The organism is Kluyvera genomosp. 2 (genome assembly GCF_036759865.1).
Taxonomy (GTDB): domain Bacteria; phylum Pseudomonadota; class Gammaproteobacteria; order Enterobacterales; family Enterobacteriaceae; genus Kluyvera; species Kluyvera ascorbata_B.
In genome coordinates this window covers 129,781-187,451 of the sequence record NZ_JAPKIA010000003.1, presented here as the reverse complement: position 1 = coordinate 187,451, position 57,671 = coordinate 129,781, and the positions used below count along the sequence as shown (strand labels likewise).

Below are 57,671 nucleotides of genomic sequence, written 5' to 3'. Positions count from 1 at the left end.
CTGGATTTCCGGCGTATCTGCCGCCTGCTTAAGCAGTTCAATCTGTGCCACCAGCCCCTGGTAGCGGGTATCCTGATCCTGCAACGGGATGGTTTGCAACACCGCTTCCGCCTCTTCAGAACGGCTGAGCGCAATGTAGGTTTCTGCCAGCAGCAGGCCAATCTGGCTGTCCTGCCCGGAGAGCTGCCAGGCATCTTTCAGCAGCGGCAGGGCCTCGGCGTGCTTACCTTCCTGAATCAGCGCCAGCGCCTCTTGCGCCTTCAGCTCTTCTTCACGCGGTAGAACTTTATCCAGCAGCGCGCGAATAGCCTCTTCCGGCTGCGGGCCCTGGAAACCGTCGACCGGCTGACCATTCTGGAACAGATAAACGGTTGGAATAGCGCGCAGGCCAAACTGAGAGGCCACCATCTGTTCGGCATCGCAGTCGACCTTCGCCAGAATAAACTGGCCGTTATACTGCGCAGCCAGGTTTTCCAGCACCGGCGTCAGCTCCAGGCAGTGCTGGCTACGCTCGGACCAGAAGTAGAACAGCACCGGCGTGGCGACGGATTGCTCCAGCGTCTGGTGTAGGTTCGCTTCAGTAATGTTTACAATATTCTGTACGGACATGAGTCATTCTCTGTAGTCGGTTTGTATTCGAGATGGGGGCAAAAGCGTGCGCTTCAACTTAGCCCTGCAGAATTTTGTCCATCGCACGCCCCGGCAGTAGCCGCTTCAGCCAGCTGACGGCATAGGTCACCAGCGTCACCGGGTAGCGTAATTTGGGCTTATCGCTGATAAACGCATGACGCACCTTCTCGACCACCGCGTCCGGGCCGAGGGTGAAGCGCGCGGCGATACCTGGGTTTTCTACCGGCTTATCGCTGGTCTGGTTGACGTTGTCGGTAAAGCGCGTGCGGATCGGGCCAGGTTCAATCAGGCTCACCTTCACGCCGGAATGACGCAGCTCCATACGCAGCGCGTCGGACCACGCTTCCAGCGCGTACTTGCTGGCAGCATAGGCGCCGCGGCCCGGGGTAGAGATAAGCCCCATGACCGATGATGTCATCACAATTCGCCCTTCGCCGTGCGGTACCATGGCCGGCAGCAGGCGCATGGTCAGCTGATGGGCACCAAAAAAGTTGGCGGAAAACTGCTGCTCCATCTGCTCACGGCTGATGCTGGTTAGCGGGCCGTAGACGCCATAACCCGCGTTATTGAACAGGCCAAACAGGCGATTGCCGGTAAGGGCGATGACTTCTTCGGCGGCACGGTCGATGCTTTCCGGGCTGTCGAGATCGAGCAGAATGCCGGTGAACCCCATACCATCCATGCGTTTCACATCATCGGGTTTACGGCAGGCGGCAAGTACGCGAAACCCCTGGCGTTTCAGCTCAAGCGCGCTTTCCAGACCAATTCCGCTGGAACATCCTGTAATTAAGACCGATTTTTGCATAACTTTACCTGAAGACGCCGCTTTACTTTGCGACGTCGTGATTAACTAATGGGGCCAGACGTGTCGCCATCCAGTCGGCAATATACGGCTGGGCGTCACGGTTGGGATGAATGCCATCATCCTGCATCCACTGCGGCTTAAGGTAGACCTCTTCCATAAAGAAGGGCAGCAGTGGAACATTGAATTCTCTGGCGAGCTTCGGATAGACCGCGCTAAACGCCTCATTATAGCGGCGTCCGTAGTTTGCGGGCAGGCGAATTTGCATTAACAGCGGCTGAACGTTCGCGTCTTTCACCTGTTGCAGTACGGCGCGCAGCGTTTGCTCGATTTGTGGGGGCGCAAAACCGCGCAGGCCGTCGTTGCCGCCCAGTTCAACCAGTACCCAGCGTGGCTGGTGCTGTTTAAGCAGCGCGGGCAGGCGTGCCAGCCCTTGCTGCGCGGTATCGCCGCTAATACTGCCGTTGATAACCGTGATTTTCGGCTGCCACTTATCGTTCAGCAAGGCAGGCCAGGCGGCGGTGCCCGCCATGCGATAGCCCGCGCTCAGGCTGTCGCCCAGCACTAACAGTGTGTCCGCCGCCGCGGCGCGCAGGCTTAACAGCAACAACAACAGGAAAGGCAAATGCCAGCGGAAAACGTACTTGAAGTGCATCATCTGAAGAAATCCGTCGGTCAGGGTGAGCATGAGCTTTCCATCCTTACCGGAGTTAACCTGATTGTCAAACCGGCGCAAACCCTTGCTTTAATTGGTGAGTCGGGTTCCGGCAAGTCGACGCTGTTGGCGATTCTCGCCGGGCTTGACGACGGCAGCAGCGGTGAAGTGAAGCTGCTCGGCCATCCGCTGGACAAGCTGGACGAAGAAGCGCGCGCGCGGCTGCGCGCTCAGCACATTGGCTTCGTGTTTCAATCCTTTATGTTGATTCCTACCCTTAATGCGTTAGAAAACGTCGAACTGCCGGCGCTGCTGCGCGGCGAAAGCGACGCCCAGAGCCGTCAGGGCGCGAAAGCGCTGCTGGAACAGCTGGGGCTTGGGAAGCGTCTGCATCATCTTCCGGCGCAGCTTTCCGGGGGGGAACAGCAGCGCGTGGCGCTGGCCCGCGCGTTTAACGGCCGTCCTGATTTGCTGTTTGCCGATGAACCGACCGGTAACCTCGATCGTCAGACCGGCGATAAAATTGCCGATCTGCTGTTCTCCCTTAACCGCGAGCACGGCACTACGCTGATTCTGGTGACCCACGACGCGCAGCTGGCGGCTCGCTGCGATCGCCGTCTGCGGCTGGTGGACGGGCAGCTACGGGAGGAAGCATGATTTTACGCTGGTTCTGGCGCGAGTGGCGTTCGCCTTCGTTGCTGATTGTCTGGCTGGCGTTAAGCCTGGCGGTGGCCTGCGTGCTAGCGCTGGGCAGCATCAGCGACCGCATGGACAAAGGGCTCAATCAGCAAAGCCGTGAATATATGGCCGGCGACCGGGTGCTGCGCAGCTCGCGGGAGGTGCCGCTCGCGTGGCTGGAGAAAGCTCGCGCGCTCGGCCTGACGGTGGGTGAACAGATCCATTTCTCCACCATGACCTGGGCGGGGGATACGCCACAGCTGGCCGATGTGAAGGCGGTTGACGATCGCTATCCGCTGTACGGCGCGCTGGAAACGGCCCCTGCGGGCCTGAAACCTGCGGCTGGCACGGTGCTGCTGGCACCGCGTTTGCTGGCGCTGCTGAATCTGAAAATGGGTGACAGCCTCGATGTGGGCGATGCCACGCTGCGCATTGCCGGAGAAGTCGTGCAGGAGCCGGATAGCGGCTTTAATCCGTTCCAGATGGCGCCGCGCCTGATGATGAATCTGGCCGACGTCGCGAAAACCGGCGCAGTGCAGCCCGGTAGTCGGGTGAGCTGGCGCTACATGTTTGCCGGCACCGCCGAGCAGTTAGGGAGCTATGAAAGCTGGCTGCTGCCGCAGCTGAAGCCCGAGCACCGATGGCTGGGGCCAAATCAGGACGACGGCGCGCTGGGTAAGTCACTCCAGCGGTCCCAGCAGTTTTTGCTGCTGTCGGCGCTGCTAACGCTGCTGCTGGCGGTAGCCGCCGTGGCGGTGGCGATGGGGCACTACTGCCGCAGCCGCTACGATCTGGTGGCCATCCTTAAAACGCTGGGGGCCGGGCGCGCACAGCTACGCCGGTTGATTATCGGTCAGTGGCTGCTGCTGCTGATGCTCTCCGCGCTGGCCGGTGGGGCAATGGGGCTGTTATTTGAGTCCATACTGCTCACGCTACTCAAACCGGTGCTGCCGGCGGCGCTGCCCGCTGCCAGCGCCTGGCCGTGGCTGTGGGCGGTGGGGTCAATGACGGTCATTTCGCTGCTGGTCGGGCTGCGACCATACCGGCTGCTGCTGGCGACCCAGCCGCTGCGCGTATTACGCCAGGATATTGTCGCCAACGTCTGGCCGCTGAAGATTTATCTGCCGTTGGTCACCGCGGTGACCGTGCTGCTGCTGGCCTGGCTGATGGGCGGAAGCCCACTCCTGTGGTCGGTGCTGGCCGGTGCGGTGGTGCTGGCGGCGCTGTGCGGCGTGGTGGGCTGGCTGCTGCTGAAGGTGCTTAAGCGCCTGACGCTACGCGCGCTGCCGCTGCGCCTGGCGGTCAACCGTCTGCTGCGCCAGCCGTGGTCTACGCTGAGTCAACTGGCGGCGTTCTCGCTGTCGTTCATGCTGCTGGCGCTACTGCTGGTGCTGCGCGGCGATCTGCTCGATCGCTGGCAGCAGCAGCTACCGCCGGAAAGCCCGAACTATTTTCTGATCAATATCGCGCCTGAGCAGGTGAGTGAGGTGAAAACCTTCCTTGCCGAACATCAGGTGATTCCGGCGGCCTTCTACCCGATTGTTCGCGCGCGGCTCACGCAGATCAACGGCCAAAGCACCGAGGGCAACAAGGAGGAGTCGCTCAACCGCGAGCTGAACCTGACCTGGCAAAACCAGCGCCCGGCGCACAATCCGCTGGTCGCAGGAAGCTGGCCGCCAAAAGCGGGGGAAGTGTCAATTGAAGAAGGGCTGGCGCAGCGATTGAATATCCGCCTCGGCGATAGCGTAACCTTTACCGGTGATACTCAGGACTTTACCGCGAAGGTGAGCAGTATCCGCAAGGTTGATTGGGAGAGTCTGCGACCGAACTTCTTCTTTATCTTCCCCGACGGCGCCCTCGATGGTCAGCCGCAGAGCTGGCTAACCAGCTTCCGCTGGGATCACGGTAACACGCTGCTAACGCAGCTCAACCGCGAGTTCCCGACGGTTACGTTGCTGGATATCGGCGCAATCCTGAAACAGGTCGGCCAGGTGCTGGCGCAGGTGAGTCGGGCGCTGGAAGTGATGGTGGTGCTGGTCACCGCCTGCGGTGTGCTGCTGCTGCTGGCTCAGGTGCAGGTGGGAATGCGCCAGCGCCATCAGGAGCTGGTCGTTTATCGCACCCTCGGTGCCGGGAAGCCGCTGCTGCGGCTAACGCTGTGGGCTGAATTTGCGCTGCTGGGCGCGATTTCCGGGCTGGTGGCGGCCATCGGGGCCGAAACGGCACTGGCGATGCTGCAAACGAAAGTGTTCGACTTCCCGTGGTCGCCGGACTGGCGTCTGTGGCTGGCCCTGCCGCTGTGCGGCGCGCTGCTGTTGTCATTATGCGGCGGTGGCTTAGGGCTGCGGCTGTTGAAAGGGCGGGCGCTGTTCCGCCAGTTCTCCGGCTAGTTTAACGGCGTTGCTCTTGCGTAGCGCCGGACGGCGCTACGCTGCACGTTGTTGGATGGCGGCATAAACGCCGTACCCTGCCTATGCGTAGCGATCGCTGCTCGTCAAAATTATTCATCCTTTCATCATATTGCCTGTTTTATGGCACCATTCGGTAAAACTGGAAACCTAAATCGCACATTTTAATAAAAATCAGCCAGGTGGATTTTATTAATAGACGATAATATTTATCAGCCAGATAGTTGGCTATAAATCTATCAAGGAAAAATAATGACTATAAAAATGAAAGCACTGGCGTTGTCGATCGGTGCAGCAGTGGCGTTAACGTCTTTCGCATCCCAGGCTGAAATTACCCTGCTCAAGCAGGATCCGCAGGCCGGGAACCCGCTTAGCCGTCTTAATTTCACCGTGGGCGGGAGTATTCGTCCGCAGTTCAACATGATGACCGGTGATGGTGATAAAGGCTCATACAAGCGTAACGGCTTCGATGGCGGCACCCGTTTCCGCTTCGCAGCAGATTACTACCTGTTCGATGACATTAGCTGGGTCAGCTACTACGAACTGGGCGTGAACATTCCGGCGCTGTTTGACTGGGATAACCACTACGCTGACGGCGCGAACAACACCACCCGTCGTATGCTGTACACCGGTCTGAAAAGCAACACCTGGGGTACGCTGACCTTCGGTCAACAGAACAGCGTTTATTACGATGTGGTCGGCGTGAAAACCGATATCTGGGACTATGACATGATTGGTCAGGCGCCAGGTAACGGTATCAACGGCGATTACGATGGTTCTTACCGTACCCGTAAATCACTGAAATACAAAAAAACCGTGGGTGATGTCGATCTTTATGCATCCTACCTGTTCAGCGACGACTACAACCCGAACAACGGCCTGCTTTACAAACGTAAAGGCGGCGGTTCACTGGGTGTGGATTACCACATCACCGACGACTTGACCTGGGGTACGGCGTGGAACTACACCCGCGCGGATATGCACAACCCGCAGAATACCGACGGTAAAACCTACGATCAGAACATCGTGGGCACTGCGCTGAGCTGGACCCCGGATAACTGGACATTTGCTCTGGGCGGCGGCTGGTATCAGAACTTCATGACCACCAAGAAAGTGAACGTTCACGACTACTTCGCGGGCGACGCGTGGGGTATTGAATACTTCGCGGGCTACAAAATCCCGGTGGGTCAATACGCGGTTAAATCTATTCAACCGTACTTTATGGGTGACCGTATTGAATACGTGAATGGTCGCAACTACCAGCGCACGGATAATGGCGTAGGTATTAGCTTCCAGCTGGATTACGGTTTCCGCGTGGACTACGAACACGTGTTTACTTCCAGCACCGACGATCTGGGCGATATGAACCTGGTGCGTCTGCGCTACGATTTCTAATCGTTAACAAGGGCGGCTCTGCCGCCCTTGGTTTACCCTTCAGTTTTCCCCAAGCCATTCGGTCACTTCTTGACTTGTCCCGCGAAACACAATCTTGTCGGTCTTTCTTTCCAGTTGATAGCGGTACATCGGATCGTAGTACTCTTCAAGCAGGGGAATCAGCCAGGCGAAGTGTGCCTCGGTGGAGCCGCTTTGTTGCTGCGCGGCGAGCGCATCGTCGAGCGTCGCGGTCAATTCGGCAAAGCGCTGTAACCCCAGGCGGCGGCGAATCGCGTACAGACCGTGATGCAGATATTCGCTGTATTCCTGCCAGCCTTTTTCCTCGCCATAGGTGGCGATAAAGTCACGGTGCATGCGGGTGAAATACTCTTCGCGCAGACGTGTAAGACGGATCTCAAACGGGTCCTCGACCACGGCGATAGGCGACTGCGCCATGCGCTCGTGCAGGCATTCCGGCAGATGATTTGCGCCAATCATTCGGCCTTCATCTTCCAGCACCCAGCGTACGCGATCCCGCTGATGTGCGCCCTTCAGCAGCGCCGTCGCCAGATGGTTCTCAAAGGTAGCCTGGGAAAACTGGGCGCTGAGGGTCCGGCCGAATGAAGAACCGCGATGGTGTGCTAACCCTTCCAGGTCGATGCCCTGAGGTTGTTGGCGAACCAGCGGCGTTTTGCCATTACCGGTACAGCCGCCGATCAGCACGATCGGATGACGAACCAGTGCTTCCGTCGCCTGCATTGCCGCCTGGCGCAGCGCCTTGTAGCCGCCGACGATCAGCGGGTAATCAATGCCCTGGTCTTTAAGCCAGCTTTGCACAATATGCGAACGCTGCCCGCCGCGCGCGCAGCACAGATAGCCCTGCGGCGCCTGTCGACAGGCCGCCAGCCATGCGTCGATGCGGCGCTGGCGCGTCTCACCGGCAACCAGTTTGTGGCCGAGCGCGAGGGCGGCTTCCGCGCCTTGACGTTTATAGCAGGTGCCGACGGCTGCGCGTTCATCATCGGTCATCAACGGTAGGTTCACGGCTGCAGGCACCGCGCCGTGGGCAAACTCAACCGGGGCGCGAACGTCAATGATGGGCGTTTCCGCGCGCAGAATGGCGCAGTAATCCGTCCCATTTTCCATGGGGCAATCCTTCTCTGGCAAAGTGGGGTATGGCGTTTAGGGCAGGATTTTACGCTTCAAGGAGGGGGCCGGGGAAGCGTTAGATTCTTTCCCCGGCACTAAAGGCTTACTTCAGGCGTGCTTGCGCCCAGGCAATGCCGCTGGCGTATTCGCCTGGCAGCAGCGGAACCAGCGCTTCCAGCGTTGCGCTGAGGCGGCCGGTGTCGCTGAGGTTGAGGTGGCCCACTTTACGACCCGGGCGAACCTCTTTGTCGTACCAGTGCAGATGCACCAGCGGCAGCTTCAGCCAGTCATAGTTGAGATCGGTACCAATCAGGTTAACCATCACCGACGGGCTGTTGACCACCGGCGGCGGCAGCGGCAGATCGGTAATGGCGCGCAGGTGCAGTTCGAACTGGCTAATCGACGCGCCGTTCTGCGTCCAGTGGCCGCTGTTGTGCACGCGCGGCGCCAGTTCGTTAATCAGCAGCCCGCCCGGCGTGATAAAACACTCCATGGCCATCACGCCGACGTAGTTCAGCGCTTGCATAATGGCGCTGAGCATGGCTTCTGCCTGCGCCTGCTGTTGGGCATCGGCCTGCGGGAAGGCAACGCTCATGCGCAGAATACCGTCCTGATGCAGGTTGTGGGTCAACGGATAAAATACGGTGCTGCCGTCGCGCGCGCGGGCGCCCACCAGCGACACTTCGCCGGAGAAATTAATCCCCTGCTCGACGATGCATTCGCCATAGCACTCTTCCGGCAGCTGCGCGGTATCGTCTTTGCGCAGGCGCCACTGGCCGCGGCCGTCGTAGCCGCCGGTGCGGCGCTTGACGATCGCCAGCTCGCCCAGACGGTCAAATACGGCCGGCCACTCTTGCTCGCTGGCCAGCAGTTGCCACGGGGCGGTGGCCAGGCCGAGCTTATCGAAGAGCTGCTTTTGCGTCAGACGGTCGGCGATAATCGGGAAGACGTCGCGGTTTACAAAAGCGGTATGCTCGGCCAGCTCGCGGGTCAGGGCGGTTTCCGGCCAGCGTTCAATTTCAGCGGTAATCACGCTCTGCTGGAACGGCACGGCGGCCGGGTCAGCTTCTAGTCCTACCGGCCAGACGGCAATGCCCAGCGGTTCACCGGCCTGACGCAGCATACGGCCAAGCTGGCCGTTGCCCAGTACGCAGACCTGCTTCATGCGGCACCTCGCGGGTCCGGGTTTTCCAGAACGTCATCGGTTTGTGCTTGGCGCCACTCGGCCAGACGCTGATGCAATTGCGCATCGTGCTGAGCCAGAATCTGTGCGGCCAGCAGTGCGGCGTTGGCGGCGCCGGCTTTACCAATCGCCAGCGTCCCTACCGGGATCCCGCGCGGCATCTGTACGATAGAGTAGAGACTATCGACGCCGCTTAATGCCGCGCTCTGTACCGGCACGCCCAGCACCGGTACCAGCGTTTTGGCGGCAATCATTCCGGGTAAGTGCGCTGCACCGCCGGCTCCGGCAATAATCACCTGGTAGCCGTTCTCTTCCGCCGTTTCGGCAAAACTGAACAGCTTATCGGGCGTGCGGTGGGCGGAAACCACTTCAACATGGTGAGGAACATTCAGAATATCGAGGATTTCTGCGGCGAACTGCATGGTAGCCCAGTCGCTTTTGGACCCCATCACGATGGCGATACGTGCCGGATTATTGCGGGAAGACATGCGTCTGAAAACTCCTGTGGGTGTGCTGCACACGACTTAGAGGCCACAGAGAATACCACGGAAAATGGGCAAGGAAAACGGTTGCGTCGCCGTGAAATGGCGTATTCAGACGGAAATTTAAAACGCGAAAGGAATCAGCTCAACGTCGTCCTGGGTCACTTTGACCATCGAGCCGTTGCTGTGCCATGCTCCGAGCACCACGCGGTGCGCCAGCGCGCCGTTGGCGTTGAGCTCATGGATAGCCGGACGATGCGTATGACCGTGAATCAGCCACTGCACCTGATGTTTTTCCATCACCGCGACGACGGCATTCTGGTTTACATCCATGATGTCCATCGACTTGTGGCTATTGGCGGCTTTGCTGTCGTGACGCATTTTCTGCGCAATACGGCGGCGAATAAACAGCGGCAGGGCGAGGAACAGCCTTTGAATCCAAGGAGTATGTACTTTTGCGCGGAAGGCCAGATAGCCGGGATCGTCGGTACAAAGCGTGTCGCCGTGCATAATCAGCAGCCGGCGGCCATAGAGATCGAGCACCTGTTCTTCGGGCAGCAGCAGCATACCGCTCTCGCGGGCAAAGCGTTTGCCTATCAGGAAGTCACGATTGCCGTGAATAAAGAAACAGGGTACGCCAGCGTCAACCAGCGATTTAATGGCCGCAGCCATTTCACGGTGCAGCGGATTCGGATCGTCATCGCCAATCCACGCCTCGAACAGGTCGCCTAAGATATACAGTGCGTCGGCCTGGCGAGCTTCACCGCGTAAAAAACGCAGAAAACCGGCGGTAATCGCCGGTTCTTCTGTTTGCAGGTGCAAATCTGCGATAAAAAGTGTCGCCACTAATTACTCGCTGACGGTCACGCTGGTGATCACAACGTCTTCTTTCGGAACGTCCTGATGCATACCGCTGCGGCCGGTGGAAACGCCTTTGATCTTGTCAACAACGTCCATACCTTCAACGACTTCAGCAAACACGCAGTAGCCCCAACCCTGCAGGCTTTCGCCGGAGAAGTTCAGGAAGTCGTTGTCGGCAACGTTAATGAAGAACTGGGCGGTGGCGGAGTGCGGAGCCTGAGTACGCGCCATGGCCAGCGTACCACGGGTGTTTTTCAGACCGTTGTTCGCTTCGTTCTTGATCGCTTCTTTGGTGGTTTTCTGCTTCATGCCCGGCTCGAAGCCGCCGCCCTGAATCATGAATCCGTTGATAACACGGTGGAAGATGGTGTTGTCGTAGAAACCTTCGCGGCAGTAATCCAGGAAGTTTTTAACTGTTTCCGGCGCTTTGTCGTCGAAAGTTTTGATAACGATGTCGCCGTGATTAGTGTGGAAAGTAACCATTTCTGCATCCTGTTCCGTTTATTGTGGTGCTTTCGCCCGACGGTGGGCGGCATATAGGCGTCTGTTATAGCATAAGCCGGGACATCGATCACCTTGCATTGTGTGCTGCTTCCGGGTTGAATTACGGGTAGAATATACCGTTTCAGGCGTATGCCCGGTTCACACACGTAAACATGGAATTCTCGATGCTAAAAATCTTCAATACAATGACCCGCCAAAAAGAGGAATTTAAGCCTATTCACGCCGGTGAAGTCGGCATGTACGTGTGTGGTATCACCGTTTACGATCTCTGTCATATCGGCCATGGCCGCACCTTCGTCTCCTTCGACGTCGTCGCGCGTTACCTGCGTTTCCTCGGTTATAAGCTGAAGTATGTGCGTAACATCACCGATATTGACGACAAAATTATCAAACGTGCCAATGAAAACGGCGAAAGCTTTGTTGCGCTGGTGGATCGCATGATTGCCGAAATGCACAAAGACTTCGACGCGCTGAACATTCTGCGTCCGGATCAGGAGCCACGTGCGACCCACCACATTCACGAGATTATTGAAATCACCGAACAGCTGATCGCCAAAGGCCACGCCTACGTGGCGGATAACGGCGATGTGATGTTCTCGGTGCCCACCGATCCCAACTACGGCAAGCTGTCGCGTCAGGATCTGGACCAGCTTCAGGCGGGCGCGCGCGTTGACGTGGTGGACGTGAAGCGCAACCCGATGGACTTCGTGCTGTGGAAAATGTCTAAAGAGGGTGAGCCGAGCTGGCCATCGCCGTGGGGCGCTGGGCGTCCGGGCTGGCACATTGAATGTTCGGCCATGAACTGCAAGCAGCTGGGCAACCATTTCGATATTCACGGCGGCGGCTCTGATCTGATGTTCCCGCACCATGAAAACGAAATTGCCCAGTCTACCTGTGCGCACGACGGCGAGTACGTCAACTACTGGATGCACTCCGGTATGGTGATGGTTGATCGTGAGAAAATGTCCAAATCGCTGGGCAACTTCTTTACCGTGCGCGACGTGCTGAAGTACTACGATGCGGAGACGATTCGCTACTTCCTGATGTCCGGTCACTACCGTAGTCAGCTGAACTACAGCGAAGAGAACCTGAAGCAGGCGCGTTCGGCGCTGGAACGTCTGTACACCGCTCTGCGCGGCACCGATAAATCCGTCGCAGCGGCGGGCGGCGAGGCGTTTGAAGCACGCTTTATTGAAGCCATGGACGACGATTTCAACACACCGGAAGCCTATTCCGTCCTGTTTGATATGGCGCGTGAAGTAAACCGCCTGAAAACGGAAGATGCGCATGCGGCCAACGCGCTGGCGTCGCATATGCGTAAGCTCGCCTCTGTGCTGGGGCTGCTGGAGCAGGAACCGGAAGCCTTCCTGCAAAGCGGTGCGCAGGCTGACGACGGTGAAGTTGCGGAAATTGAAGCGTTAATTCAGCAGCGTCTGGATGCGCGTAAGGCGAAGGACTGGGCGGCGGCCGATGCCGCGCGTGACCGTCTCAACGAGATGGGCATCGTGCTGGAAGATGGCCCGCAGGGCACCACCTGGCGCCGTAAGTAATCTGGTCGGCCCCGCCGCGCGAATAGCGTGCGGTGGGGCCGTGCTTCATGCTCCCCCCTCCACGACTCCACCATATTCCTCTGATATCACCATCCGCTCCCCGTAAGGCGTGCGAACGCGCAAAGGGCGGCTATTTCATCGATAACGTGCAGGGGAGTACCGCTGCGCGCAGCAGGGGAGAGTCTGAATGGGGGGAGAGAAATAAACCCGGCGTTGCAGCGCTCGGCCGGGGGACTGGCGGGATTATGCGGTAACGGTGATGCTCTGGCCTTCAAAACTCACCGTTTGACCGGCGATAATTTTGCAGCGTTTGCGGGTTTCGACCGCTCCGTCCACTTTGACCAGACCGTCGGCGATGGCGATTTTCGCCTGTGCGCCGCTTTCGCTCCAGCCTTCCAGCTTCAGTAAGTCACAGAGTTCCACATGCGGATGCTTACCCAAAGAAAATGTTGCCATCTTATGCCTTCTCCACGTCGTGATACTCTTCACAAGCCTGTAAGGTGTTTTCAATCAGGGTGGCAACGGTCATTGGACCGACGCCGCCCGGTACCGGGGTGATGTAGGATGCGCGCGCGGCGGCATCTTCAAACACCACGTCGCCGACAACTTTACCGCTTTCGAGACGATTAATCCCGACATCAATGACGATTGCGCCTTCTTTAATCCATTCACCCGGAATAAAGCCTGGCTTGCCGACCGCGACGATCAGCAGATCGGCGTGCTCGACGTGATGGCGCAGGTTTTTGGTGAAGCGGTGGGTGACGGTCGTGGTGCAGCCAGCCAGCAGCAGCTCCATGCTCATCGGGCGACCGACGATATTGGACGCGCCGATCACGACCGCATTGAGGCCGTAGGTGTCGATGTTATAGCGCTCCAGCAGCGTCACGATACCGCGTGGGGTGCACGGGCGCAGGCGCGGCGCGCGCTGGCACAGGCGGCCAACGTTGTACGGATGGAAGCCATCGACGTCTTTGTCCGGCGCAATGCGCTCGAGGACTTTCACGTTATCAATGCCCGCAGGCAGCGGAAGCTGCACCAGGATGCCATCGATAGTGGCGTCGGCGTTCAGGGTATCAATCAGCGCCAGCAGCTCAGCTTCGGACGTGGTTTCCGGCAGATCGTAAGAGCGGGAGACGAACCCCACCTCTTCACAGGCTTTGCGCTTGCTGCCGACATAAATTTGCGAAGCCGGGTTGCTGCCAACCAGCACAACGGCGAGCCCAGGGGCGCGTTTTCCTGCGGCAACGCGCGCCTTCACTTTTTCCGCAACCTCAGAGCGCACCTGCTGCGCAATCGTTTTACCGTCAATAATCTTTGCTGCCATCAGGGAAACTTTTCCATCTGTCATATACGAAGGGGGGATGCACATATTTTGTCAGATGCGAGGCTTGCTGTCAGGTATCGTTTGCGAGTTTTCATCGGAAAGTCGTTTTGTTGAAGACTTGAGCGATAGTTGGTCGTACTTTGTCCATCGTCGCTGGCGGCGCAGGTTTCGTTAGAAAATGGATTGACTCATCGGACTGTGACCGTATAATTCCACGCGTTTCACCCCCTCGAAGTGTCCACTTCTCAGTGCGCCCTTAGCTCAGTTGGATAGAGCAACGACCTTCTAAGTCGTGGGTCGCAGGTTCGAATCCTGCAGGGCGCGCCATTTATCCTTTTTTTCTTCCGTCCTACGCGTATTGGCAAGAGTGCGAATTTGCTCACATATTGTTCGCTGTGTGATTGTCTGTATCCGAAAACAGTGATTATACTGTATGTAATTACAGTGTCTTAACGGAGGCGGTATGGAATACGAAGTGAAGCAGGCTGCAGCACGTAAAATTGCCGGTTTTCATATGGTTGGCCCCTGGGAGCAGACGGTTAAACAAGGCTTTGAGCAACTGATGATGTGGGTCGAAGGTAAACAGATCCCCGCACAAGAGTGGCTGGCGGTTTACTACGATAATCCCGACGACGTCCCGCCGGAGAAGTTGCGCTGTGATACCGCCGTCACGGTACCCGAGGGTTTTGTTATTCCGCCAAACAGCGAAGGCGTGATGATGACCGAGGTTGAAGGCGGCCTGTATGCGGTGGCGCGCGCCCGCGTTATCGATCACGACTTCTCTACGCCCTGGTATCAGTTCTTTAATAGCCTGGCGCAAGATGAGGCGCATACCATGGCGCCAAAACCGTGCTTTGAGCTTTACCTGAACAACGGTGCGCAAGACGGTTACTGGGATATTGAAATGTATGTCGCGGTAGCGCCGAAGGCGTAATAAAAAACGCCAGAGCGCATGAGCGACTCTGGCGTTGAGTGCGCTGGCGGACATACGCCGTTGTCGGGATCTTAACGGAGCGCGTGGGCGATCGCGCTGAACATCAGCGAAGCCTCAAGCGGCTGAGCGCTGAAGGACGGTTCTGCCTGCGGCCACGTTGACCACTGAACGATCACCAGATTCTCCGCGCGGTTTACCATAATCATTTGCCCATAAATTCCCAGCGCCCACATAGAGCCTTTGAGAGACTTTTTTGCCGCAGGAACAACGTCGCGAGCATTAGCGGGAACTTCATTGTTCCACCATTGGTAGCCATAGATTCCCTGCGGATGTGCGGCGGAAACGGAGCCTTTTGCGGTCGTCCAGGCGGCGGAGTCCGAGACCCAGTTTTCCGGCAGTATCTGTTTGCCGTCAGGCAGGCGGCCGTTGTGTAACACGAATTCACCAAAGCGTCCCCAGTCTTCCAGCGTAGCGTTAAAGCCATGCGCGCCAACGTTGTGCTGACCTTTGGCATAAGCGTGCCATACGCCATCATTTGCCATACCGTACGGTTGCCAGATGCTTTTCTCAAGGTAGGCCGCGAGCGTCATACCGGTAGCACGTTCCAGCACGTCGCCCAGGAGCCAGGCACCGCCGGATGAGTACGACCAGACTTCACCCGCCGGATGCGCGCGCTTCAACCCGGAGACCAGCTTGCGTACGCAATCATAGGTGCCTGGATGCGCCTCGCACTGCGTCAACTGAGCGAAATCAGACTGTGGATTGGTGTAATCCTCATTCCATGCGACCCCGGAGGTATGCTGGATCAGCTGCTTCAGAGTGACACCCTCCCAGGCGGTCCCCTTTAAGTCAGGCTCATACCGTGTGACCAGATCGTTCAACGAATGAATTTTGCCTTCCTTCAGCGCAACCCCAACCAGCGTTGAAACCACCGATTTGCCCACTGAACGCGAAGTCCACAGGGTGCTATCCGTATTGCCTTCGCCTAAATATTTCCAGGCTATCTTGCCGTCTTTCAGGACCAGCATGCCGCTCACATTCTGTCGTTTAATGTAATCCTGCAAATTCCATGTTTGCCCCTTCAACTGGTAAGTGGCTTGGGTGAGCGGTTGGTTTGCCATTTGCAGGGGGGTTGCATGACCGTGGTGGAAAACATCGCCCGCGTAGTTGCGATAATCGTTACGAAAGCCGATGACGCGCTCGGCCTGATCCCAGGTGAGCATCTTTTGCGTATCCGGCAGTTGAGCGTCAAACGGTGCCGGGCAGCGGGTTAATTCCGTCCCTTCGCAGGCGGCCATGGCCGGGGCGCAAAAGAAGGCTCCGGCAACCAGACCGGCCAGCAGACAATATTGTGCAGGTGAAGATTTTTGTTTTTGATTCATAGCGTTCTCGATTTTCGTTATACCCATAGACAGGTCACCGCGCAGAGAGGTGATACGGATGCAGTATAAAAATCGGCGGACTATAATAAAAAACGCAATATGGGGGGAAAACCCCACCATAAGAGCTTAAGGAGAGAGGTGTGCCGTCATTGTCGTATTCACTTGCCCAGCTTGAAGCCTTCACCGCCGTTGCCGAATACGGCAGCCTCGTCAAGGCGGCCATCAGGCTCGGAAAAGACCGCACGACGCTGCGCGATTTGATCGATCTTCTTGAGGATGGTCTGGGCTATGAACTGTTTGTTCGTCAGGGACGGTCGCTGCAGCTTACGCCTGAAGGCGAGCTGCTTCATCGTCAGGCCCATCTGCTGATTCGCCAGGCGCGGGCATTTGAGCAGTTTGCGCATCAGGTACCGGCCACCGATGTTCAGTCGCTTGAGGTCATGTACGATCCCTTCACCCCGCGCGCCTTTCTGCGGGCAATGATTGCGCAGATGGCCAAACGCAACGTGCGCTTGAGTCTGACCTGTACGACGCGTGAGCAAGGGGAGAGCGCGTTAGCAGCTGGGCAGGCCGATTTGGGTTTTTTTCAGGCCCATAATCGCAGCCTTGGTAATGAAATGGAGTGGCGCGCGCTCGGCAGCGTTGAGATGAATTTCTACGCCTCGCAGAGGCGTTTTGCCGATGTAGTGCTGCCCTGTTCACTGCTTGACCTGTCGCTTATTCCGCAGATCGTGATGCACCCGGCGAGCGACATACCGGTGTCCCGTCGGCTGCAAATTGCGGGAAGCGTGATTTTTAGCAATGAGCGGGAAATGGTACGCAGTCTGATAGAGGCGGGATGCGGATGGGGATTTTTACCCACGCATTTTCATGCATCGCAATGGGCCGGAGTCTCCGTCGTGCCTACGGTGGTGGGCAACGAGGGTATCAGCCAGACGATGGTGGTTATCTGGCGTCCCGGCAGCGATAAACGCCCTATCATCGAAGAGGCGCTTGCTCATCTGCCCACGCTATGGCGTGAAGCCTCTGCCTCGTCGGTCGGCGGCAATCACTAGCCCGATCCCGGACAGGGTCAGTGCGATAGCCACCAGCATCCGCGTATCGAGCGTTTCGCCCATCAAGATAAGGCCTCCCAGCGCCGCGAGGCAGGGAACGCTCAACTGGAGCGTGCTGGCAGTGGTTGGGCTCAGTCGCGGTAGGATGGAATACCATAGCAGGTAGGCACCGCCAGACATCAGCGCCCCCGACGTGATGGCCAGCAGCAGCCCCGCCGCATCGGCGTGGATGGGCACGCCGCTCAGCACGAGCGCGACCAGCGCCATCGGTACGGCCAGCGTAAAATTGCCTGCCGTGGCCGCCGCCGCGTTCTGGACCTTTTTGCCGGTAATACAGTAGGCCGCCCAGGCCGCGCCGGAGATCATCATCAGCAACGCCGCCCCGCCGGAAGGATGACCCGCGCCCGGCAAGAGCAGCAACGCCAGCCCGGCCATTGCCCCCAGCATGCCCACGCTTTTGAGCCACGTCAGCCGTTCTCCACGTATCAGCCCCCAGCCGGTCATCACGCACTGCACCGTGCCGAAGAGTAACAACGCGCCGGCGGCGGTCGTTAATGACAGATAGGCCAGTGAAAAGGCGAAAACGTAAAGGGCCAGCAGCGCCGCGTTCAGACCATTGAACTCTGGTTTTTTGGGGATGCCGGGCAGTCGTAGAAAAAGCAGCAGCGCGACCGCGCCGCTGATCAGGCGGAGGGCGCTGAAAGAGACGGCGTCCATATGCATACCTTTTAGCGCCAGCCGACAGAGCAGGGAGTTGGCGGCAAAGGCGGCCATGGTGAGCAGAATCTTGGGGAGCACGGAGAATTCCTCGTCAAACGGTTCGCTGATTATGCACGAAGCCGTCGCACGTCGCGCCATCGTTCTTAGATGACAACCTGTTTTGAGTCACGTCTATTGACACTTGATTACGTAAAGATAATGAGTATAGTTCTCGTTCTCTTTTTTATTCACCGGTATGGTGCGGCAAACCCGGCAATCGATGAGGGTAGCTTACGGGGGCGCTGAAGCATGAGATCACGCTAAACCTGCTGTCGCCATCGGTGATTTTTGATTCCGGGAATGCTTCTATGAAAACCAAACTCTCCGCGCTGGCTCTGGCGATAAGCGCCGTCATGCCCGCCGCACAGGCTGATGATGCGGCAACGGCCAAAAAACAGCCTGAAACGATGATTGTTCAGGGCGTCGATGGCGGCGACTTTAAGGCCGGTGGTGAACAACTGGTGCCCGCCTACCTTGATGGGCAGGTGGCTCATGGTGGGCGCGTGGGGATGCTGGGCGAGCAGAAAGCGATGGACGTCCCGTTCAACGTTATCGGCTATACCTCGAAGCTGGTGCAGGATCAGCAGGCGAAAACCATCGCTGATGTGGTGAAAAACGACGCTGGCGTACAGGCAGTACAAGGCTACGGCAACTTTGCTGAAACCTATCGCATCCGCGGCTTTAAGCTCGACGGCGACGACATGACCATGGGCGGTCTCCCTGGCGTAGTGCCACGTCAGGTAGTGGATACTCAAATGCTGGAGCGTATTGAGGTCTTCAAAGGGGCGAATGCGCTGGTGAACGGCGCGGCAAGTTCCGGCGTGGGCGGCATGATTAACCTTGAACCGAAACGCGCTGAAGATATCCCAACGACGCGTATTGGCGTGGATTACACCAGCGATTCTCAGGTGGGTGGTTCGCTGGATGTTGGCCGTCGCTTCGGTGATGACAATCAGTTCGGCGTGCGCGTCAACGTGCTGCACCGTGAAGGGGAAGGCCGTATCGATAACGATAATCGCCGCACTACGCTGGCCTCGTTGGGTCTGGATTACCGTGGCGATCGCTTCCGTTCATCCGTCGATTTTGGCTACCAGAAAAAGACCTTCCACGGCGGTGAGATGGGCATAGGCTTCGCGGCGATTAGCGAAGTGCCGAAAGTCCCGGACAACAGCAAAAATACCGGACAGAAGTGGGGCTACAGCGATATCGAAAATGAATTCGGTATGGCCAAAGCGGAATACGATCTGAACGACAGCTGGACCACCTACGCGGGGTTAGGCGCGCAGCATGCGCACGAGCAGGGGATCTATGGCGCACCGAAGCTGACCAACATCAACGGCGATGCCACCATCGGGCGTCTGGATACTAACCGTATTATCGATAGCTTCAGTGGTATGGGGGGCATTCGCGGTCGCTTTAACACTGGCGTGGTGTCACACAATGTTAACGTTGGCTATTCCGCGCAGATCCGCAGCGATGCCACCGCCTGGCGTATGTCGAACAGTAAAGCCAACCCGGTCGTTAATATTTACAACAACCATGATGTGAGCATGCCAGCGTACGCATCGGTGGGCGGTAACTATCACGATCCGCTGGTGACTGCGCGTAACCGTACTCAGGGCTGGCTGTTCAGCGATACCGTCGGATTCTTTGACGATACGCTGCTATTTACCGCCGCGGCGCGCAATCAGAAGGTGGTGATTCGTAACTACAGCAACGAGACGGGCCTGGAGACCACCTCCTCCAGCTTTACCGAAAGTCGCTGGATGCCCACTTTTGGCCTGGTCTACAAGCCGTGGCAAACGGTGTCGCTGTATGCCAACCACACGGAAGCCCTTCAGCCGGCGGACAATGCGCCGAAAACGGCAAAAAACTATGGTCAGAGCATTGGGATCGCGCACTCCAAACAGGATGAAGTGGGCGTTAAGATTGACTACGCCCGCGTCGGCGGGTCGCTGTCGCTGTTCCAGATTACCAAACCGTCCGGGGTTCTGGATAACGACGGCTACTACCGCATGGATGGTGAACAGCGCAACCGGGGCCTTGAGCTGAACGTCTTCGGCGAGCCGGTACTCGGCCTGCGCCTGAACGGCAGTACGCTGTGGATCGATCCTGAAATGACCAAAACCAAAGGCGGCCTGAACGATGGCAACGATGCGATCGGCGTGTCCCGCTTCTATGCGGTGCTGGGTGCAGAGTATGACATTAAACCGGTTGACGGTCTGACGGCCACCGCGCGCGTCAACTATACCGGTTCTCAGTATGCTGATAGTGCCAACACCAAAAAACTCGACAGCTACACTACGCTGGATTTAGGGATGCGCTATCGCATGCACCTCAACCAGGAACAAAACGATTTGGTGTGGCGCGTGGGTGTGACCAACGTGACCAATGAAAAATACTGGTCCGGGGTCGACGACACCGGTGTTTACCTCTATCAGGGGGAGCCGCGTACGCTGAAAGTCGCAGTCAGCTACGACTTCTAAGTCATTGCAAAAATAAGGTTATTGCCCCGGAACGCTCGTCCTTCCGGGGCTTTTTGTTTCCGTCGTCCGGGTACTGATTGCCTTGCGGCAAGCCGCGCTAAGTGTTAAAAGGTGCCCCTTCCTATAAAAGCTACAGGGGTTAGACGTGAAAAACGCGTCCTCAGCATCCAGCCAGAATCAACCGGATGCTTCGTCGGAGCAGGGGCCGACGCTTCACCGCGGGTTACAAAACCGCCATATCCAGCTTATCGCCCTCGGGGGCGCCATCGGTACCGGCCTGTTCCTTGGCATCGGCCCAGCCATTCAGATGGCAGGCCCGGCGGTGGTACTGGGTTACGCCATTGCCGGTATTATCGCTTTTCTGATCATGCGCCAGCTCGGCGAAATGGTGGTGGAAGAGCCGGTATCCGGCTCGTTTGCGCATTTTGCCTATAAATACTGGGGGCCGTTCGCTGGTTTTGTTTCCGGCTGGAACTACTGGGTGATGTTCGTGCTGGTAGGCATGGCCGAGCTGACCGCCGCCGGGATCTATATGCAATACTGGCTGCCGGACGTGCCGACCTGGATCTGGGCGGCGGGGTTCTTCATCCTGATTAATGCCGTCAATCTGGTCAACGTGCGCCTGTACGGCGAAACCGAATTCTGGTTTGCGCTGATTAAAGTGCTGGCGATTATTGGCATGATCGGCTTTGGGATCTGGATGCTGGCCACCGGACGCGGCGGCGATCATGCCAGCATTGACAACCTCTGGCGCGACGGCGGTTTCCTCGCCACCGGCTGGAAGGGGCTGATTCTGTCGCTGGCGGTCATTATGTTCTCTTTCGGCGGTCTGGAGCTTATTGGTATCACGGCGGCGGAAGCGCGCAGCCCGGAAACCACTATTCCAAAAGCGGTCAACCAGGTGGTGTACCGTATCCTGCTGTTTTATATCGGCTCGCTGATTGTACTGCTGGCGCTGTATCCGTGGCAGGGCATCAAGTCAGATAGCAGCCCGTTCGTAATGATTTTTCACAATCATGACAGTAACGTGGTGGCTTCTGCGCTGAATTTCGTCATTCTGGTGGCCTCGCTGTCGGTGTACAACAGCGGCGTTTACTCAAACAGCCGCATGCTGTTCGGCCTTTCCGTGCAGGGCAACGCGCCGCGTTTCCTGACCCGGGTCAGCCGCCGCGGCGTGCCGGTTAACTCGCTGCTGCTGTCGGGCGCGATCACCTCGCTGGTGGTGCTGGTTAACTATCTGCTGCCGCAGAAAGCCTTTGGCCTGCTGATGGCGCTGGTGGTCGCAACGCTGCTGCTGAACTGGATAATGATCTGCATGGCGCACCTCAAGTTCCGCTCGGCGATGCGCCGTAAAGGACGCGAGCCGAAGTTCAAAGCGCTGCTGGCTCCGGCCAGTAACTACGTTTGCATTGCGTTCCTGCTGATGATTCTGGTGCTGATGTGCACGATGGACGGTATGCGCTTGTCGGCGATTCTGCTGCCGGTGTGGGTGCTGTTCCTGTTTGTCGCGTTTAAAACGCTGCGCCGTAAGGCGTGATCGCTTAATCAGAAGGCGGCGCACTGAGCCGCCTTCTGCCGCACTCTGCGCGTCTTTTGCGCATTCTGTTTAAATTTCCCGCTGCTCGTTTATCGTGACCGTTCTCGCAAAACCGAACTGACACGCGCGATCTTATTTTTGTAATCGATTACTTTTCACGTGAGCTGTATTTGTAATCGATTACTTTTGAGGGTGAGAACATGGTGTCTACAACGGAAAGTCGTGAACGTAGCGGCGTACAGCACCGGCTGTTAGTGCCGCGCCTGTCGCTTATGATGTTTATGCAGTTTTTTATCTGGGGAAGCTGGTCGGTCACGCTCGGGCTGGTCATGACCCAGTACAACATGTCGCTGTTGATTGGTGATGCTTTTTCTGCGGGGCCGATTGCCTCGATTCTATCGCCGTTCGTTCTGGGGATGCTGGTTGATCGCTTTTTTGCTTCGCAGAAGGTCATGGCGGTCATGCACCTGCTGGGTGCGGCGATTCTGTGGTTCGTACCGCAGGCGCTGGTGGCGCAAAATGGCGCGATGCTGATAGCGCTGCTGTTTGGCTACACGCTTTGCTATATGCCGACGCTGGCGCTGACGAACAATATTGCGTTCCACAGTCTGAGCAATATCGACAAAACGTTCCCGGTGGTGCGCGTATTCGGCACCATTGGCTGGATTATCGCCGGTATTTTTATTGGCGTGACCGGTATTTCGGATACCACCGGCATCTTTACGCTGGCGGCGCTGTGTTCGGTCGTACTGGCGGTGTATAGCCTGACGCTGCCGCACACGCCAGCCCCGGCAAAAGGGCAGCCGCTCAAGCTGCGCGATCTGTTCTGTGCCGACGCTTTTGCGCTGCTGAAAACCCGTCACTTCCTGGTATTTGCGGTCTGCGCCACGCTGATCTCGGTACCGCTAGGCACCTACTACGCCTATACCGCCTCGTTCCTGGCCGATGCGGGCGTCGCGGATGTCAGTACCGCGATGTCCTTCGGCCAGATGTCAGAAATTATTTTCATGCTGATTATCCCGCTGTTGTTCCGGCGTCTTGGCGTGAAGTACATGCTGCTGATTGGCATGCTGGCGTGGTTCGTGCGCTACATGTTCTTTGCGCTGGGCATCAATGAAGAAACGCGCTTCCTGCTGTATCTCGGCATTCTGCTGCACGGTGTGTGCTACGACTTCTTCTTCGTGGTGGGCTTTATCTATACCGACCGCGTGGCGGGCGAAAAGGTCAAAGGGCAGGCGCAAAGCATGGTGGTGATGTTTACCTACGGTATCGGCATGTTGCTCGGATCGCAGATTTCCGGCGCGCTGTATAACCATCTGGTGGCCGGGCAAACCGTTCCGACGGCCTGGGTGAGTTTCTGGTGGATTCCCGCCGTCGCAGCGGTGGTTATCGCATTGATTTTCCTTGTCTCGTTTAAATACAACGAGCAAGAGCAGGCGTGAATTTTTAAGGAGGGGGTATGAAAACTATCAAGGGACCGGGCATTTTTCTGGCGCAGTTTATCAGCGGTCAGCCGCCGTTTAATACGCTGGACGGGCTGGCGGAGTGGGCGGCGGGGCTGGGCTTTAAAGCGCTACAGCTACCGTGCAACCACCCGACGATATTCGACCTGACGCAGGCGGCGGCGAGCCAAACCTATTGTGATGATATCGCCGGGCGGTTAGCGGAACGCGGGCTGGCTATCAGCGAACTGTCAACGCATCTGGAAGGGCAGCTTGTCGCCGTTAACCCAGCCTACGACAGCGCTTTTGATGCTTTTGCTCCGGCGGCGCTGCGCGGCGATCCGACGGCGCGGCAGCAGTGGGCGGTCGCCAGCGTTAAAATGGCGGCGCAGGCTTCGGCGCGCCTGGGTCTGAAGGCGCATGCGACTTTCTCCGGTGCGCTGGCCTGGCCCTATTTTTATCCGTGGCCGCCGCACAATGCGGCGCTGCTGGATGAGGCGTTTAAGGCGCTGGCAAGCCGCTGGCGGCCAATTCTCGACTGCTTTGATGAGCACGGCGTCGATCTGTGTTACGAGATCCACCCCGGTGAGGATCTGCATGACGGCGTGACCTTCGAGCGTTTTTTGCAGCAGGTGGGGAATCACCCACGCTGCCATATGCTGTATGACCCTAGCCATCTGCATTTGCAGCATATTGATTATCTTAGCTATATCGATATTTACCATTCGCGCATTCGCGCTTTTCACGTTAAAGACGCCGAGTTTCAGCGCAACGCGCGTAGCGGCGTTTACGGTGGCTATCAGAACTGGGCGCAGCGCGCCGGGCGTTTTCGCTCGTTGGGCGACGGCGATATTGATTTCAAGAAGATATTCAGCAAATTAACCCAGTACGACTTTGACGGCTGGGCGGTGATGGAGTGGGAGTGCTGCCTCAAGGATGCGCAAACCGGCGCACGCGAAGGCAGTGAATTTATTCAGCGGCATATCATCCCCGTCTCCGCGCGGGCGTTTGATGACTTTGCCGCCGGTAGCGAGGTTCGTGGATGATTCAGGTTGGTATAGTGGGTTCAGGTTTTATTGGCCCGGCGCATATTGAAGCGCTGAGGCGACTGGGGGATGTTGAGGTGGTGGCGCTGTGCGATGCTTCGCTGGAGCAGGCGCAGGCAAAGGCGCGGCAGCTCAATATTCCATCCGCCTACGGTGATGTCGAGGCGCTGCTGGCGCATCCTGGGCTACAGGTGGTGCATAACTGTACGCCTAATTTTCTGCACGCCTCGGTCAACCGGCAGATTTTACGTGCGGGGAAACACGTCTTCTCTGAGAAACCGCTGTGCATGACGCCGGAGGAGGCGCGCGAGTTGGAACAAATGGCGCAGGATGCGGGCGTGGTCCACGGCGTCAGCTTCGTCTATCGCCAGTTTGCGATGGTACAGCAGGCGGCCAGTATGATGCGTGCAGGCCAGACCGGCCGTCTGTTTTCAGCCTACGGCGGCTATCATCAGGACTGGATGCTGCTAGAACACGACTTTAACTGGCGAGTCGATGCGGAGCAGGGAGGCGTATCGCGCGCGGTGGCCGACATCGGATCGCACTGGTGTGACACGGTGCAGTTTGTTACCGGACGGCGAATTGTGGAAGTGATGGCCGATCTGGCTATCGTCTGGCCGACGCGCAAGGCCAGCCTTGACGCTCAGGCAACGTTTAGCGAACGCGGCGAAGCGCTGGCGTATCGCGATGTCCCGGTCACGACGGAGGATGCCGGCTCGGTTTTGTTCCGCTTCGATGACGGCAGCAAAGGCTGTTTTAGCGTCTCGCAGGTCAGCGCCGGGCGTAAAAATCGTCTGTATTTTGATATTAACGCCAGCGCCTGTTCGCTTGCCTGGGATCAGGAAACGCCGCAACAGCTGTGGATTGGTCAGCGTAGCCAGCCCAACCAACTGCTGAGCGATGACCCCGGGCTGCTGAACGGCGACGTGGCCGGGCAGGCACACTTCCCCGGCGGTCATAGTGAAGGCTGGCCTGACGCGTTTAAAAATATGATGGGGTATTTCTACCGTGCCGTGCAGAGTGGGAAAATGCCAGCCGCCGCTGAACGCCGTTTTGCCTCGTTCAGTGAAGGGGCGAATGTGATGTATATTGTTGATGCTATTGTGAAAAGCCATCAGCAGAGACGCTGGATACACGTTGAACAATAACCCTGTGCCCGGTACGCCGGGCACGTTTTTTGTGGTAGCCTGCACGCAAAGCGTTAACTGCAGGGAATGGCGTTGTATGTCAATTCAGAAAATCGCTCAGCTGGCGGGCGTTTCGGTAGCGACCGTGTCGCGCGTGCTGAACAACAGCGAAACGGTGAAGGCAAAAAACCGCGAGCGTGTTCTTCAGGCCATTAAAGAGAGCAACTACCAGCCTAACCTGCTGGCACGACAGCTACGCACGGCGCGTAGCTCAATGATTCTGGTGATGGTATCGAACATCGCCAACCCGTTCTGCGCCGAGGTGGTGAAGGGCATCGAAGAAGCGGCGGAAAAGAACGGTTACCGTATTCTGCTGTGCAACTCCGGTTCGGATATTGAGCGTTCGAAATCCGGCCTGCGTCTGCTGACCGGCAAAATGGTCGACGGTATTATCACTATGGATGCGTTTACCCGCCTGCCGGAGCTGACGACCGTGATTGGCGACGCGCCGTGGGTTCAGTGCGCCGAGTACGCTGATGCGGGCGACGTTTCCTGCGTGGGGATCGACGACGTCAAGGCTGCCGAACATGCGGTGGGCTATCTGGCGGCGCTCGGGCGTCGGCACATTGCGCTTATCAACCATGACCTCAACTACAAATATGCGCGCCTGCGTGAACAGGGCTATAAGAACGTGCTGGCGCGGGAAAGCCTGGCGTACCAACCGGTAGAATACGCCAGCGACCTTAGCGCCGCTGCGGGCAAGGCGGCGATGAAAAAGCTGCTGGCGATGAACCCGCGTCCTGATGCCGTGTTTGCGGTATCCGACGCGCTGGCGGCGGGAGCCCTGCGCGCCGTGGAGCAGGCGGGGCTGCGCGTGCCGCAGGATATTGCGGTGGTGGGTTTTGACGGTACGGAGCTGGCCGAAATGGTGTCACCGCAGCTGACGACCGTGGAGCAGCCGTCGCGTGAGATTGGCGCCCACGCCGTCGCGCTGCTGCTCAACAAAATCGAAAACCCCGACGCCCGTCCAGAACGAACCATGCTGGACTGGCGCTTTATTTCACGCGCCAGCGCCTGATTATTGCTGCCCCATCGCGCCTGCCAGGGCGCGAATATCGTTACCGGTCGGCGACTGATGAATCCGTAAGCCAAACTCTTCGACCACGGCGAAAATATGGTCAAAAATATCGGCCTGGATGCTTTCATATTCCGCCCACACTACGGTATTGGTGAAGGCGTATATCTCAATCGGTAAACCGTTATTATCCGGTGCCAGCTGGCGAACCATTAGCGTCATATCTTTGCGAATGCGCGGATGGTTACGCAGATATTCATTGAGGTAGGCACGGAAGGTACCAATATTGGTCATCTTGCGCAGGTTCAGCACAGAGCCATCGCCGCCGTGCTCCTGATTCCACAGGCTAATTTCCTCATGACGCGAGTCCATATACGGTTTTAGCAGGCGTGCCTGAATTAACCGCTGTTGCTCTTGCTCGTCAAGAAAATGCACGCTAGTGGTATCAACATTAATGCTGCGCTTAATGCGACGGCCGCCCGAAGCCGACATGCCGCTCCAGTTTTTGAATGAGTCAGAGACCAGCGACCAGGTGGGGATGGTGGTAATGGTATTATCCCAGTTCCGCACTTTGACGGTAGTTAAACCAATATCGGTTACCGCGCCGTCGGCCCCGTATTTCGGCATCTCCAGCCAGTCGCCGAGCTTCAGCATGTCGTTTGCAGAAAGCTGAATTCCCGCCACCAGACCGAGAATCGGATCCTTAAATACCAGCATTAATACCGCCGCCATTGCCCCGAGGCCGCTGATTAAAATAGCCGGCGATTGCCCCAGCAGTAGCGAAATCATCAGAATGCCAATCAGGATCGCGCTGACCAGCTTAACGCCCTGGAATATCCCCTTCAGCGGTAGCTGCGAAGAGAACGACAGCTTCTGTGACAGGTTAAAAATAACGTCCAGCAGCGAGAAGAACGACAGCAGCGCATAAAGCATCACCCACAGCTGGGCGGCGGTGGTTAATATTTGCGCCGCATCGCTGCCTTTTTGCAGCCACAGTACGGCCTGCACGTTGACGATAATCCCCTGCAGGGTAAACGCCAGCCGGTGGAAAAGTTTATTCTGCGTAATAATTTGCAGCCATAAATGGCTGCTGGCCTGCGCGCGTTTTTCAAAGGTGCGTAGCACCACCCGATGGAGTATCAGATGGACAATGATGGCAGTGAGAAAAATAATACCAAAAATGATGATCAATGAATTGGTATGGTTTATTTCAATGCCCATCTCTTCTATCTGTGTAATCAGTTCCTGCATAACATCTCCTGTATAGCCAGCTAATTATAATGGCTGCGATGGCTATATTATGCAAACGGCTATACAGGAACTTAAGGTTACGACGTTGCCAGCGCCGGACGGTGGTTTAAATGATGGCGCAGACAGATAGCGATGACCGCAAGCGCCAGCATCATCACCGCTTCTACGCCGAGAAAGCCGATCATCGCATCGGTATAGCTGCCGCGGTGGCTATGCATGAGCGCCAGCAGCAATGAACCAAACACCGCGGGACCGAGGCCCAGCGTGGCCTGCTGTAGCGTGCTTAGCAACGCACTGCCGGCGCCCGCGTCGTTGGCGGTGATGTCGCGCATTCCTACCCGATAGAAGCAGTTCACGATCAGCGCCTGACCGTAGCCAATCAGCGCCGTCGACGGCGCCAGCGCCAGAGCGGTTGTCGCATGCGCAAAATGATGGAAGGTTGCCATCAGCAGCAGCAGACCGCTTATCTGTATGGCCAGACCCGCAAGCAGAATCCGCCCCATGCTGTGGCGAGTAATCAGCTTAGGCGCATACAGCGCCGAGATGAAATAGGCTACGCCCAGCGCCACAAAGCTGTTACCCGATTGCCATGGCGCCATGCCCAGACCAGACTGCATGGTGAGCGCCATGCAGAACATAAAGCCGGACCAGGCGCTGAAAAACAGCAGGGCGATCGCCATACCAAAGCGGACGCTGGCGAGCTGGAGCAGACGCGGGGGCAGCAGAGGATGCTCGCCGCGTCGCTGTTGACGTAGCGCGCTGGCACGCATCCACCACAGCAGCGGAATAATCGCCAGCAGCATCAGGCGCAGCGGCCACGGCCAGCGGAGTTCCGGCCCCAGCGCCATCGGGAACAGCAGACAGCACAAAATCAGTCCAAGGCTAAAAGTGCCCTGCCAGTCGATTCGGGTATGCTCATCGCGGCGGGTTTCCGGCACGTAGCGGCGGCTATAGGCCAGCACCAGCAGGCCTATCGGCACGTTGATAAAAAAAGCATTACGCCAGCCGAGCCCGGCAATATCCGCGGAAACCAGCCAGCCGCCGCACATCTGCCCGACGATAAACGAAATGCCGCCAATGCCGCCGTACAGGCTGATGGCGCGAGCGTGGGCGCTCCCTTTCAGCGTCACGTGCAGCGTGGCGAGAATTTGCGGCACGATGAACGCTGCCCCTGCGCCCTGTAAGGTGCGGGCGGCCAGCAGGGCGGTGATTGAGTTCGCGAGCCCGCACAGCAAGGACGCGAAGCTAAAGATTGCCACGCCCCACATAAACAGACGGCGGCGGCCATAGTTGTCGCCAAGTTTACTGCCCATCGCCAGGCAGACGGCGAACGCCACGCCGTACAGTGCGACGATCAGCTCCAGTTGGGTGGGGCTGGCGTGCAGTGATGCGGTGATGGAGTCGAGGGCGACGTTGGTGATCGAGGTGTCGATCTGGGGCAACATCAGGCCGGTTAACAACAGGAAAAGCCCCGCGCGACCGGGGGAAACAGCAGACGTTTTCATAGTAGCTCCATTGCGTCGTTCAGCGAATGGACGTAGCATCGCTGATTCAATAAACGGGTACCAGTTCCTGGTTATACGGGTATTGGCACTACCATGCTGGAGAGATGATGAGCCTTATTACCCCGGGTGAAGCCGCCGCACCGACCGCGCGGCAGGACGATAGCCGCAAGCAGCTGGGCGCTTTTCTTCGCGCGCGGCGGGAAAGCCTCGATCCGCAGCGCCTGGGGCTACCGCGTAGCGGACGGCGGCGCACACCCGGCCTGCGCCGTGAAGAAGTGGCGATGCTGGCAGACGTTGGCGTGACCTGGTATACCTGGCTGGAACAAGGGCGCGAGGTTAACCCCTCGGTGGCGGTGATGCAGGCGATTGCCGAGGCGCTGCAGTGCAGCGAGCTGGAGACGCGCCATCTGTTCGTGCTGGCTGGGCTGAAACCGCTGGAGTCTGCCTACGTGCCGCTTTGCGAAGGTATCAGTCCAGGCGCGCGCCGCATGCTCGACAGTTTGCTGCCGCAGCCGGCCAGTATTCAGCGTGCGAATTTCGACATTGTGGCGTGGAACGACGCGTTTTGTCGGCTGATGGGCGTCGATTTTTCGACCATTCCTGAAGACGATCGAAACTGTATTTATCTGTATCTGACGCATCCCGGCTGGCGCAGCCGCCTGGCGAATCGCGACGTGCTTGCGACATTTGTGTCTTACTTCCGTGCCGCCATGGCTGAACATCGCGGTGACGCGGCGTGGGAGAACAAGCTGGCGCGCTTCTTTGCCGCTTCAAGCGAGTTTGAGGCGCTATGGCATCAGCGCTATGACGTGCGCGGCGTTGAGAATCAGATCAAAGATTTTCACCATCCTGAGTTCGGCGAATTTCAGCTGCAGCAGATGTACTGGTACTCTGCGCCGCGTAATGGCTCACGTTTGCTGGTGTACTTACCGGTGGATGATATTGGGGAAGCGGTGCTGGCGAAGCTCTAGTCCGAAAACGGTTCCGGCGCCGCCGCACGTGTCCGGGCTACGCAATAAGAGTAGCCCGGCTACGCACAGCGCCGCCGGGGCTAAATCAGATCTCAGTAATCACCGTTTCTTCCGGCAGGCGAGATTTCGGCAGCGTCTTGTTGAAATCTTCTACGCTGTGGTAGCCCACCGGCACGACAACCAGGCTGGTATAGCCTTTTTCTTTCAGGCCAAATTCTGCGTCGAGAACATCGGCGTCGAAGCCTTCGATGGGTACTGCGTCCAGGCCCATTGCGCCCACGCCCAGCAGGAAGTTGCCGACGTTCAGGTAAACCTGACGCGCGGCCCACTGGTCATCGTCGTGACGATCTTTACGGTGCAGGTCGGCAAAGAAAGTGCGGCCTTTGTGGTTCGCGGCTTTCGCTTCCGGCGTCGCAAAACGGCCGTCGGCATCTTCCTGGTCGACGACTTTTTCCAGCCAGGCATCGTCGATGGCGGTTTTGGCGCAGAATACCACCACATGAGAAGCATCCAGCATTTTACGTTCGTTAAACACGTAGCCGCCCGCAGCGGATTTCGCCACGCGCGCTTTGCCTTCGTCGGTACTGGCGACGATAAAGTGCCACGGCTGAGAGTTCGTGCTCGACGGGCTATAGCGCAGCAGGGTATTGAGATGAGCTGCCTGCTCGGCGGTTAACTTTTTGCTGGCATCAAAGGCCTTGGTGGAATAGCGCGCTTTTGCAACGGAAACGATATCCATAAAAACTCCTGAATGATGATAGACACCGCGTATCGGTGCGTTGAATCAAAGCAGGGTACCGCGCGCTGTGACAAATGAGAAGGGTGTTAAATGCGATAACACTTATCGCATTTAACGCAAAATCAAACCGGGCGCACCCGCGTCTGGACGCGTTTGGGCAGCTTATCGACGACCCGGTTCCACGAATCTTCAATCAGGCTTTCCAGCAATTCCGGCACGATCTCGTCGCCAGGATAGACCGAAATCCAGTGCTTTTTGTTCATGTGATAGCCCGGCTTAATATGCGGGTAGATAGCCTGATGCAGTAGGGACTGTTCGGGATCGACCTTCAGGTTGACGATCGCTTCACCGCGCAGAAAGGTTTTGATCATAAAGATCTTCCCCTCGACGGTAAACACGTCATATTCCGGCCCGAAAGGCCAGTAGACGTCAGAAAAGGGCAGGGTCAGGGCAAAGTCGTGCGCCCGCTGGTGCAGCGTTTTTCCGTCCATTAGTCGTCCTCGGCCAGCGCCAGCCACATGGCTTCAAAACCCAGCGCCTTCAGCGTATCGGCCCGCAGCGGTTCGCGGCTGGCAAACTCAATGGTGGTTTCCGCCAGCGACAGGAACAGGGCGTCGCCAAAAGCGCGAAATTCGTCGGACATAAACACCGGACGCACCGAGCGTTGGCAAAGCTTTTGCAGCTCCGGGAACATGGCTCTGACCTGCTGCACCGTCTCTTCGGTAATTTTTTCGCTCACCGCCATGCGGCGAATGGCCTGGTGGCCGGTAGGGTTGCGTACGCCCCAGTCGATATAGCTGTTCCAGATGCCGTGGGTAAAGGCCTTGGGGGAGTCGGTATCGACAAGCCCGGCGAGCATCGCCTGGCAGAGGTCGCTTTTCAGATGCAGGTAAAGTGCGTTCAGCAGGTCGTCTTTGGTGGCAAAATAGCGAAACAGCGTGCCCTCAGCCACGCCCGCACTGCGCGCAATCATCGCAGTCGAAGCGGCAATGCCGGACTGGGCAATGGCGCTGGTGGCGGCTTCCAGTAACGCTTGTTTTTTATCTTCACTCTTTGGACGAGCCACTACACTTTACCTCTCTGACTGTAAAAAAATGTGATTGAAACATGCCAACCCCAGGGACTTCAACGTCGATTGTCAAAATTTGAAAATTGCTTGACGATTTTTTCTGCCTCTTTCTATAATGAGTGCCTACTCACTCATAATCAATCTTTTTAGTGTGGCTTCCTGGATGAGGCCGGTTTTGGGTCTGGATATGAAACCTTTCATCATCAGTGTGGTTGCCATCATGCTTATTGCCAGTGCAGCAAGCCTGTCCTTTGTTCTGAATCCCGGCTTCGGTCAGGTGCCGCAAGGGGCAGAGAAGAGTCAGATTGAGCGTTCGCCGAACTACCGCGACGGGGCGTTTCACAACAGCCTGCCGACGCCGGGGTTCACCAGCGATAAAAATATGCTGATGGCGTGGTGGGAATTCCTCACCGCAAAGCGTGAAAACGCGCGCCCCTCGCGCCCGCTGCCGCTGGTAGCGACCGATCTTGCCAGCCTGCCGCGTGACCAGGATACGTTAATCTGGCTGGGCCACTCGTCGTGGTATCTCCAGCTGGCGGGCCAGCGGATCCTGATTGATCCGGTGTTCAGCAGCTATGCCGCGCCGTTTTCGTTTCTGAATAAAGCCTTCGACGGCGACTATCCGTGGCGCGCAGAGACGATGCCGGAGATCGATCTGCTGATTATCTCCCATGACCACTACGATCACCTCGACTACGCCACCATCAAAGGGCTGTTGCCGAAGGTTAAGCGCGCCGTCGTGCCGCTGGGCGTCGGGTCGCATCTGCGCTATTGGGGCATGGCAAACGACATCATTACCGAGGCCGATTGGCAGCAGAGCGTGACGCTTAGCGATGCGTTGAGCGTGCACGTACTGCCGGCGCGGCATTTTTCCGGCCGCGGCCTGAAGCGTAACCAAACGCTGTGGGCGAGCTTTATGTTCGTGACGTCGCAGCAGAAGGTGTATTACAGCGGCGATAGCGGCTACGGCCCGCACTTCAAGGATATTGGCGAACGGTTTGGCAAGGTTGACGTGGCGATACTGGAGGACGGTCAGTATGACCAGGACTGGCGCTACATCCACATGATGCCGGAGCAAACCGCACAGGCGGCAGTGGATCTGCGTGCGGACCGAGTGGTGCCGGGTCACGCTGGGCGCTTCGTACTGGCCAAACATACCTGGGACGATCCGTACAAGCGGCTGGCGCAGGCCAGCAAAGATAAAGCATATCGGCTGCTGACGCCGATGCAGGGCGAGCCGGTTCGCCTGGCGGACGCTATGCAAACATTTCGAGCCTAGTGGGAATAGCCACCGGCTGTCGTTAAGCGAGGGGAAGGGCGTATGACCGAATTAGCCACTCAGGTAATCGACACTCTGGTCGAATGGATTGACAATAACCTGCATCAGCCATTGCGTATTGATGAAATCGCCCGCCGGGCGGGCTATTCAAAATGGCACCTGCAGCGTCTGTTTTTACAGCACAAAGGGGAGAGCCTTGGCCGCTACATCCGTCAGCGCAAGCTGAATCTGGCGGCGGATGAACTGTGTACGACCGATCAAAAGGTCTACGACATCTGTCTGAAGTACGGGTTTGATTCCCAGCAAACGTTTACCCGCATTTTCACCCGCACGTTTAATCAGTCGCCGGGTGCCTATCGTAAAGTGAATCATCGCCCGCGGGCGCATTGATTCTGCCCTGATTGTAGGCCGGATAAGGCGCTAGCCGCCATCCGGCAACGTGCATCGGTGTGCCTGATGGCGCGTTGCTTATCAGGACTACGCCGCCAGCGAGAACCAACGTCGCCAGACGTAGCGAATCACCAGATACTCAATCGCCCCCAGGGCCAGAAACCACGCGCAGAACAGCACGGTATAAAACTGGTTGAGATCCATAAAATGGAAGGTCTCAACCAGCTTTTGCGCCAGCGTCAGTCCCAGCGAAGGCGCTGGAAGCAGCAGGCAGGAAAGGAACGCCATCAATAAAATACCGGCGGCGGTCATCAGTGATTCAAGAGGATGCTTCATGCGTTGTTAATCTTTGGTTAAAGATATTATTGTCCGGTAATTTTTATTTGAACGCAATGTTTATAATTTAATATACCTCCGGTTGAATATTTAAAACAAATGCTCAAGCCTACGAAAATAATCGTATGGCAAAAGGGTAAATAATGTTTTGAATTAAATTAAATAATGCTTTCGTAAATAAACGTCATGCTCAGGATAATAGTTTTACAAAAGTATAAGTACTGTATCCAACCAGCGTCGCAATCACGATAGCCAGCGCGATGTACAGCGCCAGGCGGCGTCCTCTGTAGATTCCAAACATAATGACCTCGTTTAGATGGGGTTTAGGAACATTCTGTAATATTAATATTAGTAAATCAACTGAATGTCGTTTTGAAATTTAAAAAGCGGAGATATTGTGAACTAACGAATATTTCTTCGCTTAATTAAAAATATCCAACGATGTCGCCTTGGCCAGAAATGAATTCAGGCTTTCCGTTTGCAGGAATTTAAAAGGAAAATTTATCGTGTCGAAAATGATGAATGCCAAAAACGTGCCGCACGGGGACTACGACCCGCAGGTGCACGCGTACCAGCAGCCGACCGAGCGGGTGCTATCGCAGGTCAACAGTCAGCCCGAGGGGCTGGCGGCGGCCGAGGCGGCGGAGCGCCTGAATACCTACGGCCCTAACGCACTGCCAGAAAAGAAAGGTAAGCCAGCGTGGCTGCGTTTCCTCGCCCACTTTAACGATGTGCTGATCTACGTCCTGCTGGCCGCAGCGGCGCTGACTGCCGTAATGGGACACTGGGTCGATACCTTCGTCATTCTTGGCGTTACGGTGATTAACGCCCTGATTGGTCATATTCAGGAAAGCAATGCGGAAAAATCGCTGAAAAGCATCCGCAATATGCTCTCCAGCGATGCACAGGTTATCCGTGATGGTAACCATCAAACCGTCGCCACCACCGAGCTGGTGCCGGGCGATATCGTGGTGCTGCGCGCGGGCGACCGTATTCCGGCCGACATGCGCCTGATTGAAGCGCACAACCTGCGCGTGGAAGAAGCGATTCTGACCGGCGAGTCGACCGTTGTGGATAAACACACCGACGTCCTGCACGGTGAACTGCCGCTGGGCGACCGCACCAATATGGTGTTCTCTGGCACCACCGTGAGCGCAGGCGGCGGCATCGGGGTGGTTGTGGCTACCGGTCAGGAGACCGAGCTCGGCCACATCAACCAGATGATGGCGGGTATTGAAAAGCACCGCACGCCGCTGCTGGTGCAGATGGACAAGCTGGGCAAAGCGATTTTCGCCATTATCCTGGCGATGATGGCCGCGCTGTTCGTGTTCAGCATGCTGCTGCGCGACATTCCGCTGGGCGAGCTGCTGCTGTCGCTGATTAGCCTCGCGGTGGCCGCTGTACCGGAAGGTCTGCCGGCGATTATCTCGATTATTCTGTCTCTGGGCGTACAGGCCATGGCGCGCAAGCGGGCGATTATCCGCAAGCTGCCGACCGTGGAAACCTTAGGGGCAATGACCGTGGTCTGCTCGGATAAAACCGGCACGCTGACCATGAATGAAATGACCGTGAAGGCGATTATCACCGCCGATAGCTGCTACCGCGTAGACGGCGATAGCTATGAGCCGCACGGCAACATCTACCTGGAAGGCAGCAACGAGCCGGTAAAAGTACAGCCGTACACCGTGCTCGAGAAATACCTGCGCACCATCGATCTGTGTAACGACAGCCAACTGGTAAAAGACCCGCAGGGCCACTGGGGGATTACCGGCGGCCCAACCGAGGGCGCGCTGAAGGTGCTGGCCGCGAAAGCGAGCCTTGAGCCGCTGCGTACCCAGCTGGTAGCGAAGATCCCGTTTGACTCACAGTACAAGTACATGGCAACGCATTTCCAGCTGGCCGACGAAGAGATTGTGATGGTGACCGGCGCGCCGGACGTCCTCTTCGCGCTGTGTCAGCAGCAGCAGACCGCACGTGGCGTGGTGCCGTTTGAGCGCGGCTACTGGGAAGCCGAAATGGCGCGCTTTGCCAGCCAGGGGCTGCGCATGGTCGCGGCGGCCACCAAGCCTGCTAACGCTGGGCAGAACACCCTCGATCACAGCGACCTGCAGGACGGTCTGGTATTCCTCGGCATTGCCGGGATGATGGACCCGCCGCGTCCGGAAGCCGTTGATGCGATCCACACCTGTCAGAATGCCGGGATCCGCGTCAAGATGATCACCGGCGATCACCCGCAGACGGCGATGAGCATTGGCCAGATGCTGGGGATCCGCAACAGCAGTGAAGCGATGACCGGCTACCAGCTGGAGCACATGGATGACGCCGAGCTGGCAAAAGCGGCGGTCGAGTACGATATCTTCGCCCGTACCAGCCCGGAGCATAAGCTGCGCCTGGTGAAAGCGCTGCAGGAAAGCGGCGAGATTGTTGGCATGACCGGCGACGGCGTTAACGACGCCCCGGCGCTGCGCCAGGCCGACGTGGGTATCGCGATGGGCATCAAAGGCACCGAGGTGACCAAAGAGGCCGCGGACATGGTGCTGACCGATGACAACTTTGCCACCATCGCCAGCTCGGTAAAAGAAGGGCGTCGCGTATACGACAACCTGAAGAAGACGATCCTGTTCATCATGCCAACTAACCTGGCGCAGGGGCTGTTGATTATTATCGCGCTGCTGGCGGGTAATATTATCCCGCTGACGCCGGTACTGATTCTGTGGATGAACATGGCGACCTCCGCCACGCTCTCCTTTGGCCTCGCATTTGAAGCCGCTGAGCGTAACGTGATGAACCGTCCGCCGCGTAAAACCGGCCAGCACGTGATGGATGCATTTGCCGTCTGGCGCGTCGCCTTTGTCGGTTCGATGATTGCCGTTGCCGCCTTCATCCTTGAAGCCTGGCTTGCGCCGCGCGGCCACAGCGCCGAGTTTATCCGCACCGTGTTGTTGCAGATGCTGGTGACCGCGCAGTGGGTTTACATGATTAACTGCCGCAGCAGCGACCGCTTCTCCCTGAATAGCGGCCTGCTGAAGAACAAAGGTATCTGGCTGGTGACCGGCGTGCTGCTTCTGCTGCAGCTGGCGATTATCTACCTGCCGCTGATGCAGACGCTGTTCGGCACCGAAGCGCTGCCGCTGCGCTACTGGGGCATCACCCTGGCCATTGGCGCCGCGATGTTCCTGGTCGTTGAAGTTGAAAAGCGTCTGACCCGCCGTTTCCGCAAGACAACCTAGTGATGACCAGCCCCTCTCCTGGCGGAGAGGGGCACTTGCCACGCAAGGATCCCCTCATGAAGAAAACTTTCCGCCTCGCCCTGTTGGCCTGCGGCCTGGCAGGCTGCACGCTGGCTTACGCCTCGGTACCGGTACGTGTCGCGACCGTTGAGCGCGCGCCGCACGCGGTGGAGCGTCAGCTACCGGGCCGCGTGGAGGCTATCCACGCCGTTGAAATCCGCGCACGCACCGAAGGCACCATCGTGCAGCGCCACTTCCAGGACGGCCAGAACGTCAGTCAAGGCGATCTCCTTTTTACGCTTGATGATGCCCAGCCGCGGGCGGCGCTGGCGCTGGCACAGGCCGAACTGAAAAGCGCTCAGGCGTCGCTACGCCAGGCACAGCAGCTGCTGACGCGCTACCAGAGTCTGAAAACTAACCACTCCATCAGCCGTAACGACGTTGATACGGCTCAGATGCAGCGCGACGTTGCCGCCGCCGCCGTTGAGCAGGCGAAAGCGCGGGTAACGGCGCAGCAGATAACGCTCGACTACACCCGTATTACCTCACCGGTAAGCGGCCGCGTGGGCCACAGTGCCTTTCACGTCGGCACGTTGGTCAATGCCGCCAGCGGCGTGCTGGTGGATATCGCCCAGCTTGACCCCATTCGCGTGAGCTTCGCGCTGGATGAGGCCGCGTTCTACAGCAAAGCGGGACAGCATGCGGATATCCGCGCGCTGAAGGCGGCCTGGCTGGCGCAAATTACCCTCGATGGTCAACGTGAAGACGGGGTGCTGACCTCGGTCGATAACCGTATTGATGCCCGTACAGCCAGCGTGGCGGTACGCGCAGAGTTTGCCAATCCGCAGCATCGGTTGCTGCCCGGCGGTAACGTCACAGTGACGCTGCGTCCGCAGCAAATGGCCGAGAGCGTGATGATTCCGGCGGCAGCCGTGCAGCAGGATGCCAAAGGCTATTTCAGCTGGGTGCTGACGGCGGAGAATACCGCCGGGCAGCGTCGGCTTGAGCTGGGCGGCCAGCAGGGACAGACCTTCGCGGTGGCGAAAGGGCTTAACGCGGGCGAGCGCGTGATCACCGACGGCGCGCAGCGCCTGACGGACGGCGCCGCCGTGCAGCTATTGAATTAAGGAGCACAGGATGCTGACGTTTTTTATCCGCCGTCCGCGTTTCGCGATGGTGATTGCGCTGCTGATGGTCTTTGTGGGCGCCGTCGCGCTGAAGCTCATTCCGGTGGAGCAGTACCCGCAAATCACGCCGCCGGTGGTGAACGTCAGCGCCAGCTGGCCGGGTGCCAGCGCGCAGGATGTGGCCGAAGCCATCGCCGCGCCGCTGGAGACGCAGCTTAATGGCGTTGATCATATGCTCTATATGGAGTCGACCAGTTCCGATGACGGCGCTTACAGCCTTAGCCTGACCTTTGCCGCCGGAACTGACCCGGATATGGCGGCCATTGACGTCCAGAATCGCGTGGCGCAGGCGGTGGCGCAGCTGCCGACCGAGGCGCAGCAGAACGGCGTACAGGTGCGCAAACGCGCCAGCAATCTGTTGATGGGCGTCAGCCTTTATTCGCCTGACGGCACGATCTCGCCGCTACAAATCAGCAACTACGCCAGCACTCAGGTTCGCGAAGCGCTGTCGCGCCTGCCGGGCGTCGGCCAGGTACAGATGTTTGGCGCACGCGATTACAGCATGCGCATCTGGCTGCGTCCGGACCGCATGAACGCGCTGAATATCACCAGTGAAGATATTGCCCAGGCGCTGAATGAACAGCACGTACAGGGTGCCGCCGGTCAGGTGGGGACGCCGCCGGTGTTTAACGGTCAGCAGCAAACCCTGACCATTAATGGGTTAGGGCGGTTGAGCGAGGCCGAGGAGTTCAGCCGTATTGTGGTGCGCAGCGGCGAACAAGGGCAGCTGGTACGCCTTGCCGATGTCGCCAATATTGAACTGGGCGCGCGCAGCTACAGCTCCAGCGCGCAGCTCAACGGCGTCGATTCGGCCTATATGGGGATTTACCCGACGCCTACCGCGAACGCCTTACAGGTCGCAAACGTTGTGCGCGCGGAACTGACGCGTCTGCAAGACCGATTCCCGGCGGATCTGGCCTGGGAGGTGAAGTTTGATACCACCCGCTTTGTTGCCGCCACGATCAAAGAGATTGGGACCTCGCTGGCGCTGACGCTGCTGGCAGTTGTGGCCGTGGTTTCTTTATTCCTGCAAAGCCTGCGAGCGACGCTTATTGTGGCGCTGGCGATTCCCGTTTCGCTGGTAGGGACGTTTGCGGTGCTTTACGTCCTGGGCTACAGCGCCAATACCCTGAGCCTGTTTGCCATCATTCTTGCGCTGACGATGGTGGTGGATGATGCCATTGTGGTGGTGGAAAGCGTAGAAGGACACATGGCCGAAGGGATGGGCCGACAGGAGGCCACCGCGCTGGCGCTGAAACAGATCGCCGGACCGGTGATCGCCACCACGCTGGTGCTGTTGGCGGTATTTGTACCGGTCGCGATGCTGCCAGGGATCGTCGGCGAGCTGTACCGTCAGTTTGCCGTCACGCTCTCTACCGCGGTCACGCTGTCGAGCATCGTGGCGCTGACGCTGACGCCGGCGCTGTGTGCGCTGCTGCTGCGACCGCGTCCGGCACAACCTGCCAGGCTGTTCCAGCTGTTTAACCTTGGGCTGAACACCACCCGCGACGGCTATGGTCGCCTGGTGGCGTGGATGAACCGCCGCCCGCTGGTGGCCGTTGGCGCAACCCTAAGCGCCGCGCTGTTGGTGGCATTGAGTTTCTCCATGATGCCGAAGGGATTCCTGCCGCAGGAAGATCAGGGCTACGTGTTCGCCAACGTCCAACTGCCGGAATCGGCCTCTCTTGAGCGTACGGAAGCGGTGATGGCGAAAGCGCGCGACCTGCTGGGCGCACATCCGGCCGTTGAGGATGTGATTCAGGTGTCTGGCTTCAGTATTCTTAGCGGCACCAGCGCCTCTAACGGCGGGTTTATTTCGCTGATGCTGAAAGACTGGTCGCAGCGTGCGTCGCTGGAGACGGTCATGGCCGAACTGCAGCGTCAGCTACACGCGCTGCCGGAAGCCAATATCATGCTGTTCGCACCGCCGACGCTGCCGGGACTGGGCAGCGCCGCAGGCTTCGATTTGCGCATTCTGGCGCAGGCCGGGCAAACGCCTGCCGAGCTGGAGCAGGTGACGCGGCAGATTCTGCAGCAGGCGAATCAGCATCCTCAGCTGAGCCGGGTATTTACCACCTGGAGCAGCAACGTGCCGCAGCTGACGTTGAACGTGGATCGCGATCAGGCCGCGCGGCTGGATGTCCCGGTTTCGCGCATTTTTAACAGCCTGCAAACTGCCTTTGGCGGCACGCGTGCCGGTGATTTCAGCATTAACAACCGCGTGTATCACGTGGTGCTGCAAAATGAGATGCAGTGGCGCGAGCGCGCTGAGCAGATCGGCGAGCTGTTTGTCCGCAGCAATCACGGCGAGCGGGTGCGGCTGAGCAACCTGGTGACCATTACGCCGACCGTGGGGGCGCCGTTTATTCAGCAGTTTAACCAGTTCCCGTCGGTGTCGGTGAGCGGCTCCGCGGCGGAAGGGGTGAGCAGCCGTACGGCGATGAGCGAGATGGAAAAACTGCTTGCCGCGCACCTGCCCGCGGGCTACGACTACGCGTGGAGCGGGCTGTCGTGGCAGGAGCAGCAAACCGGCAACCAGGCTATCTGGATCGTGCTGGCGGCGGTGGCCATGGCGTGGCTGTTCCTCGTGGCGCAGTATGAAAGCTGGACGCTGCCGGCAAGCGTCATGCTGTCGGTGCTGTTCGCTATCGGCGGCGCGCTGCTGTGGCTGTGGGCGGCGGGCTATGCGAACGATGTTTATGTACAGATAGGTCTGGTGTTGTTAATCGCCCTCGCAGCGAAGAACGCTATCCTGATCGTGGAATTCGCCCGCGAGCGCCGCCAGTCGGGGTTGTCGATCGTGGAGGCCGCACGCGAGGGGGCAACCCGTCGTTTCCGCGCGGTTATGATGACGGCAGTGTCGTTTATTATCGGCATTATGCCGATGATGTTCTCGACCGGAGCCGGGGCGCAGAGCCGACGGATTATCGGCACCACGGTGTTCAGCGGCATGCTGGTGGCGACGGCGATCGGCATCCTGTTTATTCCGTCGCTGTACGTCTTGTTCCAGCGGCTGCGCGAGTGGGCGCACCGGCGGCTCGGTTAACCCATCTGCGCCAGCTGGGCACGCAGCACCTCGACCCCCGGCGCGATGGCGTCGGGGGTAATGGCGTGAAAGCCCATGCGGAAGAAATTATCCGGCGGGGTGGCATCCAGAAAATGACGTGCGCCGGGCTCTATCAACACGCCGGTGTGGGCGGCACGCCAGGTGAGCTGCTGGGTGCTGATGTGCGTCGGCGTGCGAAGCCAGAAGGCGTTGGCGTGTTCGCTGCCGGGCAGCGGCTGGCATTCTGGCATTTGCGTCATTAGCGCCTTGTGCAGCATGTCCCAGCGGCGCGCGGAGTCATCGCGATAGCGGCGCAGATGCGTTTCGTAGTGGCCCTGGGCAAGGAAATGCGCCATCTGATACTGAATGTTGCTTGGCGGATGGCGGTACACCAGACGGCGCAGCGCCCGGGCTTCATCAATCAAGTCCGGATCGGCGACCATAAACCCCAGACGCAGACCCGGCGACAGCGCCTTCGACAGGCTGCTGACGTACACCACCCGCCCGCTGCGATCGCTGGCCTTTAGCGCGGGCAGCGGGTTAGCCTGAAAGTTACTCTCCGAATCATAATCATCCTCAATAATCACCGCGTCGTGCTGGGCGGCGTGCGCCAGCAGCTGGCTGCGCCGCGCCTTACTCATGGTCACTCCGGTGGGGACCTGATGACCCGGCGTGACGTAGTAGTAATCGCAGGGCAGGTTATTTAACACGATGCCTTGTTCATCGACCGGGTGCGGGACAATCTGGCAGTCGCTGAGCATAAAGGTGTTAATCGCCTCGCGAAAACCGGGGTTCTCCACGCCAACCCGGGTCTGACGCGACAACAACAGGCGAGTGAGCAGGTACAGCGCATTCTGCGATCCGAGTGTAATCAGAATTTCGTCCGGCGCGGCAACGATACCGCGTTTGGGCAGTACGCGAGTGCGAATTTGCTCAATAAGCATCGGTACGTCCTGATCGATATGGTCTACCACCCAAGCCGGATCGCGCGTGCCGCCGTGCAGCCAGTTAGCGGCGGCCCGCCAGTTGGTCAGCGGGAAACAGCGGGTATCGGGTTGACCGTAAATAAACGGGTAGCGGTAGTGCATCCAGCCCGCGGGCTTCAGAATTGACTCCTGCTGACTGGGGGTGATGTTCAGCCGTTTGCCCCATGATGGTGCGCGGCCGGCGTCGTCGGGTGCAGGCGCTGGCGTCGCCAGACGCGGCGCATGATAATCCGGATGCAGGTAATAACCGCTGCGCGGGCGGCTGACCAGATAACCTTCGTTGACCAGACTTTCAAACACCAGCGCAGTGGTATTGCGTGAAACCTGCAGCTGCTGGGCCAGCTGGCGGCACGACGGCAGCGGCGTGTCGGCGGCAAAAATCCCGCCGAGAATGGCGTTCACCAGCGATTCGCGGACCTGCTCTTGTAAACCGCGCTGCGCGTCGAAATCCACATGCAATAAGTGCCGAATCATTCGCTGCTCCCCTGATTATTCGCGTTATCAACGTGCAGCAATTTTTGTACCAGCCTGAAACCGTCTGCCACAAGCGCGTGCGAAAACTGGCTCTATTCAGAATGCAAAAAGTCTCCCTACAGTAAAAACGTCGCCAGTCAGCCTCCCCAATGCGTCTGTCGGCACATATCTTGCAAAGTCTCCAGCGCGTCTGGAATAAACGTATCGGACATATTTGAGTAGGGGTCAAACGATGAAAAAAACGCTCGGTTCATATTATCTTGCCGCCATCATGGCGATGACCTTTTCTTTGCAGGCGGTCGCTGCCGATTTACCGGAAATTGAAAAAAACGGCACCTTAAAAGTGGCGACGGAAGATGATTACGCGCCGTTTAACTTTATGAATAACGGCAACGCTGACGGTTTTAATAAAGACATGCTGGCGGCGCTGCGCGAGTACGCCAAATTTAATGTGACGCAAAGTATTCTGCCGTGGACGGGGTTATTAGCCGCGGTCTCAACCGGGCAATACGATATGGCACTGACTGGCGCGGTGGTGACCGATGAACGCCTGAATGTGTTTAATTTTACCCCGCCGTGGGCCTCGGCTCAGCATTATTTCGTTAAGCGTGCGGGCGATAATTCGCTGAATACCATTGCAGACCTCAGCGGTAAAAAAGTGGGCCTCCAGGCGGGCAGCGCGCTGCTGGCGCGTTTACCGGAGCTGAAGGCGATGATTGAGAAAACCGGCGGCAAGCTGGGGCCGGTGGTGGAATACCCGTCCTATCCTGAAGCCTACGCGGACCTGGCCAACAAGCGCCTCGACTACGTGATCAACGTGGTGATTTCCGTTAATGACCTGGTGAAAGCCAAGCCGAAGGTCTTCGCCAAAGGCCTGGCGGTATCCGGACCGGGCTATATGGCCTGGCCTATTCCGAAGAACTCACCGGAGCTTCTGGCGTATATGACCAAATTTATCAATCACATGCGTGAAACCGGTAAGCTCGCCGAGCTGCAGAAAAAATGGTTTGGCGAAACCTACGATGACCTGCCAACGGAGCCTATCACCAGCGCCGCGCAGTTCCACAAGCTGGCTGGGCAGTAAGCAACGCGGCGGGAAACCGCCGCCCGTATGACCTCAGGAGGGCAACATGGACTCAATAGCATGGCAGTTACTGATTGAAGGCGCATGGACGACCCTCTGGATTTCGGCCATCGCCATCGCGTTTGGCGTGGTGATTGGGCTGATTATTGCCTTTGTGCGCATGATGAAGATTCCGGTGATAGATCAGCTTCTGGTTATCTATATCAGCCTGGCGAGGGCGACGCCGCTGGTGACGCTGGTGCTGTTCCTGTTTTTATCGCTGCCGACGGTGGGCATTAACCTTGATAAAACGGTTGCCGCCATTGTGGCATTGACGCTGAACACCTCGGCGTTTAATGCCGAAATCTGGCGTAATGCGTTTCGCACCTTTCCGCGCGAGCAGCGCGAAGCGGCAGAATCGGTGGGAATGCGCCGCTGGCCCTACTTTCGCTACATTATGCTGCCGCAGATGTGGCTGGAAAGCCTGCCCGCGCTGGTCAATGAAATGTCTTTTTTAATCAAAGGAAGCCCGGCGATTGCGGTAATTGGCGTGGTGGATCTGACCCGTGTGACCAACCGTATTGCCTCGGTGACCTATGAACCGCTTTCCCCCATTCTGGCGGCCGGGCTGCTGTATGTGGTGATAATCGGCCTGCTGCTCAAGCTCCAGAGCCTGGCGGAACGTAAAGCAAAACGACTGGCGCGCTAAGCCCGGGAGGACTGATGAATCAATGGGCAATTATCTGGGCCGAGCACGACAACTTTATTGGCGGGCTGCTGGCGACGCTTGAACTGTTTATTATTGCTGCTGTTGTTGGGTTATTTATCGGCACCCTGCTGTGCTATATCACTGAATATCAAAAACGGGTGTTAAATAACCTGATTATGGGGTTGGTAAACCTGATGCGGGCTATCCCTTTCCTGATTCTGGCGTACCTGTTGTATTACGGTTTGCCGGAATTAGGCATCAGTATGGAAGCCTGGACAGCAGGGCTGCTGGCATTAATTATTTATCATGGCGCTTATTTCTTTGAAATCCTTCGTAGCCAGCGACGCGTCTTTTCCAACGGCTATATCGAGGCCGCTGTGGTGCAGGGATTTTCTCGCTACACTATTTTTCGCCGTATTGTTCTGCCTAATATTTTTTCCTCCGCGCTGCCGCTTTTGGGCAATCAGCTGATTATTTGCCTGAAGGACACCGCGTTTCTCAGCATTATTACCGTACAAGAAATCACCGCCGCCGCCAACAGCGTGCAGGCCACCTACTTTATTCCGTTTAATGCCTTTATTGTCGCGATTGCGCTGTATTGGGCCATCAGCATTGTGCTGGAACTGCTGGTGAAACGGCTAACTGTTTATAGCGCGAAACGAGGAATGAGCCATGTCTGAGACTACAGCGGTAAGCGTAAAAAACGTCTCCAAACAGTTTGATAATGTTGAAGTGCTGCGCGATATCAACCTGACGGTAGAGAAGGGGACGGTGGTCAGTATCCTCGGCTCGTCCGGATCGGGAAAATCAACGCTGCTGCGTTGTATGAACTGGCTGGAGCAGCCGGATCGCGGGGAAATTCGTATCGGTGGTCAGCGCATTGGGGTCAATGAGCAGAACGGAAAAGCCATGTCGCACCGCGATCTGTCGAAAATTCGTGAGCGGGTCGGCATGGTTTTCCAGAGCTTCAATCTGTGGCCGCATTTGACCGTGCTGCAAAACGTGATGGAAGCGCTGCTGCACGTAAAGGGGATGCCGCGCGACGAGGCGCGCGCCGTTGCCGAGCAGCAGCTGAAAAAGGTGGGGATGGACCATAAGGCTGATGCCTATCCGATCACGCTCTCCGGCGGGCAAAAGCAGCGGGTGGCGATTGCGCGATCGCTGGCAATGTCGCCGGAGGTGCTGTTATTTGATGAACCGACGTCGGCGCTGGATCCGGAACGCGTTAACGAAGTGCTGAGCGTGATGAAGTCGCTGGCGGCAGAGGGGTACACCATGGTGGTGGTGACGCATGAGATGGAGTTTGCCCGTCAGGTTTCCAACGAAGTGGTGTTTCTTGAAAAAGGGATTTTGATAGAGAAAGCGCCGCCGGAGGTTTTCTTTACGGCGCCGAAGTCGGAGCGGGTGAGGCAGTTTTTGCAAAGTAGTCGTTAATACCAAGGGGGGATATATTTGGGATTATCACTCCGTTGCGCTCCCTTTCAATTCCAGTCATATAAATTGCGCGGGCGCGGGGATTGCGAAGGGGGGCGCGGCCGCCCCCCTTGGCCCGTTCACCGGTGAAGGAACTTCATATTCCACCCGACGTAAAGTGAACGGAACCCCTCACCTCACTGACAAATATCACTTTTTTCCCTGTAATTTGTGCATAAAAGCCCCCCTGGAAAGGAGAGGTAGAAAACCACACTAATCCCGGTCAATGGCAAACGGCTGCCACGCCTGACGTACCGGCATCACCTCCACGCGGTTAATATTCATATGGTCCGGCAGCGTCGCAATGTAGAACATCTGCTCGGCAATATCCTGCGCCGACAGTGGCGTGGTGCCCCGGTACAGCGCATCGGATGCCGCCCGGTCGCCTTTGGTGCGCACCAGCGTGAACTCCGTCTCTGCAATGCCCGGCGCCAGATCGGTCACCCGCACGCCGGTACCTAACAGATCGCAGCGCAGGTTATAGCTGAACTGCTTAACGAACGCTTTACTCGCTCCGTAAACGTGGCTGCCCGGGTATGGCCACTGTCCGGCGATGGAACCAATGTTAATAATACTGGCCCCCGCGCCGTGACGAATCAGGGTCGGCAGCAGGGCGTGGGTGACGTTGACCAGCCCGGTGACGTTGGTATCAATCATCGTCTGCCAGTCGGTCAGTTCCACCTTCTGCGCCGGCTGCGGCGCCAGCGCCAGCCCGGCGTTATTGATAAGCGCGGTGATATCGGCAAACGGCGCGGGCAGGTCGGCAACGGCTGCGGCCACCGCGGCGCTGTCGCGCACGTCAAGTTCTATGATGTGGACCGGTGCCAGCGGCGCCAGCTCGGCCTGTAACGCCTGTAGACGCGCCAGCCGACGGCCGCTCAGTACCAGCGCCCAGCCGGCGCGCGCAAACACGTGCGCCGCCGCTTCCCCAAAGCCGGAGGTCGCTCCGGTAATAAACACCACGTTTTGTTTTTGCATTGTGCTCTCCAGTGCAGGTTGTTCCGAACACTATAAAAACCGTGGCGTCACCTGCCGAGGGACAGTCTGCGTAAGGCGTTGTGACACCGTTGTCACAGCCGTCGGTCTACACTGGCTCTATCACTTTTTTTTCCGCCGACGACATGATGAGCCATAGCCAACCGTATGTGAGGAACGACGATGACAGAGTTGAACAATCAGGCCATTCGCCAACTGGACAGAGAGTTTGTTTTTCATTCCTGGTCGATGCAGGGTAACCTCAGCCCGCTGGTGATTGCCGGGGCGAAAGGGTGTGAGCTGTGGGATTATGATGGCAAAACCTATCTGGACTTCAGCAGCCAACTGGTCAACGTGAACCTCGGCTACCAGCATCCCCGGGTGCTGGCGGCAATGAAAGCGCAGCTGGAATCTTTGGTGACCATCGCCCCCGCTACCGCCAACCTGGCGCGCGGTGAAGCGGCGAAGCGCATTATTGGCCTCGCGCCGGAAGGGTTTAGCAAGGTGTTCTTCACCAACGCCGGGGCCGATGCCAACGAGAACGCGATTCGCATGGCGCGCCTGTACACCGGGCGCGATAAAGTGCTGTCAGCGTATCGCTCGTATCACGGTAACACCGGTAGCGCGATTGCGGCGACCGGTGACTGGCGACGCGTACCGAACGAATATTCGCGCGGCCACGTCCACTTCTTTAACCCGTACCTGTATCGCAGTGAATTTAATGCGACCACCGAGCAAGAAGAATGCCGCCGTGCGCTGGCGCATTTACGCCGGATGATTGAATGTGAAGGTCCCTCGTCAATTGCGGCTATTTTGCTGGAGTCGATTCCGGGGACTGCCGGGATTCTGGTGCCACCGGAAGGATACATGAAAGGCGTGCGGGCGCTGGCGGATGAGTTCGGCATTATTCTGATTCTCGATGAAGTGATGGCCGGTTTCGGCCGCACCGGCAGCTGGTTCGCGTTTGAACAGGACGGGATCGTACCGGATCTGATCACTTTCGCCAAAGGTGTCAACGCCGGTTACGTACCGGCCGGCGGGGTGATCATTAGCGAGAAGATTGCCCGCTATTTTGACGATCATTTCTTTGCCGGCGGGCTGACCTACTCAGGGCATCCGCTGGCGATGGCGGCGATCGTCGCTACGCTGGATACCATGAAAGAAGAAGGCATCGTTGAAAACGCGGCGCTGATAGGTAACGGCGTGCTGCGTCAGGGGCTGGATGCGCTGGCGGAGGCTTCGCCGCTGGTGGGCCACGTTCGCGGCCGTGGCGTCTTCCAGGCGCTGGAGTTGGTGAGCGACCGTGAGAAGAAAACGCCGCTGGCAGCAGGGGATATGGCGGAGATTAAGGGCGCGTTAACCGAAGCGGGGCTGCTGAGTTTCGTGGTGGAAAACCGCATTCACGTGGTGCCGCCGTGTACTATTAGCGCCGAACAGGTGAAAAAAGGGTTGGGTATTCTGCACAACGTATTAGGCCATTTTGCCCATTTAGCCGTGTAGTGTTGTACCGGGGTTCCCGGCCTCGTCCGGGCAACGATCGGTTCCCTCTCCCCATCGGGGAGAGGGGGCTGCGTTGAACCGGATGCTTAACTCGGGCTCCAGGTATACGGCGCAGCGATACCCAGCGGCAGGCCCAGACCCCACCACACCAGCAGCAGGATGCTCCATGCCACGAAGAAGGCGATGGAGTAAGGCATCATCATCGACACCAGCGTACCGACACCCGCGCCTTTCACGTAGCGCTGGCAGTAGATAACGATCAGCGGGAAGAAGACCATCAGCGGCGTAATGATGTTGGTGCAGGAGTCGCCGATACGGAATGCCGCCTGGGTCAGCTCCGGCGAAATGCCCACTGCCATCAGCATGGGGACCATAATCGGCGACAGCAGCGCCCATTTTGCCGAGGCGGAGCCAATCAGCAGGTTAACGACGGCGGTCAGCACAATCATGCCGATGATCGTTGCCTGGCCCGGCAGCTCCAGCGCTTTCAGGCCGTCCGCGCCCATCAGCGCGACCAGCGTACCGATGTTGGAATCGCTGAACGCTTTGATGAACATGGCGCAGAAGAAGGCCATCACCATGTATGAGCCCATTTTGCTCATCGAGTCATTCATCGCGCCAATCACGTCTTTGCCGGTTTTAAAGGTGCGGGAAGCAAAACCGTACACAATGCCCGGCAGAATGAAGATCAGGAAAATCAGCGGCACGATAGACTTCATGATTGGCGCGCTGTATGAGGTCAGCGAGCCGTCGCTGCCGCGCAGCATCGAACCTTCCGGCCAGGCCGCTGCCGCCAGCGCAACAAGACCCAGCAGCATCACCAGCGATGCGCGGTTGAAGGCGCGGCTTTCCTGCGGCGTGACGTTAGACATATCTTCGTCATGCTTAAAGTCGCCGTCGATGGTCATTTTGCTGACGCGCGGTTCCACGATGCGCTCGGTAACCCACCAGCCCACCAGGGTAATGACGATAGACGAGGCGATACCGAAGATCAGGTTACACAGGGTATTGACGGTGTAGCTGCTGTCGAGCAGCTGGGCTGCCGCCTGGGTGAAGCCTTGTAGCAATGCGTCATTGCCGGTTGGCACCATGTTGGCGGCAAAACCGCCGGAAACGCCGGAGAACGCGGCGGCAATCCCGACCAGCGGGTGACGGCCGGCGGACATAAAGATAATTGCGCCTAATGGAATAACCAGCACGTAGCCCGCATCGGCGGCAACGTGGCTGAACATCGCGACGAAAATCAGCATTGGCGTCAGCAGTTTCTTCGGCGTCACGCGCAGCATTTTTTTCAGCGCCACGTTGATAAAGCCGGAGCTTTCCGCCACGCCCACGCCCAGCATCGCGACCAGTACGATCCCCAGCGGCGCGAAGCCGGTGAAGGTCGTGACCATATTGGCCAGCGTATTGGTTAGCGCTTCGGCGGAGAGCAGGTTGTTAACCTTAACGGCTTCCTGGGTCATTGGGTTGATAACGTCAAACGTCATCATCGACAGCACGGCCGATAAGCCCATGACCGCCAGTAAAAAGTAGAAAAAGATCAGCGCCGGTTCCGGCAGACGGTTGCCCGCTTTTTCGATGGCGTTAAGAAAGCCTGTCATCAGCCGACTTTCACCCGCCTCATTCTGAGTCCGTGTTTGCGTATTCATTCGATTTCCTTATTCCGCACAATTGTTTCATTGTTTGTGTGAATGTTTCCAGGAAATGATAGGGGTAATTGCGCGAGGAAACTATGTTTTTATAGCGTGAAAAACTGACTTGTTACGCATTTATTGAATTTATATCTAATTATTGCGGATATATCTGGTTGTTCGTTCGTTATTTACGATTGCTGGTCATATTTATTTCTGAGAGAAACACGTGATGATGTGCTGAGGGGAAACGGCGTACCAGCGCAGTGAGGCACTCTGCGCAAGGGCGGGAAGCGAGAGGGTGATAGTGCTGGCGCTCAGGCCTTTGACGACGGCATCGTGAAAATGCAGCAGCGTCGGGTGACGAGCCGAAAGCGCTTTGTAGAGGCTCTCTTTTGCCGAGAACGCCAGCGTCAGCGCCAGCGGGAAGGGGAGTTCGCCGCCGCGCAGCACGGCAAGTTCATCTTCACGGGCAATGTCGTTTGCCAGCGCATCGGCAAGAGCGGGTGAAAATAGGGTTTCAATATCAATGCCGACCGGCGCACGCGCGACGATCGCCACCGCCGTATGACCGCAGTGGCTGATGCTGCCATGCAGCCCAGCGGGCCACACCGGCTGGCGCTGATGACCTATGCCCGGCACCGATTTCTCTGCGAACGCGCGCAGCGCATGAACGGCGGCAATGCGTCCGGCAAGGTGTTCGGTCTGGCGTTTTTTACCGCTGTTGGCAAGCTGAGCGTGGTGCGGCAGCCACAGCAAATCGGCGGCAGTAAAGCTGTCGGGTTCAAAGTCGATACGGTGTATGGCGTGGAAAGTACTGTGGCGGGTAAGCATGAGGCTCCTGAAGACCCCTCTCCCGAGCGGGAGAGGGGTGAGACCGATTAGAAGCGGGTGTTAATGCCCATGAACCAGGTGCGGCCGGATTCGTTATAGGTTTCCGCACCAGCACCGTACATGTAGCCCGTGGTGCCGCCGGTGGTCTGGGCGTTACCGGCACGCCAGTGACGCTTGTCGAAGACGTTATCCACGCCGCCGGTCAGGCTGACGTTTTTATTCACATCCCAGGTCGCGCTCAGGCCAACGATGCTGTACGGGCTAACTTCATTGGTTTCGCTGCCGGTCACCGCCTGACCTTTGTAGTTATACTTCTTCGGCTGCTGCTTACCGTACCAGGTGAAGGTCGACTGGACGGAAAGATCCTGCTGAATTTGCCAGCTCAGCGTTGAGTTCAGCGTGTACTCCGGAATGATCGACAGGCGATCGCCGGTGGTTTTATTTTTACTTTGCAGCATATAGGTGATGTTGTTGGTCCAGTTCACCGTCTCGCTAACAGGAACGTTTAACGTACCTTCCAGACCCTCTACCACCGCTTTAGGCACGTTTTCCCATTTGTAGAGATCGGTGCCTTTCCCGTTGGTATAAACCGGAGAATAACCGGCTTCAATCTTGTTGCGGTAGTCGTTACGGAACCAGGTTGCACCGGCTAACCAACCGTTGCGTTTGAACTCCAGTCCGATCTCTTTGTTGATGCTGGTCTCGGCCTTCAGGTCGTCATTACCCTGCAGGTAACAGCCGGATTTACTGGCGTAGCAGCCCTGACCTTTACTGTACAGAATGTAGTTCGGGTTGGTCTGATACAGGCTTGGTGCTTTGTAGGCGCGGGCGATACCCATTTTCAGCGTGAAATCATCCCACAGGCCCTGAGACAAGTTTAATGATGGGCTCCAGTTGTCGCCAACGATGCTGTGATGGTCGAAACGCAGCGCCGGGGTCAGCATGGTGGTGTCGGTCAGCTCCATGTTGTTTTCGGCAAACAGGGAGAAAATTTCTGCCTGGGAGTACGGGCTGCGATCGGTGCTGCTGTAGCCCGGGATATCCCCGCCCAGGAAGGTCTGGGTGTTGGAGGCCTTATCCTTCATCCGCTGCTGGTTCCATTCGCTACCCAGCGTCAGGTTCTGATTTACCAGGAAATCAAACGGAATGTTGATTTCACTGTGCAGCATGACGTCCGACAGATCGATATCGGAGAACTGGTTACTGCTGAAGATCCCTTCCGTACCGCCGGCCAGGCCTTCGCCCTTACGGGAGTTACGGGTATGTTCGTACTGCGCCCAGTTGCTGGTGGTAATGCCGTTGTCCCAGCCGCCGTTCCAGGTAATCGCGTAGGTGTTACGGTACAGGCGGTTAGTCTCTTTACCGTAGTTCTCTTTCACCAGGTCGTTGGTGTTGGTGTTCTGGGTATCGCCCGCGTAGAGGTTGCCCTGACGGCTGTAGCCGGCTTCGAACTCCAGCGACTGCATCGGGGCAAAGTCCCAGCGCACAACGCCGTTAATATTTTTGTTTTCAACGCCTTCACGTCCGGCTGGCAGGGTATCCTGATAAATGCCGGTACGCTCGGACTGGTGGCCCTGGTTAATATCCCAGGCATCGGCCTGCGTTTTATCGAGGTTGCCGTACAGACGGAAGCTGAACGCGTCGCCCAGTGGGCCGGTCAGACTAAAGTCGGTGCGCTTGGTCGCGCCTTCGTCTTTGTGCTCCGGGGCGTTCATGTAGGCGTTCCACGTGCCGTGCCATTCATTTTCCGGTTTTTTGGTGATGATATTGACGACGCCGCCCGCCGCACCGTTACCGTAACGCGCGGCCGCAGGGCCACGAATCACATCGATACGTTCGATCATTTCCGGCGGCACCCAGCTGGTATCGCCACGGGTATCACGTTCGCCGCGCCAGCCCAGACGGACTGAGTTGCGGCTGGTAACCGGTTTGCCGTCAACCAGGATCAGGGTGTTTTCCGGACCCATACCGCGAATGTCGATCTGACGGTTGTTGCCGCGCTGGCCGCTGGTGGAGTTACCGGTCAGGTTAACGCCCGGCATGGTACGGATGATTTCGGAGACGTCGCGTGCTGGCGGACGTTTGCGAATCTCATCGGCGGTGATGGTCGACACGCCCGGCGCCTGTAGATTCTGCTCGGCGGCGGTAACGACCATGGTTTCGCCGTCGGCGTCGGTTTTGCTGGTGCTGTCCGTCGAAGCAGCGAAGGCCGGAGCGGCCACACCGTAGATACCCAAATTGACCAGGAAGGCCAGGGATTTGATTTTATTATTCATTTTTAATCCTGCTTTTCGTCGCCGATGTCTCGTACTGATCCATCCCAAAGGGGGAGACGCGGCATGGTTGTATGCGTAAAGCACGTGAAAGTTGCGCGCCAATACGCTATTGCAAATGCAAATAGTTATCAATAATATTATCAATAAATTTTCATATGTAACAATAAATTCCACAATAAACATGGGGTTAACGCGGTGGAGAAGTTAGCGACAGGAAGTGACGCCTGGTGGGCGACGATAAAAGGCCCGCAATATGAACGCGTTAATGACAATTATCAGGTCACCTTCTGGTGGCGTGACCCCGCGGGAAGTGAAGCCTCCTCGCCGATTCGGCGGGTGTGGATTTACATTACCGGCGTCACCGATCACCACCACAACTCGGCCCCGCAAACCCTGCGACGTATTGCTCATACCGATGCGTGGTGCTGGACGACGACGCTGCCGCCGACCTGGCGCGGTAGCTACTGCTTCGCACCGTCCGCGCGCGAGGATGACTTTTCCCCGGATATATTCACCGCCGCTGAGCCAGACCGCATGCAGCTGCGTGAGGGCTGGCGTAAGCTGCTGCCGCGGGCGATCGCCGATCCGCTGAATCCGCAGAGCTGGAAGGGCGGGCGCGGCCATGCGGTGTCAGCGCTGGAGATGCCACAGGCTCCGGAACAGCCCGGCTGGTCTGCCCCTGCCGCGCGCTGGAATACGCCACTGTGCCTGACCTGGCACAGCGAACGGCTGGGCAATCAGCGCCGGGTATGGGTCTTCACCACCGGCGATGCGCAGGACGGCGAACGCCCGCTGGCGGTGCTGCTCGACGGTCAGTTCTGGGCCGAAAGCATGCCGGTATGGCCTGCGCTGACAGCGCTCACTCGCGAAGGCAAACTGCCTGCGGCGGTGTATGTGCTGATTGACGTGATTGATAACGCCCACCGCAGCGTCGAACTGCCGTGCAATCCCGACTTCTGGCTGGCGGTACAGCATGAGCTGCTTGCCCAGGTACGGACGATCGCACCGTTCAGCGATCGTGCCGATCGCACCGTCGTTGCCGGGCAAAGTTTTGGCGGACTCTCCGCGCTGTACGCCGGGCTGCACTGGCCTGCGCGTTTTGGCTGCGTGTTGAGTCAGTCCGGTTCCTACTGGTGGCCACACCGCGGCGGGCGGCAAACCGGTATCCTCCTCGAACAGCTTCAGCGCGGTGAACTCCAGCCCAGAGGGCTGCGCATCGTGCTCGAGGCAGGCCTGCGCGAACCGATTATTTTTCGCGCCAATCAGGCGCTTTTAGCACAACTACAGCTCACACAGCAGCCGATTTTCTGGCGTCAGGTTGACGGCGGACATGATGCGCTTTGCTGGCGCGGCGGATTAACCTCCGGGCTAATGACCCTCTGGGGCAGCGAGACGACAAAGCGCGATTAACGACAGGAGTTTGGTATGCAAATCAGTAACCCCTTCGACGTGGCGCAAGGGCAGTTTTACCTTCTGCAAAACCCGCAGCGGCAGTTCAGCCTTTGGCCCCAGCAGTGCACGCTGCCTGCGGGCTGGACGGTTGTTTGCGAGCCGCAGCCCCTTGATGCGTGCAACGCGTGGTTGAACGCCAACTGGACGACGCTACTTCCCGATAATTTCGCCGCCGGGGGCCGCTTATGAACACACGTTTACCGCTGATTGCCGCTCAGCCCGGCATCTGGATGGCGGAAGCCCTTTCTACGTTGCCGAACGCCTGGAGCGTGGCGCACTACGTCGAGCTCCAGGGAGAGGTCGACGGCGAGCTGCTGGCGCGGGCGATTGCTGAGGGAATGATGCAGGCCGATACCCTGCGGATGCGTTTTTCTGAAGAGAACGGTGAAGTCTGGCAGTGGGTGGATGAGAGCATTCGCATTGAGGCTACGCCGATTGATGATCTACGTCAGGCCAGCGATCCGCAGCAGGAGGCGCTGGCGCGGATGAACGCCGATTTGGCGCAGAACAGCCGCGTTGACAGCGGCAATTCACTGTTCTGTCACCGGCTGTACCGGATCGGCGATAATCGCTGGTTCTGGTATCAGCGCTATCATCATCTGCTGGTCGATGGTTTCAGCTTCCCGGCGATTACCCGCCAGATCAGCCTGATTTATCAAGCCTGGCAGCGTGGAGAGGCCACGCCAGCCTCCGTTTTCACGCCGTTTGCGGACGTGGTTGAGGAGTATCAGCGCTATCGTCACAGCGACGCCTGGGCGCGCGATAAAGCGTTCTGGGCTGAACAACGAAAAACGCTGCCGTCACCGGCATCGCTGTCACCTGCGCCGCTGCCGGGACGGGCCCAGAGCAGCCATATCTGGCGGCTGAAGCTGGCTGCCGACCGCCGAACATTCGCCCGTTTGACTGCCTCTGCGCCGCAGTGCCAGCCGGCCGATCTGGCGCTGGCGTTGGTGACGCTATGGTTAGGACGCCTGTGCGGGCGCAGCGAATACGCCGCGGGATTTATCTTTATGCGCCGTATGGGGTCCGCCGCGCTGACGGCGACCGGCCCGGTGCTGAACGTTCTGCCGCTAGCCGTGACGCTGAACGGCCAGGAGACGCTGGCGCAGCTGGCGACGCGTCTGGCCGCACAGCTGAAAAAGATGCGCCGCCATCAGCGCTACGATGCTGAGCAAATTGTTCGTGACGCCGGGAAAGCCGCCGGTGACGAGGCGCTGTTTGGCCCGGTATTTAACGTCAAAATGTTTGATTATCGATTAGCTTTCGACGACGTTAATGCGATAACGCATACCCTCGCGACCGGCCCGGTCAACGATCTGGAGCTGGCGTTATTCCCCGATGAAGACGGCGGCCTGTCGCTGGAAATCCTGGCTAACCAGCAGCGCTATGATAAAGCGGTGCTTCAGCAGCATACTGGCCGCTTAACATCGCTGTTGCAGCAGTTTGCGGATAATCCGGCGCTCAGCTGCGCCGATGCTGAACTGCTTACCGGCGATGAATATCATCGCCTGGCGACGATTAACGCGACCGGAAAATCCTTACCGCCCGCGACGCTAAGTTCGCTGGTGGCCGCCCAGGCGGCAAAAACGCCGGATGCCGTGGCGCTAAGAGACGCCGACTATTGCTTCACCTACCGTGAGATGCGCCAGCAGGTTGTGGCGCTGGCAAACGTATTGCGCCAGCGCGGTGTGGCTCCCGGCGATAGCGTTGCCGTTGCCCTGCCGCGTTCGGTATTCCTGACGCTGGCGCTGCACGCTATCGTTGAGGCTGGCGCGGCCTGGCTGCCGCTGGATACCGGTTATCCTGACGATCGTTTACAGATGATGCTGGAAGACGCACGCCCCTCGCTGCTGATTACCGCAGACGATCAGCTGCACCGTTTCCCTGATGTCGCCAGTCTGTGCCTGAACGCACCGCTGACGCCGGGCGATGACCGCCCGCTGATGCTCGCACAGCCGCAGCAGACGGCCTATATCATCTTTACCTCAGGTTCGACCGGCCGCCCGAAAGGGGTCATGGTGGGCCATGAGGCGATCGTTAACCGCCTGCTGTGGATGCAGGATCAGTATCCGCTTACCGCCGATGACGTGGTGGCGCAGAAAACGCCGTGCAGCTTTGACGTGTCGGTCTGGGAATTCTGGTGGCCGTTTATCACCGGCGCGAGCCTGGTGATGGCGGAGCCCGAGGCACATCGCGATCCGTTGGCAATGCAGCGTTTCTTTGCGCAATACGGCGTCACCACCACCCACTTTGTACCGTCAATGCTGGCCGCGTTCGTTGCCTCGCTCACCCCGGACAATGTGGCCAGCTGCTGTTCGTTGCGACGCGTATTTTGCAGTGGCGAAGCGCTGCCCACTGCCCTGTGTCGCGAATGGGAAGTACTGACCCACGTACCGCTGCATAACCTTTATGGACCCACGGAAGCGGCGGTTGACGTCAGCGGGTATCCGGCCTACGGCGAGGCGCTGGCGGCGGTTACCGGCAACAGCGTGCCGATTGGTTTTCCGGTGTGGAATACCGGGCTGCGTATCCTTGATGCCATGATGCGCCCGGTGCCATTTGGCGTTGCGGGCGATCTGTATCTGACCGGCATTCAGCTGGCTCAGGGCTATCTTGGTCGTCCGGATTTAACCGCGAGTCGCTTTATTGCCGACCCGTTTGCCCCCGGCGAGCGAATGTACCGCACCGGCGACGTTGCGCGTTGGTTGGATAACGGCGCGGTGGAGTATTTAGGCCGCAGCGACGATCAGCTAAAAATTCGCGGTCAGCGCATTGAGCTGGGCGAGATTGACCGGGTGATGCAGACGCTGCCAGACGTTGAACAAGCGGTCAGCCATGCCTGCGTCATTAAC

General features: G+C 58.0%; 49 protein-coding genes and 1 tRNA gene (2 of these 50 only partly in view). 27 read left to right on the top strand and 23 right to left on the bottom strand.

All coding sequences use genetic code 11. The annotated features are described in order from the left end of the window. The 3 genes in view from V6942_RS04275 to tesA are tightly spaced (at most 58 nt apart) and all read right to left on the bottom strand, a layout consistent with a single transcriptional unit that may run on beyond the window. On the bottom strand, nt 1–609 hold the 5' portion of the coding sequence (locus tag V6942_RS04275; RefSeq protein WP_333500846.1) for a co-chaperone YbbN. Its footprint begins 246 nt before the window's first position; the window shows 609 of its 855 coding nt (coding positions 1–609); its start codon is at nt 607–609; the stop codon falls past the left edge of the window. Between the two features lie 58 nt (nt 610–667). Continuing rightward, on the bottom strand, nt 668–1,435 hold the full coding sequence (locus tag V6942_RS04270) for an SDR family oxidoreductase (RefSeq protein ID WP_182929365.1): 768 nt from the start codon (nt 1,433–1,435) through the stop codon (nt 668–670). Between the two features lie 22 nt (nt 1,436–1,457). Next, the gene (tesA, locus tag V6942_RS04265; protein WP_333500845.1) at nt 1,458–2,090 is read right to left on the bottom strand and encodes a multifunctional acyl-CoA thioesterase I/protease I/lysophospholipase L1; all 633 of its coding nucleotides are present in this window, start codon (nt 2,088–2,090) and stop codon (nt 1,458–1,460) included. On the opposite strand from tesA, the gene ybbA reads away from it, so the two are divergent. The 3 genes from ybbA (at nt 2,058) to V6942_RS04250 (ending at nt 6,568) form a co-directional block, all read left to right on the top strand. Then, nucleotides 2,058–2,744, top strand: a complete 687-nt coding sequence (ybbA, locus tag V6942_RS04260; RefSeq protein ID WP_106930517.1) for a putative ABC transporter ATP-binding protein YbbA — start codon at nt 2,058–2,060, stop codon at nt 2,742–2,744. The genes tesA and ybbA overlap by 33 nt on opposite strands. Continuing rightward, complete coding sequence (gene ybbP / locus V6942_RS04255; protein ID WP_182965958.1) at nt 2,741–5,155, top strand: putative ABC transporter permease subunit YbbP; 2,415 nt, start codon at nt 2,741–2,743, stop codon at nt 5,153–5,155. Before ybbA ends, ybbP begins: the two co-directional genes overlap by 4 nt. A gap of 270 nt (nt 5,156–5,425) precedes the next feature. Then, on the top strand, nt 5,426–6,568 hold the full coding sequence (locus tag V6942_RS04250) for a porin (protein WP_106930513.1): 1,143 nt from the start codon (nt 5,426–5,428) through the stop codon (nt 6,566–6,568). A 39-nt stretch (nt 6,569–6,607) separates the two neighbouring features. Here the strand turns inward: V6942_RS04250 and mnmH are convergent, their stop codons facing one another. The 5 genes from mnmH to ppiB all read right to left on the bottom strand — a co-directional run bounded on the left by mnmH (nt 6,608) and on the right by ppiB (nt 10,705). Then, nucleotides 6,608–7,693, bottom strand: a complete 1,086-nt coding sequence (mnmH, locus tag V6942_RS04245; protein WP_333500844.1) for a tRNA 2-selenouridine(34) synthase MnmH — start codon at nt 7,691–7,693, stop codon at nt 6,608–6,610. 106 nt (nt 7,694–7,799) lie between these two features. Then, entirely contained in the window at nt 7,800–8,861 is a 1,062-nt protein-coding gene (gene purK / locus V6942_RS04240; protein WP_333500843.1) for a 5-(carboxyamino)imidazole ribonucleotide synthase, read from the bottom strand. After that, the gene (gene purE, locus V6942_RS04235; protein ID WP_106930507.1) at nt 8,858–9,367 is read right to left on the bottom strand and encodes a 5-(carboxyamino)imidazole ribonucleotide mutase; all 510 of its coding nucleotides are present in this window, start codon (nt 9,365–9,367) and stop codon (nt 8,858–8,860) included. Before purE ends, purK begins: the two co-directional genes overlap by 4 nt. Nucleotides 9,368–9,484: 117 nt before the next feature. Further along, nucleotides 9,485–10,207 (bottom strand): UDP-2,3-diacylglucosamine diphosphatase, encoded by a 723-nt coding sequence (gene lpxH, locus V6942_RS04230; RefSeq protein WP_106930505.1) that lies wholly within the window; start codon nt 10,205–10,207, stop codon nt 9,485–9,487. A 3-nt stretch (nt 10,208–10,210) separates the two neighbouring features. Next, nucleotides 10,211–10,705 carry a peptidylprolyl isomerase B gene (gene ppiB / locus V6942_RS04225; protein ID WP_106930503.1) on the bottom strand — a complete coding sequence of 165 codons (495 nt, stop codon included), beginning with the start codon at nt 10,703–10,705 and terminating at the stop codon, nt 10,211–10,213. 185 nt (nt 10,706–10,890) lie between these two features. Here ppiB and cysS point away from each other — a divergent pair, with 185 nt between their 5' ends. Continuing rightward, nucleotides 10,891–12,276 carry a cysteine--tRNA ligase gene (gene cysS / locus V6942_RS04220; protein WP_106930501.1) on the top strand — a complete coding sequence of 462 codons (1,386 nt, stop codon included), beginning with the start codon at nt 10,891–10,893 and terminating at the stop codon, nt 12,274–12,276. Nucleotides 12,277–12,519: 243 nt separating this feature from the next. On the opposite strand, the gene ybcJ is transcribed toward cysS, so the two are convergent. Continuing rightward, nucleotides 12,520–12,732 (bottom strand): ribosome-associated protein YbcJ, encoded by a 213-nt coding sequence (gene ybcJ / locus V6942_RS04215; RefSeq protein ID WP_106930499.1) that lies wholly within the window; start codon nt 12,730–12,732, stop codon nt 12,520–12,522. A 1-nt stretch (nt 12,733) separates the two neighbouring features. After that, entirely contained in the window at nt 12,734–13,600 is an 867-nt protein-coding gene (folD, locus tag V6942_RS04210; protein ID WP_182929361.1) for a bifunctional methylenetetrahydrofolate dehydrogenase/methenyltetrahydrofolate cyclohydrolase FolD, read from the bottom strand. Nucleotides 13,601–13,850: 250 nt separating this feature from the next. Between folD and V6942_RS04205 the strand changes: the two genes are divergently transcribed. Together V6942_RS04205 and sbmC are read left to right on the top strand one after the other, a co-directional pair. Next, a tRNA-Arg gene (locus tag V6942_RS04205) sits at nt 13,851–13,927 on the top strand. A 136-nt stretch (nt 13,928–14,063) separates the two neighbouring features. Continuing rightward, nucleotides 14,064–14,534: a DNA gyrase inhibitor SbmC gene (gene sbmC / locus V6942_RS04200; RefSeq protein ID WP_182965952.1), complete on the top strand. Its 471-nt coding sequence runs from the start codon at nt 14,064–14,066 to the stop codon at nt 14,532–14,534. A gap of 71 nt (nt 14,535–14,605) precedes the next feature. Here sbmC and V6942_RS04195 read toward each other — a convergent pair whose 3' ends face one another. Further along, nucleotides 14,606–15,916, bottom strand: a complete 1,311-nt coding sequence (locus V6942_RS04195) for a serine hydrolase (protein ID WP_333500842.1) — start codon at nt 15,914–15,916, stop codon at nt 14,606–14,608. Nucleotides 15,917–16,056: 140 nt separating this feature from the next. Here V6942_RS04195 and V6942_RS04190 point away from each other — a divergent pair, with 140 nt between their 5' ends. Beyond that, on the top strand, nt 16,057–16,971 hold the full coding sequence (locus V6942_RS04190; protein ID WP_333500841.1) for a LysR family transcriptional regulator: 915 nt from the start codon (nt 16,057–16,059) through the stop codon (nt 16,969–16,971). Here the strand turns inward: V6942_RS04190 and V6942_RS04185 are convergent. Next, nucleotides 16,927–17,769, bottom strand: a complete 843-nt coding sequence (locus V6942_RS04185) for a DMT family transporter (protein ID WP_333500840.1) — start codon at nt 17,767–17,769, stop codon at nt 16,927–16,929. The two genes, V6942_RS04190 and V6942_RS04185, sit on opposite strands and share 45 nt — an antisense overlap. 245 nt (nt 17,770–18,014) lie before the next feature. Between V6942_RS04185 and V6942_RS04180 the strand changes: the two genes are divergently transcribed. The 6 genes from V6942_RS04180 (at nt 18,015) to V6942_RS04155 (ending at nt 26,446) form a co-directional block, all read left to right on the top strand. Next, nucleotides 18,015–20,216: a TonB-dependent receptor gene (locus V6942_RS04180; RefSeq protein WP_420107832.1), complete on the top strand. Its 2,202-nt coding sequence runs from the start codon at nt 18,015–18,017 to the stop codon at nt 20,214–20,216. Between the two features lie 145 nt (nt 20,217–20,361). After that, the gene (pheP, locus tag V6942_RS04175; protein ID WP_333500838.1) at nt 20,362–21,753 is read left to right on the top strand and encodes a phenylalanine transporter; all 1,392 of its coding nucleotides are present in this window, start codon (nt 20,362–20,364) and stop codon (nt 21,751–21,753) included. Nucleotides 21,754–21,953: 200 nt separating this feature from the next. Then, on the top strand, nt 21,954–23,195 hold the full coding sequence (locus tag V6942_RS04170; RefSeq protein ID WP_106924759.1) for an MFS transporter: 1,242 nt from the start codon (nt 21,954–21,956) through the stop codon (nt 23,193–23,195). 17 nt (nt 23,196–23,212) lie between these two features. Continuing rightward, complete coding sequence (locus V6942_RS04165; RefSeq protein ID WP_333500837.1) at nt 23,213–24,241, top strand: sugar phosphate isomerase/epimerase family protein; 1,029 nt, start codon at nt 23,213–23,215, stop codon at nt 24,239–24,241. Further along, the gene (locus V6942_RS04160) at nt 24,238–25,389 is read left to right on the top strand and encodes a Gfo/Idh/MocA family protein (RefSeq protein ID WP_182929355.1); all 1,152 of its coding nucleotides are present in this window, start codon (nt 24,238–24,240) and stop codon (nt 25,387–25,389) included. Before V6942_RS04165 ends, V6942_RS04160 begins: the two co-directional genes overlap by 4 nt. Nucleotides 25,390–25,465: 76 nt before the next feature. Then, nucleotides 25,466–26,446, top strand: coding sequence for a LacI family DNA-binding transcriptional regulator (locus tag V6942_RS04155; protein ID WP_106924756.1), 981 nt, complete (start codon nt 25,466–25,468; stop codon nt 26,444–26,446). Here the strand turns inward: V6942_RS04155 and V6942_RS04150 are convergent, their stop codons facing one another. Beyond that, complete coding sequence (locus V6942_RS04150; RefSeq protein ID WP_182934676.1) at nt 26,447–27,694, bottom strand: mechanosensitive ion channel family protein; 1,248 nt, start codon at nt 27,692–27,694, stop codon at nt 26,447–26,449. Between the two features lie 77 nt (nt 27,695–27,771). Continuing rightward, nucleotides 27,772–29,199, bottom strand: a complete 1,428-nt coding sequence (locus tag V6942_RS04145; protein WP_333500836.1) for an MFS transporter — start codon at nt 29,197–29,199, stop codon at nt 27,772–27,774. A gap of 107 nt (nt 29,200–29,306) precedes the next feature. On the opposite strand from V6942_RS04145, the gene V6942_RS04140 reads away from it, so the two are divergent. Then, a complete protein-coding gene (locus tag V6942_RS04140) occupies nt 29,307–30,170 on the top strand; it encodes a helix-turn-helix transcriptional regulator (protein ID WP_333500835.1) in 864 nt (287 codons plus the stop codon). A gap of 85 nt (nt 30,171–30,255) precedes the next feature. On the opposite strand, the gene nfsB is transcribed toward V6942_RS04140, so the two are convergent. From nfsB to V6942_RS04125, 3 genes are all read right to left on the bottom strand, one after another. Further along, nucleotides 30,256–30,909: an oxygen-insensitive NAD(P)H nitroreductase gene (gene nfsB / locus V6942_RS04135; RefSeq protein WP_106924752.1), complete on the bottom strand. Its 654-nt coding sequence runs from the start codon at nt 30,907–30,909 to the stop codon at nt 30,256–30,258. A gap of 122 nt (nt 30,910–31,031) precedes the next feature. Then, nucleotides 31,032–31,400: an MmcQ/YjbR family DNA-binding protein gene (locus tag V6942_RS04130; RefSeq protein ID WP_182965939.1), complete on the bottom strand. Its 369-nt coding sequence runs from the start codon at nt 31,398–31,400 to the stop codon at nt 31,032–31,034. Then, nucleotides 31,400–31,975, bottom strand: a complete 576-nt coding sequence (locus V6942_RS04125; RefSeq protein ID WP_106924750.1) for a TetR/AcrR family transcriptional regulator — start codon at nt 31,973–31,975, stop codon at nt 31,400–31,402. The genes V6942_RS04130 and V6942_RS04125 overlap by 1 nt, the downstream gene beginning before the upstream one ends. A 190-nt stretch (nt 31,976–32,165) precedes the next feature. Between V6942_RS04125 and V6942_RS04120 the strand changes: the two genes are divergently transcribed. Next, entirely contained in the window at nt 32,166–33,257 is a 1,092-nt protein-coding gene (locus V6942_RS04120; RefSeq protein WP_333500834.1) for an MBL fold metallo-hydrolase, read from the top strand. A gap of 42 nt (nt 33,258–33,299) precedes the next feature. Continuing rightward, nucleotides 33,300–33,647, top strand: coding sequence for a RamA family antibiotic efflux transcriptional regulator (locus tag V6942_RS04115; RefSeq protein WP_106924749.1), 348 nt, complete (start codon nt 33,300–33,302; stop codon nt 33,645–33,647). An 87-nt stretch (nt 33,648–33,734) separates the two neighbouring features. Here V6942_RS04115 and V6942_RS04110 read toward each other — a convergent pair whose 3' ends face one another. Beyond that, entirely contained in the window at nt 33,735–33,983 is a 249-nt protein-coding gene (locus V6942_RS04110) for a DUF1158 domain-containing protein (RefSeq protein WP_106924748.1), read from the bottom strand. 506 nt (nt 33,984–34,489) lie between these two features. On the opposite strand from V6942_RS04110, the gene V6942_RS04105 reads away from it, so the two are divergent. The 3 genes from V6942_RS04105 to V6942_RS04095 are packed head-to-tail and all read left to right on the top strand — an operon-like array spanning nt 34,490 to nt 41,446. Continuing rightward, nucleotides 34,490–37,213 carry a cation-transporting P-type ATPase gene (locus tag V6942_RS04105; protein WP_182929352.1) on the top strand — a complete coding sequence of 908 codons (2,724 nt, stop codon included), beginning with the start codon at nt 34,490–34,492 and terminating at the stop codon, nt 37,211–37,213. Nucleotides 37,214–37,269: 56 nt separating this feature from the next. Then, complete coding sequence (locus tag V6942_RS04100) at nt 37,270–38,340, top strand: efflux RND transporter periplasmic adaptor subunit (protein WP_333500833.1); 1,071 nt, start codon at nt 37,270–37,272, stop codon at nt 38,338–38,340. Between the two features lie 10 nt (nt 38,341–38,350). Beyond that, entirely contained in the window at nt 38,351–41,446 is a 3,096-nt protein-coding gene (locus V6942_RS04095; RefSeq protein ID WP_106924745.1) for an efflux RND transporter permease subunit, read from the top strand. On the opposite strand, the gene V6942_RS04090 is transcribed toward V6942_RS04095, so the two are convergent. Next, nucleotides 41,443–42,906, bottom strand: a complete 1,464-nt coding sequence (locus V6942_RS04090; protein WP_106924744.1) for a PLP-dependent aminotransferase family protein — start codon at nt 42,904–42,906, stop codon at nt 41,443–41,445. The genes V6942_RS04095 and V6942_RS04090 overlap by 4 nt on opposite strands. A 232-nt stretch (nt 42,907–43,138) precedes the next feature. On the opposite strand from V6942_RS04090, the gene V6942_RS04085 reads away from it, so the two are divergent. The 4 genes from V6942_RS04085 to V6942_RS04070 are packed head-to-tail and all read left to right on the top strand — an operon-like array spanning nt 43,139 to nt 46,112. After that, nucleotides 43,139–43,990 (top strand): transporter substrate-binding domain-containing protein, encoded by an 852-nt coding sequence (locus V6942_RS04085; protein WP_106924743.1) that lies wholly within the window; start codon nt 43,139–43,141, stop codon nt 43,988–43,990. A gap of 46 nt (nt 43,991–44,036) precedes the next feature. Beyond that, entirely contained in the window at nt 44,037–44,678 is a 642-nt protein-coding gene (locus V6942_RS04080) for an amino acid ABC transporter permease (protein ID WP_106924742.1), read from the top strand. A gap of 14 nt (nt 44,679–44,692) precedes the next feature. Beyond that, the gene (locus V6942_RS04075; RefSeq protein ID WP_333500832.1) at nt 44,693–45,358 is read left to right on the top strand and encodes an amino acid ABC transporter permease; all 666 of its coding nucleotides are present in this window, start codon (nt 44,693–44,695) and stop codon (nt 45,356–45,358) included. Beyond that, the gene (locus tag V6942_RS04070; protein ID WP_106924740.1) at nt 45,351–46,112 is read left to right on the top strand and encodes an amino acid ABC transporter ATP-binding protein; all 762 of its coding nucleotides are present in this window, start codon (nt 45,351–45,353) and stop codon (nt 46,110–46,112) included. Before V6942_RS04075 ends, V6942_RS04070 begins: the two co-directional genes overlap by 8 nt. Before the next feature lie 252 nt (nt 46,113–46,364). On the opposite strand, the gene V6942_RS04065 is transcribed toward V6942_RS04070, so the two are convergent. Further along, nucleotides 46,365–47,129, bottom strand: coding sequence for an SDR family NAD(P)-dependent oxidoreductase (locus V6942_RS04065; RefSeq protein WP_333500831.1), 765 nt, complete (start codon nt 47,127–47,129; stop codon nt 46,365–46,367). 180 nt (nt 47,130–47,309) lie between these two features. On the opposite strand from V6942_RS04065, the gene V6942_RS04060 reads away from it, so the two are divergent. Further along, nucleotides 47,310–48,626 carry an aspartate aminotransferase family protein gene (locus V6942_RS04060; RefSeq protein ID WP_106924738.1) on the top strand — a complete coding sequence of 439 codons (1,317 nt, stop codon included), beginning with the start codon at nt 47,310–47,312 and terminating at the stop codon, nt 48,624–48,626. Between the two features lie 86 nt (nt 48,627–48,712). On the opposite strand, the gene V6942_RS04055 is transcribed toward V6942_RS04060, so the two are convergent. From V6942_RS04055 to V6942_RS04045, 3 genes are all read right to left on the bottom strand, one after another. Continuing rightward, nucleotides 48,713–50,275 (bottom strand): AbgT family transporter, encoded by a 1,563-nt coding sequence (locus V6942_RS04055; RefSeq protein ID WP_333500830.1) that lies wholly within the window; start codon nt 50,273–50,275, stop codon nt 48,713–48,715. A 192-nt stretch (nt 50,276–50,467) separates the two neighbouring features. Continuing rightward, nucleotides 50,468–51,091, bottom strand: a complete 624-nt coding sequence (gene entD, locus V6942_RS04050; protein ID WP_106924736.1) for an enterobactin synthase subunit EntD — start codon at nt 51,089–51,091, stop codon at nt 50,468–50,470. Nucleotides 51,092–51,138: 47 nt separating this feature from the next. Further along, a complete protein-coding gene (locus tag V6942_RS04045; protein ID WP_182965933.1) occupies nt 51,139–53,367 on the bottom strand; it encodes a TonB-dependent siderophore receptor in 2,229 nt (742 codons plus the stop codon). Nucleotides 53,368–53,562: 195 nt separating this feature from the next. On the opposite strand from V6942_RS04045, the gene fes reads away from it, so the two are divergent. The 3 genes in view from fes to entF are tightly spaced (at most 15 nt apart) and all read left to right on the top strand, a layout consistent with a single transcriptional unit that may run on beyond the window. Further along, entirely contained in the window at nt 53,563–54,777 is a 1,215-nt protein-coding gene (gene fes, locus V6942_RS04040; RefSeq protein WP_333500829.1) for an enterochelin esterase, read from the top strand. Nucleotides 54,778–54,792: 15 nt separating this feature from the next. Beyond that, nucleotides 54,793–55,008: an MbtH family protein gene (locus V6942_RS04035; RefSeq protein WP_106924733.1), complete on the top strand. Its 216-nt coding sequence runs from the start codon at nt 54,793–54,795 to the stop codon at nt 55,006–55,008. After that, nucleotides 55,005–57,671, top strand: partial view of an enterobactin non-ribosomal peptide synthetase EntF gene (gene entF, locus V6942_RS04030; RefSeq protein ID WP_333500828.1) — the 5' portion only. Its footprint extends 1,197 nt past the window's final position; 2,667 of the gene's 3,864 nt are visible here — the first part of the coding sequence; it begins with the start codon at nt 55,005–55,007; its stop codon lies beyond the right edge, outside the window. Before V6942_RS04035 ends, entF begins: the two co-directional genes overlap by 4 nt.

Bases quoted from the DNA above. Each gene is read 5' to 3' on its own strand.
- V6942_RS04270 (WP_182929365.1), bottom strand. From the start codon at position 1,435: ATGCAAAAATCGGTCTTAATTACAGGATGTTCCAGCGGAATTGGTCTG.
- tesA (WP_333500845.1), bottom strand. From the start codon at position 2,090: ATGATGCACTTCAAGTACGTTTTCCGCTGGCATTTGCCTTTCCTGTTG.
- V6942_RS04130 (WP_182965939.1), bottom strand. From the start codon at position 31,400: ATGGACGGAAAAACGCTGCACCAGCGGGCGCACGACTTTGCCCTGACC.
- entD (WP_106924736.1), bottom strand. From the start codon at position 51,091: ATGCTTACCCGCCACAGTACTTTCCACGCCATACACCGTATCGACTTT.
- ybcJ (WP_106930499.1), bottom strand. From the start codon at position 12,732: ATGGCAACATTTTCTTTGGGTAAGCATCCGCATGTGGAACTCTGTGAC.
- V6942_RS04070 (WP_106924740.1), top strand. From the start codon at position 45,351: ATGTCTGAGACTACAGCGGTAAGCGTAAAAAACGTCTCCAAACAGTTT.
- V6942_RS04170 (WP_106924759.1), top strand. From the start codon at position 21,954: ATGGTGTCTACAACGGAAAGTCGTGAACGTAGCGGCGTACAGCACCGG.
- V6942_RS04145 (WP_333500836.1), bottom strand. From the start codon at position 29,199: ATGAAAACGTCTGCTGTTTCCCCCGGTCGCGCGGGGCTTTTCCTGTTG.
- V6942_RS04160 (WP_182929355.1), top strand. From the start codon at position 24,238: ATGATTCAGGTTGGTATAGTGGGTTCAGGTTTTATTGGCCCGGCGCAT.
- mnmH (WP_333500844.1), bottom strand. From the start codon at position 7,693: ATGGAAAATGGGACGGATTACTGCGCCATTCTGCGCGCGGAAACGCCC.
- cysS (WP_106930501.1), top strand. From the start codon at position 10,891: ATGCTAAAAATCTTCAATACAATGACCCGCCAAAAAGAGGAATTTAAG.
- purE (WP_106930507.1), bottom strand. From the start codon at position 9,367: ATGTCTTCCCGCAATAATCCGGCACGTATCGCCATCGTGATGGGGTCC.
- V6942_RS04075 (WP_333500832.1), top strand. From the start codon at position 44,693: ATGAATCAATGGGCAATTATCTGGGCCGAGCACGACAACTTTATTGGC.
- V6942_RS04045 (WP_182965933.1), bottom strand. From the start codon at position 53,367: ATGAATAATAAAATCAAATCCCTGGCCTTCCTGGTCAATTTGGGTATC.
- V6942_RS04095 (WP_106924745.1), top strand. From the start codon at position 38,351: ATGCTGACGTTTTTTATCCGCCGTCCGCGTTTCGCGATGGTGATTGCG.
- ppiB (WP_106930503.1), bottom strand. From the start codon at position 10,705: ATGGTTACTTTCCACACTAATCACGGCGACATCGTTATCAAAACTTTC.
- ybbA (WP_106930517.1), top strand. From the start codon at position 2,058: ATGCCAGCGGAAAACGTACTTGAAGTGCATCATCTGAAGAAATCCGTC.
- V6942_RS04120 (WP_333500834.1), top strand. From the start codon at position 32,166: ATGAAACCTTTCATCATCAGTGTGGTTGCCATCATGCTTATTGCCAGT.
- V6942_RS04080 (WP_106924742.1), top strand. From the start codon at position 44,037: ATGGACTCAATAGCATGGCAGTTACTGATTGAAGGCGCATGGACGACC.
- V6942_RS04085 (WP_106924743.1), top strand. From the start codon at position 43,139: ATGAAAAAAACGCTCGGTTCATATTATCTTGCCGCCATCATGGCGATG.
- V6942_RS04140 (WP_333500835.1), top strand. From the start codon at position 29,307: ATGAGCCTTATTACCCCGGGTGAAGCCGCCGCACCGACCGCGCGGCAG.
- V6942_RS04115 (WP_106924749.1), top strand. From the start codon at position 33,300: ATGACCGAATTAGCCACTCAGGTAATCGACACTCTGGTCGAATGGATT.
- ybbP (WP_182965958.1), top strand. From the start codon at position 2,741: ATGATTTTACGCTGGTTCTGGCGCGAGTGGCGTTCGCCTTCGTTGCTG.
- V6942_RS04150 (WP_182934676.1), bottom strand. From the start codon at position 27,694: ATGCAGGAACTGATTACACAGATAGAAGAGATGGGCATTGAAATAAAC.
- V6942_RS04055 (WP_333500830.1), bottom strand. From the start codon at position 50,275: ATGAATACGCAAACACGGACTCAGAATGAGGCGGGTGAAAGTCGGCTG.
- V6942_RS04090 (WP_106924744.1), bottom strand. From the start codon at position 42,906: ATGATTCGGCACTTATTGCATGTGGATTTCGACGCGCAGCGCGGTTTA.
- sbmC (WP_182965952.1), top strand. From the start codon at position 14,064: ATGGAATACGAAGTGAAGCAGGCTGCAGCACGTAAAATTGCCGGTTTT.
- V6942_RS04035 (WP_106924733.1), top strand. From the start codon at position 54,793: ATGCAAATCAGTAACCCCTTCGACGTGGCGCAAGGGCAGTTTTACCTT.
- V6942_RS04250 (WP_106930513.1), top strand. From the start codon at position 5,426: ATGACTATAAAAATGAAAGCACTGGCGTTGTCGATCGGTGCAGCAGTG.
- V6942_RS04060 (WP_106924738.1), top strand. From the start codon at position 47,310: ATGACAGAGTTGAACAATCAGGCCATTCGCCAACTGGACAGAGAGTTT.
- V6942_RS04165 (WP_333500837.1), top strand. From the start codon at position 23,213: ATGAAAACTATCAAGGGACCGGGCATTTTTCTGGCGCAGTTTATCAGC.
- V6942_RS04155 (WP_106924756.1), top strand. From the start codon at position 25,466: ATGTCAATTCAGAAAATCGCTCAGCTGGCGGGCGTTTCGGTAGCGACC.
- V6942_RS04110 (WP_106924748.1), bottom strand. From the start codon at position 33,983: ATGAAGCATCCTCTTGAATCACTGATGACCGCCGCCGGTATTTTATTG.
- folD (WP_182929361.1), bottom strand. From the start codon at position 13,600: ATGGCAGCAAAGATTATTGACGGTAAAACGATTGCGCAGCAGGTGCGC.
- V6942_RS04195 (WP_333500842.1), bottom strand. From the start codon at position 15,916: ATGAATCAAAAACAAAAATCTTCACCTGCACAATATTGTCTGCTGGCC.
- nfsB (WP_106924752.1), bottom strand. From the start codon at position 30,909: ATGGATATCGTTTCCGTTGCAAAAGCGCGCTATTCCACCAAGGCCTTT.
- purK (WP_333500843.1), bottom strand. From the start codon at position 8,861: ATGAAGCAGGTCTGCGTACTGGGCAACGGCCAGCTTGGCCGTATGCTG.
- V6942_RS04065 (WP_333500831.1), bottom strand. From the start codon at position 47,129: ATGCAAAAACAAAACGTGGTGTTTATTACCGGAGCGACCTCCGGCTTT.
- V6942_RS04100 (WP_333500833.1), top strand. From the start codon at position 37,270: ATGAAGAAAACTTTCCGCCTCGCCCTGTTGGCCTGCGGCCTGGCAGGC.